This is a genomic window from uncultured Maribacter sp., from assembly GCF_963974015.1.
GTDB lineage: Bacteria > Bacteroidota > Bacteroidia > Flavobacteriales > Flavobacteriaceae > Maribacter.
Window position 1 is genome coordinate 1 of record NZ_CAXBBZ010000015.1, and the last position, 57,671, is coordinate 57,671.

Genomic DNA, 57,671 nt, shown 5'->3' on the forward strand with positions numbered 1-57,671 from the left:
TTATGATTAAGGGTGCAAATATAACAACTATATTCATTTAGGCAACCAATAATCGGATTTTTAAAAACTAATTTTATTAATATTAAACTTTAGCAGGCTTATACTCTTTTTTATCTATGACCATCTTAGCGATTATCTCCCTAAGAATTTCTGATGTTCCACCACCTATAGGCCCTAGTCTACTATCTCTAAAGTTACGCGCCATTGGGTAATCTTCTATATAACCATAGCCCCCCAAGAACTGCAAACATTCATAAGCAACCTCATCGGCAACCTTAGTAGATTTCAATTTAGAAATCGTAGCCTCTTTAACTACATACTGACCTTTATCTAAACGATATGCAACTGAATAATTATATTCTTTACACATATCAATATCTGCATACAAATCTGCAACTCTATGTCGTAATGCCTGAAACCTATTAATAGACTTTCCAAAAGCTTCTCTTTCTGACATATACTTTAAAGCGTACTCCAAAACATGCTCTGACCTAGCATGAGCATTTACACCCATTATCAATCGCTCTAAAGAGAAATGCTCCATAATGTATGAAAATCCCATATGCTCTTCGCCCATAAGGTTTTCAACCGGAATTTTCACATTATCAAAAGCCAATTCTGCAGTATCGGAAGCTCTCCATCCTAATTTATTCAATTTATTAGCGGTAACTCCTTTACTATGTCTATCGACTACAAAAATACTAATTCCCTTATTTCCTAATTCTGGTGCAGTCTTAGCTGCTACAATCATATAATCAGCATATACACCATTTGTTATAAAGGTCTTAGATCCGTTTAAAATATAAAAATCACCATCTCTTACAGCAGTTGTGCGCATTGCAGCAACATCACTCCCACCAAAAGGTTCTGAGACGCAAAGACATCCTATTTTATCACCGTCAACACTTGGTCTTAAATATTTTTCTTTAATAAAAGAATCTGCCTCTTTATTAAGATGTGTCATTGCTAAATAAGCATGAGCCCAAATTGCTGCTGCAAAACCGCCAGAATTAACTTTCTGAAGCTCCTCCAATAAGATTACCGTATAAAATAGATCAAGACCTAAGCCCCCATCTTCTTCGGGAGTAGCTAAACCGAAATAACCCATATCTCCGAATTTCTTCCAAATGAACCTTTCAATTGTACCTGTCTCCTCCCATTTGTCTATATGTGGAACAACTTCTTTTTGTAAAAAATCTTTTAAACTCTCCCTAAATAATTGATGTTCTTCACTGAAGTACATACTTTGCATAGCATTTTTTTTATAGTGACAAATATAAATTAATTCTATCAATTCGCTCTGCGGGAAATTCTTCTATTTTTAATAATTCGCTCAATGATTTGATACTTCCGTTGAGATTACGATAATTTACTATTCGCTCAGCTACCTCTTTTTGAATATATATCAATTTAGACAATTCGTAAGCTGTTGCAGTATTAATATTAATCTTGACAATATTAGGCCTACTAATTACCTTAAACTGTTTTAATATACGCTTGGCGACTTCTTCATCTAAATAATAAACTTCAAATAATTGGTCGTCTACCAAAAAACCACCTAATCTATTTCTGAATTTTATAATTCTCGCTGATAGTTTCTCTCCTACTCCATTAATAACCCTTAATTCCTCAGCAGTAGTTGTATTCAAATCTTTCCAAACAACAATCTCAGTAGTCGTGCTTAGCTTTTTTGAGCTACTCACTTCGCTTGGTTTATATTCGTGCTTTGTTGTCCATTCTGGAAATTTGAAATAAGGAGAAATAACTTGCAATAGTGAATCTGATATGCTTGTTACAATTTGGAATTCTTCAGCCGAATTTACGAATTTATTAGTCTTTCTGAAATTGTGCAATTTATCGATTTCATCAGTTGACATACCTAATGTATATCCTTTAAAGTCTGAAATAAAATTTGGATTAAAAGGATACACTTTAACTGAATCATTCTTCAACGCAATATTTTTTAGCGAATCAATTCTAACCTGAAATTCATTATCAATATTTAAGGGGTATTTCTCATTTATTTGATATGAATCATATACAAAATATCCTACTTGAATAATAATAAGGAAAAGTATTAAAAAGAAAATCCCACTTCGTTCTTGTTTATTGAACTTGAAGTGGGATTTTAAATTTTTCAAAAGATCAGTAATTAATAAACCTCCTTAATCGCCTTTAAATAACGCTCAAAACTCTTTTTAACTTTTGGAAAAAGTATTAACAATCCTATCATATTAGGGAAAACTAATGCTAAAATCATCGCATCGGAAAACTTAATAACCGCATCAAGCGTAGCTGCCGCTCCGATTACAACAAAAATCAAAAACAATACTTTGTAAACGATATCTGCAACCTTACCTCTACCAAATAAATATTTCCATGATTGAAGTCCGTAATATGACCAAGAAATCATGGTTGAAAAAGCAAATAGAATAATTGCAATAGTCAGTACATATCTAAACCCTGGTATTACCGAATCATAAGCCATAGACGTTAAATCTACACCACCAACATAAGCCCCTGTATCATTTAAAAGCACAGTACTACCAATTCCATTTCCATAATCAAATGCACCGGCATCCATATTAAAGAATATAATAACCAAAGCTGTCATAGTACAAATAACTACTGTATCTATAAATGGCTCTAATAAAGCAACAATACCTTCACTTGCAGGGTATCTTGTCTTAACAGCAGAATGTGCTATTGCAGCAGAACCAGCTCCTGCTTCATTAGAGAAAGCAGCTCTTTGGAAACCAACGATAATTACACCAACAATACCACCTATTGCCGCATCGGGAGCAAAGGCACCAGCGAATATCATACCGAAGGCATCACCTATATATTTAATGTTCGCAAAAATAATTACCAAAGAAGCCAAAACATATATACCAGCCATAAACGGTACAATTTTTTCAGTAACGCTTGCTATTTTTTTAATTCCTCCGATTATTACAATTCCAACTAAAACCGCAAGAACTACACCGATAATAACACCATTTGCACCACCTTCCAAATTAAACATTGTTGTTAGTTGAACCGCAGCTTGATTTGATTGAAACGCATTTCCACCACCAAAAGAAGCTCCAACACACAATATAGCAAAGACTCCAGCAAGAACTTTACCTAAAATCTTCATGTTGTTTTCGCTAAGCCCCTTTGATAAATAATACATTGGCCCACCATAAACAGTTCCGTCTGGTCCAACATCTCTATATTTAACCCCTAAGGTACATTCCACAAATTTTGTAGACATTCCTATTAGACCACAAACAACCATCCAAAATGTAGCACCAGGACCACCTAATGCGATAGCAACAGCCACACCTGCAATATTACCAAGCCCGACAGTACCAGAAACCGCAGTAGCCAATGCTTGAAAATGACTAACCTCTCCTTCTTCACTTTCATCTCTTATCGTATCAGGTATATCCCCATCTTCGGTCATATGCAACTGAACTTTTTCTAAGCCATATTTTTCTATCTCCTCATATTTTCCACGAACCACATTTATTGCTAAAGGAAATTTGGTGATACCAGGAAATTTAAAATAAATTGTGAAAAAAGTTGCCCCTGCAATTAGCAGAATCAAAACTATAGGTATATTATAACCGGCAATGGGAACAGATGTCAATACTGTTGCTTCCCACCAAGTTGCAAATGGCATAAAAGCATCATTTACTTTTTCATCTAAACCTTTTTCTTGTGCAAAGGTTAATGTGGGTAGTAAAAATGACAAAAAAGTCAGAAGTTTATACTTCATAGTTTTCAGATTTATTTTGGATTAGTTAGTTAATCTAGCAATATCTTAAAAATAATGGATGCAGTCAAATTTATATGCCATAAAGATTTTTAATCTATATGAAACATTTTGTTCAATTTTTTAATTTGTTCAGGCCTACCTAAAACAATTACCTTGCTTTTAGGTTGTAATTGCATATCAGCCTCCGGGTTTATAATATACTTGCCATCTGGCGATATGTATCCAATAATTGTACAGCCGGTTTTTTTTCTTAAATCTAAATCTCTCAATGAATTACATTCTATTTGGTTCGAGAAATCCTCAATTGCGACCTCTTCTAAATTGGTTGTATTCTCACCTTCCATCGAAAGCTTATCCATAAACGTGATAAGGTCTGGCATTACCACCAAAGATGCCATATGATCTCCCCCGATCTTATCTGGCATTATCACCTTATTGGCACCTGCCAAGAATAACTTCTTTTGAGAATTCACTAAAGATGCCCTACTTATAATGAAGAGGTCTTTTTTCATTTGCCTGGCAGACAGAACAACAAAAAGGTTTGCAGCATCATCTGGTAAGGCAGCAATCAAAAATTGAGCTCTCTCAATACCGGCTTCTAACAATACATCATCATCATTTGCGTCACCTTCAATGAATAAGATTTCATCCTCAAATCTTTCTATAACTTCTTTATCTTTTTCTATAACCACAAATGGTCTTTTATAGGCTTTTAGCCTTTCAGCAGCCTGCATACCATTTCGACCAAAGCCACAGACTATAACATGTTGATTTAAATTCTCAATGGCATTCTTCATTTTCTTCTTTTTTAGCAGTTCAATTGAATTTCTAGAGAGTAGGTATTCTGTAACTATAGATATGGCAAAACCCACTATAAAAACACTGGTAATGATTAGCACTATGGTAAATATCTTACCTTCTGGCCCCATAGGCCTTACTTCTGAAAAACCAACTGTAGTGACCGTAATTATGGTCATGTAAAATGCATCTACCCAGGAATAGTCTGCAACAATTCTATACCCGAGCACACCAAATGCCAATACCATAACCATTAGGGCTAGTGCCAAATAAATTTTAGACCTAAATAATTGTATCATAGATTACAAATCAAAAACTGAGTTTCGTTTGGTATAAATTAAATCTTTGATTCTAAGCCAAAAAGCTAAAAAAAGATAGAGCGCAAAACCAAAACCCACAGTAACAAAGGTTAGATAAATAAAGGAGGTTCGAACTACTCGTGCTCTTATTCCTAAACGCTCAGCAATTCTACCACATACCTCAAAACCTCTTTTTTGAAAGTATAACAATAATTTATAGAATACATTCATTGGGCATAAAATTAGACTTTTATATTCATTAAAGATGCACCTACAGCACAATCTAAGCATTTGTCTTTAACACAGTATTTATTATATAATTGAATATATGATTGTGACTCTTTCGCGTCTTTAATCGAGACATGCAATTTTCTGAAATTATCGACTATACTATTATCTTCCTCTTTAATGGACTTCACTATTTTAAGTAACGACTCATTATTCATATTACCCTGATACCGTTGATAACTAAATTTTAACGGAATAATCGTATTGATCATTAGCAAATCTAAAAATGAATTTGAAATTTTCTTAACACTCTTTTTTGATGTTTTCCCAAAGTTATAGTGAGTCTCCCAATATACACTAGTTCCTAAATTGAATATTTTAGAAATGTTAGGCTGATCTTGTTCAATTAACAAATGAAAAAGATTATAATTCGTAGAATAAATAGTGCTTAATTGTGCTAACCTAATTGTAGGGAAATTGGATGGTCTAAGTCTAAAAAATTCTGGTGCTTTATAAGGCTGCATAAGTTGATACTTATGCTTTAAGAAATCATACTCCTTTTTCAAAGACTTATAATGAGCATCAATCTCATGGTCATCATTTAATAATCTTGCTTGACCCAAAAATAAACTCTCTAGCTCTAAAGGTTTTTCATGCAGCTTTCTAATAATTGAAAAATCAACAGTTTTCCCCAATTCAACAAATACGTCCTTATTGATTTTAGACCCAAAGGTTTTCAATAGCATTAAGAACAAAACCTGCTCCCAATCATTGTTTGTAGATTCAAGTAATTGATTTATGTACACAGATTTTTCCTCTAATCGGTCTACAAATAGTCGGTCTAACCAATTATTTCTCAAAAAATCATCTACATCGTTAAATTCCTTTTCGCAATTAATAAATCTATAATTTCTTGAATCAAAAAGTGCTTGATATGTTTCTAGAAGCTCTAAAGAGATATATTTTTTTAACGATAAGGTTGGTATTTGTGTACCATCTTTTCTAAAGACCGAAACATCATCATCCCAAACTACATGTAGTACTACATTGTCGTAATTACTATCTTCTTGATGATTATGGGCATACCAATCTGAAGATTTTACGTGTATCTCTACGTTACCTGCCCATAATTGGCCATTCAATTCAACCTTAGCATTAAAAAAATCTGGACCGCTTAAATGATTGTGAACACCAGTCGATTCTACAATAATACTTTCACCTGAATTGGTTTTAAGTTTATTAATAGGGTACTTTCTGTACATCCACACAAAATGAAGTAAATCTTCCCTCATTCTATAAAAGTAAAAAACCCGCTATAAAGCGGGTGTAATTTTTTAAAGAAATTAAACTAAGCGGTCTCACCCTCCCAATTCATAAACCCTCCTTGAAGATTAAAAGCATTGTCAATACCTAAGCTTTTCATAATAGCACATGCTTGTCCACTTCTATTTCCTGACCTACAATAAACATAATAGTTTTTTGACTTGTCTAATTTTTCAAGTTCTTCGATAAACTCCTGTCCTTTATAAATATCTAAATTAATAGAATTAGGAATTATACCTTCTTCTATCTCTTCCTCTGTTCTTACATCGAGAATTACTGCATTTGAATCTTTTTCCAATTGCTCTTCCCACTCTTTTTGTGATAAATCTGCCATAGTATACATATTAAAGCGTAAAAATAATCGATTTTTATTTAAATAGAACATCAGTATATTTTTAACAAAACATTAATGTATTAGAAATGGAATGAAACAAATTAAACACATACATTTGTACATACAAATATTGTATATACATGAATGTTGAGGAGATTATAAAAACAAATGTTGAAATACCATTATATAAAAGGACTATTATTCATTTGTCTTTGGTTATGAATAAGATTGATGAGGAAGTGGCATTAAGCTTGAAACCTTTTGACATATCAATTCAACAATTTAATGTCCTTAGTATATTAAGAGGTCAAAAAGGAAATCCTGCAAATCTTTCGACCATCAATGAACGTATGGTTTCTAAAATGAGTAATACTACTAGACTGGTAGATAAGTTACTTTTAAAGGGGTTTGTGAGTAGAAGCATTTGCAAACAAAATAGAAGAAAAGTAGAAATTTTAATTACAAAAGAAGGATTAAAGGTCTTAGAAAAAATTGACGGTATACTTTTTGAAACAGAAAAGTCGATACTCCAAAATTTCAACGAAGCTGAATTACATGAATTCAATACATTACTAAATAAATTTTAAGCAAAATCAAACTATGAGTACAATACTAGATAAATTAAGTTGGCGATATGCTACTAAAAAATTTGATAACTCTAAAAAAGTCAGTAAGGAAGATTTAAATACCATTTTAGAGGCTGCAAGATTAACTCCTTCATCTTATGGTTTGCAACCTTATCATATTTTAGCCATAGAAGATAATAATATTAAGGCAAAATTAAGAAAGGTTTCTTTTGATCAACCACAAATTACAGACGCTTCTTATATTATAGTACTTGCTAACAAACCAACCTTTGACGGTAATATGGTTGATGACTATATTGACAACATTATTGAAACTCGTGGTGTATCGAGTAAAGACGTAGAAGGTTTTTCACAAATGATGAAATCTTCTTTATTAGATCTACCAGATGTACAAAAGAACGCATGGACAACCAGTCAAGCCTACATAATTTTAGGAAACATCATGACTATTGCAGCTGAAATGAAAATTGATACTTGTCCATTGGAAGGTTTTGACAAAAACCAATACAATGAAATTTTAGGTTTAAATGATAAAAATTTGAACGCTGCAGTTGTTTTAGCTATAGGTTATAGATCGGCCGATGATGCTACTCAAAATTACCCAAAAGTCAGATATTCAAGAGAACAAATAATCACACATATATAATTAATAACAAAAACAATTTAAAATTAAAAAATGAAGAAATCAATATTAAGTATCGCTTTAGTAACAATTTTCGGATTATCAGCAACCGCCTCCACCCCTAAAGAAGGCGAAAAGAAGGAAGTTAAGGTTAGTGAAAGTACAGCTTCTTGGAAAGGTTATAAGGTAACAGGAGAGCACAATGGTTCAATTAAATTGAAATCTGGCTTCTTAGAAATGAAAGGTAAAAAATTAATAGGTGGTGAGTTTGTAGTTGACATGACATCTATATCTTGTAATGATTTAGAATCTGGTCAAGGAAAAGAAAAATTAGAAGGTCATTTAAAATCTGCAGATTTCTTTGGTGTAGAAGCTAGTCCTACCGCTAAATTAATTTTCACTTCTGTAAAACCCATGAATGATAATTCATATACGGTTACTGGAGATTTAACTATAAAAGGGATTACCAAGCCTGTTACTTTAGTAGTTTCTATGTTCGAGAATAAGGCAACTGCTACTGTAAAGGTTGACAGAACAAAATTCGATATTAAATATGGTTCTGGCAGCTTTTTTGATAACCTGGGTGACAAAGCCATTTATGATGATTTTGATTTAGTTGTAGATTTAGCACTATAATTTTTTTCATTTAGGTGTTACCTAAGTTAAATTCAAACAATTTTTAATCCCTTTGAAATATTTCAAAGGGATTTTTATTTTTGAAGAAGGAAAGTTTGAAAGTTTAAAATTCCTTTATATATTTGAGGCTCAATGAAAAATTTAATTGCAAATACTTGGTGGTGGACTAACTTACGAATAACAACGTGAGCAAAGCATCATTGTAGTAAAACTATATAAAGGCTTGTCATCACGACAAGCCTTCCTTATTTTATAAAAGTACCTATGGCCTATCAATTTAAAACATATCATAAAAAAATTCTTTCTGACACTTTAACCCCGGTAAGTATTTATTTAAAAATCAGGGACCGTTTTCCAAATAGTATTTTATTGGAGAGTAGTGACTATCACGCAAATGATAATAGTTTTTCCTATATCTGCTGCAACCCTATAGCTTCTATAAAAATTGAGAACGAAACTGTTACCGAAACGTATCCTGATGGTGCAATAGAAGAGTTAAAAATTGATGAAAAAACTAATGTTGTTCAAATTATTGATGCATTCAGCAAGACTTTCAAAGCGGATGACAATGATTTTAAATTCATTAACAACGGTCTTTTTGGATACATGGCATATGATGCCGTTCGATATTTCGAGGATGTTAATTTAACCGTAAAGGAAGACACTATTCAAATACCGGACATCTATTACGCTGTGTACCAAAATATTATTGCTATCAATCACTTTAAAAATGAAGCCTATCTTTTTGCTCATTGTTACGAGGCAGACAATAATATTCCAGAATTAGAGCAACTTCTGAACATTCGAAATTTTGCCACCTACAATTTCAAGATAAATGGTGAAAGAGAATCCAATTTAGAAGACGAAGAATTTAGAGAACATGTTACTTTGGCAAAAAAACATTGCCAACGTGGCGATGTTTTTCAATTGGTATTAAGTCGTAGATTCTCACAAGGTTTCAAAGGTGATGAATTCAATGTATACAGAGCTTTACGCTCGGTGAACCCTTCACCATACTTATTCTATTTCGATTATGGCGATTTTAAAATCTTCGGAAGTTCTCCTGAAGCTCAATTAATTGTCAGTGATGGTAAGGCAGAAATACATCCAATTGCAGGTACATTTAAAAGAACCGGAAATGACGAGCAAGATGCTGAACTAGCTAAAGAATTAAAAGCTGACGACAAAGAAAACAGTGAACATGTAATGCTAGTCGATTTGGCACGTAACGATTTAAGTCGAAATGGCAACGTTGTACAAGTTGAGAATTATAGAGAGGTTCAATTTTTCTCTCATGTTATACATTTAGTATCTAAGGTTACTGGAATGAAAAAAAGTGATATTTCTACCATGAAAGTAGTGGCAGACACCTTTCCAGCTGGCACATTAAGTGGTGCGCCAAAGCACATGGCAATGCAACTTATTGAAAAATACGAAAAAACAAGTCGCGGATATTATGGTGGTGCAATCGGGTTTATGGACTTTAGCGGCAACTTCAACCATGCTATTATGATTAGAACTTTTCTCAGTAAAAACCATGAACTTCATTATCAGGCAGGAGCGGGAATTGTAGCAGCTTCAAACCCAGAAAGTGAGTTACAAGAAACCTATAACAAATTAGGCGCTTTGACCAAAGCACTAGAAATAGCGGAAGACATTTAAGATGAAGAAAATATTAGTTATAGATAATTACGATAGTTTCACTTACAACCTTGTTCATTATTTAGAAGAGTTAGACTGTGAAGTCGTAGTAAAACGAAATGACCAACTAACATTAGAGGAGGTCGATGCTTTTGAAAAAATAGTTCTATCACCTGGTCCTGGCATACCAGATGAAGCTGGGTTATTAAAGCAAATCATTGAAAAATATGCCCCAACAAAAAGTATATTCGGCGTTTGCTTAGGCCAACAGGCGATTGCAGAAGTATTTGGTGGTTCACTTATAAACTTAAAAGAAGTTTATCACGGTATTGCGACTAAAATTAAAATCACTGTAGAGGATTCAATTTTTAAAGGTATACCTGATGAAATTGAAGTTGGCAGATATCATTCATGGGTCGTTGATCCTGAACTTCCTGAGGTTCTAGAAGTAACATCTGTTGATGAAAACGGCCAAATTATGTCATTACGCCATAAAACCTATGATGTACGTGCTGTACAGTTTCATCCAGAGTCGGTATTAACGCCACATGGAAAAAAAATGCTAGAGAATTGGGTAAAGAATTAGTATACAGCTCTACGAATTTATTATTATCAAGAAAATGAAAGAAACACTTAATAAACTTATAAATCACGAAATACTTTCCAAAGAAGACGCAAAACGTATTTTGGTCAACATTGCGAAAGGTGATTATAATACCAGTCAAATAGCTGCCTTTTTAACGGTATACATGATGCGTAGCATTACTATTGAAGAATTAGAAGGGTTTAGAGATGCGTTGTTAGATTTATGTTTGGCCATAGACTTATCAGCCTATAATCCTATCGATTTATGTGGAACCGGTGGCGATGGCAAAGACACATTCAATATATCAACCTTGGCTTCCTTTGTGACGGCAGGTGCCGGTGTAAAAGTAACCAAACATGGTAACTATGGAGTTTCATCGAAGTGTGGTAGTAGTAATGTGATGGAGTTTCTTGGCATCAAGTTTAGCAATGAAGCCGATTTCCTAGAAAAATGTATTGAAAAGGCAGGTATATGTGTATTGCATGCACCTTTATTTCACCCTGCAATGAAAAACGTCGCACCTATTCGAAAAGACTTGGGGGTGAAGACATTCTTTAATATGTTAGGTCCCATGGTGAATCCGGCATTTCCAAAAAATCAAATGGTAGGTGTATTTAATTTAGAATTGGCTCGTATGTACGGATATCTTTATCAGAAGACCGATAAAAACTTCACCGTTTTACATGCATTAGATGGATACGACGAAATCTCATTAACAGGAAATACTAAAACCATTTCAAATACTACAGAGAGCATGTTAAAACCTTCGGATTTTGGCGTGAATACTATAAAGCAATCGGATATTGTTGGTGGAGATTCCATAGTGGAGTCTGCTCAAATTTTCTTAAACGTTTTGCAAGGAAAAGGAACAGAGCCACAAAACAACGTAGTTTGTGCCAACGCCGGTATTGCCATTGCAACAGTAGAGGGCTTGACTCCAATTCAAGGTTTTGAAAGAGCCAAAGAATCTTTGTTAAACGGAAAAGGTTTGGCAGCCTTGAAAAAAATACAGGAATTAAGCAGGAATTAAAAAGGCTTAGTTTGTAATGAAAATATCAAATATGGATATACTTTCAAAAATAGTAGCAGATAAACGTAAGGAGGTCGAATTAAAAAAATCGATAATTCCTGTATCACAATATGAGGCATCGGCTTTGTTTGAAAGAAAAACCTACTCCTTGTCAAATGCATTGAAGCAAAGTGATACGGGTATAATTTCTGAATTTAAACGAAGGTCCCCATCCAAAGCGAGTATTAACCAAAATGCAAATGTTGGCCAGGTAGCAAATGGATATGAAAAAGCCGGTGTTTGTGGTATGAGCGTACTTACAGATATCAAATATTTTGGTGGTTCTATTGAAGATTTAATTTTAGCAAGAGCGACGGTTCAAATACCATTACTTCGTAAAGAATTTATTATCAATGAGTATCAAATAATAGAAGCAAAGGCTAATGGCGCAGATATTATCTTATTAATTGCAGCAATTTTAACGAAACAAGAAATCAAAACCTTTTCTGAACTTGCTAAAAGCTTAGGGTTAGATGTTCTTTTGGAGGTGCATAATGAAGAAGAATTACATAAATCGATTATGCCAAGTTTAGATATGTTAGGGGTTAATAATCGTAACCTAAAAACTTTTGAGGTAAGTCTTGATACTAGTAAGTCACTATCTAAATTGATACCTGTTGATTTTGTGAAAGTATCAGAAAGTGGTATTAGTTCTATTGAGGCCATCCAAGAATTAAAAGAATATGGTTACGAAGGATTTCTAATTGGAGAAAATTTCATGAAAACCGATAACCCAGGACAAAGTGCCATAGACTTCATAAAAAAAATAAAGAAATAGTCATGAAACTGAAAATCTGTGGAATGAAACTAAATACGTCTGAAGTTGCACAATTGCGACCAGATTATCTTGGTTTTATTTTTTGGAAACATTCGTCTAGGTTTTTTAATGGGGAAATTCCAGAACTCCCCCATTATATTAATAAAATAGGAGTTTTTGTTGATGCCGAGTTCGATTACATCATTAAGACCGTTAAAAAATATCAATTACAAGGATTGCAGTTGCATGGTCATGAAAGTTCAGAATATTGTGTAGAAATTGCATCAGAATTAAAAAAAATAAATCAGAAAGTAGACATCATTAAGGTCTTTTCCATAAAGCAGGAATTTGATTTTGATGTACTAAAGCCTTATGAGAAAATATGTGATTATTATCTTTTTGATACCAAAGGAAAATTACCTGGTGGTAACGGTTATACTTTCGACTGGTCTGTTTTAAAAAATTATCCTTCAACCAAACCTTTTTTTTTAAGCGGAGGTATTGGGTTGAATAACCTTGATAAAATAAACGAATTCAAAAAATTACCTGAGGCCAAATACTGTTACGCAATTGATGTGAATAGTAAATTTGAACTACAACCTGGTTTGAAAAATATTAAAGAATTACAAAAATTTAAAGTAGCGCTATGAATTATAATGCTGACAAAAAAGGATATTATGGGGAGTTTGGCGGTGCCTTTATTCCAGAAATGCTGTATCCCAATGTTGAGGAACTGCGTCAAAATTATTTAAAGATAATGTATGAGGATTCTTTTCAAGAAGAATTCAATCAGCTGTTAAAAGATTATGTTGGCAGACCATCGCCGCTGTATTTTGCTAAACGTCTTTCTGAAAAGCACGGTTGCAAAATTTATTTAAAGCGAGAAGACCTCAACCATACAGGTGCACATAAAATTAACAATACAATCGGTCAAATTCTCATGGCTCAGAAATTGGGCAAGACTAGAATAATTGCAGAAACGGGTGCTGGTCAACATGGGGTTGCCACGGCTACGGTCTGTGCCTTAATGGGATTGGAATGTATTGTATACATGGGTGAAATTGATATTGCTCGTCAAGCACCAAATGTGGCCCGTATGAAAATGCTAGGCGCAGAAGTTAGACCTGCAAAATCTGGTAGCAGAACACTTAAAGATGCCACAAATGAAGCTATCAGAGATTGGATCAACAATCCGGTAGATACGCATTATATTATAGGCTCTGCCATTGGTCCACACCCCTACCCGGATATGGTAACTCGTTTTCAATCGGTTATATCCGAAGAAATAAAATGGCAATTAAAAGAAAAAGAAGGTCGTGAGAACCCAGATTATGTGGTGGCATGTATTGGTGGTGGAAGTAATGCCGCAGGCACCTATTATCATTTTTTAGATGAACCTCAAGTAGGTATTATTGCTGTGGAAGCAGCAGGTAAAGGCGTAAATTCAGGAGAAAGTGCAGCAACTTCTGCTTTAGGAGAAGTTGGAATTATTCATGGCTGTAAAACCATGCTGATGCAAACTACTGACGGACAAATTACCGAACCCTACTCTATATCAGCAGGATTAGATTACCCAGGTGTTGGCCCAATGCATTCTCATTTATACAAAACTGGGCGCGCAGAATTTTATTCGGCTACAGATGATGAAGCTATGGCTGCAGGATTAGAATTAACGCAATTAGAAGGAATCATACCTGCCATTGAAACGGGACATGCCTTTGCCATTTTTACTCATAAAAAATTCAAGAAAGATGATATTGTAGTAATTAGCCTTTCTGGTCGAGGTGATAAAGATTTGAATACATATATAGATTATTTTAAGCTAGCATAAGAGATGAGCAATAGAATAAAAAGTAAATTACTAGAAGACAAGAAACTTCTCTCCATATATTTTACAGCTGGTTATCCATCTTTAAATGACACTGTTCAAATTATTCAAGATTTGGAAAAGAATGGAGTAGATATGATTGAAATAGGGTTACCATTTAGCGACCCTTTAGCAGATGGTCCTACTATTCAAGAAAGTTCTACGCATGCCTTAAAAAATGGTATGACTACCGAACTACTTTTTAACCAATTAAAGGATATCAGAAAATCTGTTTCTATTCCTTTGATTATTATGGGATATTTTAACCCGATGCTTCAATATGGTGTAGAAGCATTTTGTAAAAAATGTCAAGAAATTGGTATTGATGGATTGATTATGCCCGATTTACCTTTAGATGTGTACCAATCAAACTATGAGGCTATATTTAAAAAATACGGTTTACTAAATATTTTTCTCATCACCCCACAAACAAGTGAAGAACGTATCGATCACATCGACAAGGCTTCAGACGGATTTATTTACATGGTTAGTTCTGCAAGTGTAACAGGTTCAAAATCTGGTTTTGGGAAAGAACAAGAAAATTACTTTGAGCGCATTACGGCAATGAATCTAAAGAATCCACAGATTGTTGGTTTCGGTATTAAAGATGCCGAAACATTTCAACAAGCCACGAAAACAGCAAAAGGGGCCATCATTGGTTCTGCTTTTATAAAGCATTTAACGGCTCACGGAATTAATAAAACGGCTAAATTCATTAATACAATACGATAATTTGAAAGATTTTTTAAACAATTGGAAACTAATACTACTCTTATGTCTAACCTTAGGTATGGCACCATTTTTTCCTGAGCCCCATATCTATGGAAAGTTAAAATGGATTCTTGGAGGTGCTCAAGGAATGCAATTTATGGATTGGTTCGATGTTGTTCTACATGGATTTCCATTTATTCTCTTGATACGATTAATTATTCTGAAGTTTTTCAAACCAAAAATTAAAAAATAGCCCTTACTCTTTTATAATTCTCGTTCCCTCTTTTCGTCGATATTGGGAATTATTTAATTGAAAAAATCGGAATCCTAAAACATTTCCTTTAAAAGTTTAGTAAGCATAAAACAACCTTTTTTTACTACCAACCTTATTCATTAACTCATCTGCTACTGATTATGACCGAGTGGCAAGTAAAATTAAAAATATTTCGAGAATCATATGGAAAAACTTAACAAATGTACTTGTCTAATTAGAATAGATTTCACTGCATTTTACTTACTTTTAAGCAATATATCTACAAGAACATTCATGAAAAAATCACTTTCCTTCCTATTATTCTTATCTGTTTGTTTTAGTTATTCACAAGATTCTGTTCTAACAAAATCGAAGGTAGCCAATGCTATAACTGAATTGAGAGATTTTGTTGCGATACCCAATGATGCATTGAATGCAGATGATATAGATTCTAATCTTTATTGGCTAAGAAAAAAGTTTACCGAAAGAGGTTTTAATAGTTCTATTTTAGAGACTGAAGGTCTACCTCTATTTTTCGCTGCATTACCAGTTGACGATAGCAAGCCTACCATTTTGTTTTATATGCATTTGGATGGACAATCTGTAGACCCTTCAAAATGGGACCAACCAGACCCTTATAAGGTAGTTTTGAAATCAAAAACTGATGAGGGCTGGAAAACGGAAGCATTTTCTGATTTAACTGATGATATAAATTATGATTGGCGACTGTTTGGTAGATCAACATCAGATGACAAAGGCCCTATTGTAATGTTCTTAAATGCAATTGATATTCTTAGAAAAGATAATGTAGATATCCCATATAATGTAAAAGTTATTTTAGATAGTGAAGAAGAAAAAAGCAGCGCCCCATTACCGAAAGCAGTACGCACCTATAAAGATTTGCTTAAAGCAGATTTCTTAGTCATTAATGACGGACCTGTTCATGTTTCAGGAAAACCAACTATAGTTTATGGCTGTAGAGGTATAACTACACTCTCATTGACTACTTACGGCCCTATTAAACCTCAACATAGTGGTCATTATGGTAATTATGCACCGAACCCAGGGTTTCAATTAGCTCAGTTACTAGCTACCATGAAAGACTCTGAAGGTAAAGTTCTTATTAAGGGTTATTATGATGGAATTACATTAGACGAGGCAACTCTTAAAATATTGAGGAGCGTACCCGATAATGCAGAAGAAATCAATTCTAATTTAGCCATTTCCACTCCAGAAAAAGTGGGCAGTTTTTATCAAGAATCTCTACAATATCCATCTTTGAATATTAGGGGACTAGGTTCTGCATGGATCGGCGATCAAGCAAGAACAATAGTGCCTTCTACCGCAACAGCTGAGTTAGATTTGAGATTAGTACCTGAATCTGATGGCAATCGTCTAAAAAATTTAGTAAAAAATCATATTAAAAAACAAGGATATTATGTGATGAGCACTGTTCCAACAAAAGAAGAGCGTTTAAAGTATGACCATATTGTTACTGTTCAGGAAGGCTCTGTTACCGATGCTTTTAGAACGGACTTGAATAACCCATTTGGAAATTCAATAGTGAAAACTTTGGAAAACAAATTTGGTGAAAAACCGGTTCAAATAAGAATTATGGGTGGTACTGTGCCTATTTCTCCATTTATAAATGAATTAAAAATACCTGCGTTTATTGTGCCTATGGTCAACCCTGACAACAATCAACATAGCCCAAATGAAAACTTAAAAATTGGTCAAATTGCTTATGGTATTGAAACTTTTTATTCGCTCTTGAGCACTAAGATGTAATATTCTGGCACATCAACAATGTTCAGCAGCCTTTTAATTAAAGTCTGCCTTATTTAATGCAAATCATCAAAATTAACGGCATAATATTTGGCTTTATTTTTATATGATTTCTAAAAATTATCTCAATCTATTTTTTGTTTGCCTTGTTCTATTTGCACCTGATTTTAACGTTTTAGGCACAATAACCAATTAAAAAGGAAGACATGCAACAATGCGAATAATTACAATGGTTGGGTCTTTACAACATGGCGAACAATTTACTATTGAAATTACATCGTTGGGTTGCTTTTCTGGCAAACGTCAAACCATTCAAATTATAAATAATGAGGGAATAATAACTGCAAACCTAAATAGTTCTACAAAGGTTTTAGCAACATTTGATATAGAAGAACTTATTCGTTTTGAGCTTCAATTAAGGGAACTACAAATTGGAGGATGTTCAACCGTGGATAAGTATGTACTTAGCAATGTCAACGAAACATTTGTGACTAATGATGGTACTTGTAGTTGGCAAGGTTACAAACAACTTCTTGCTTTATTTGAATAAAATTAAAAAAAGAGCCGCCCTTAATTAAGGCGGCTCTACGAATTTTATTAAAACTTAAGATTAAGCCGAGTTTCTACTCGCATTAATATTACCATATAAAGAACGAGTTACAATTTTCTCATACAACTCTTTAAATTCTGTGCCTTCACCAATTCTTTGAAGTGCATATTGTTGTATTACTAATAATGGTAACACTATATTCTCCCTAATTTTAATAGACTCTCTAGAAATGGCTTCTTTTTCCATCAAAATTTCCATACCAGATAATTTCAATAACATAGCTTTTGAAAGAATATACTCTGCATGTAAAATTTCCCAAAATGCCCCATACTCCTCATTCTCTTTCATATAGCTAGTCAATTCAAAATAGCATTTTGAAAGACTCATCATACTATTCATCATTAAGGCTTGAAAGAATGGAACTTCTTCATAAAGTTTTTTCACTTCCTCAAATCTACCATCATCTTCTAAAGATTTTAATGCTGTACCGATACCATAATAGCCCGGTACATTTTGCTTAAGTTGGCTCCAAGAGCCTACGAATGAAATAGCCCGTAAATCAGACAACTCTAATTTAGCCTTATTACCACGCTTACCTGGTCTACTGCCAATATTAGCTTTGGTGTAGTACTTCAACGTACTCATGTTCTCTAAATAAGGCATAAACTTATCATGATGTTTTAGTTCATCATACTTCTTAAAGCTTAATTCAGATAGCTCCTCTACTAACTTTCTATCAGATTCAGAAATTGAAATTTCCTTTCCTAAAATGGTATTAGATAATCCCGCTGTTAATAATTGCTCACTATTATAAATGAATTGTTCTTTTGTACCGTAAGTACTTGTAATGGTTTGCCCCTGAATGGTAAGTTGTATTTCGTTATTGGCAACTTCTTTGGTCTGTGCTGCATAAAAACGATGTGTTTTACCACCTCCTCTTGCCGGTGGACCCCCTCTACCATCAAAGAAAATAGCTGCAATATTATTCTCATCACATACCGCAGAAAGCTCTTCTTTTGTTTTTAAAATAGACCAATTGGCTTTTAAATAACCACCATCTTTAGTACCATCAGAGAAGCCTAACATTATCGTTTGCTTATTATTTCTACTTTTTACATGTGACCTATATTCTACCAAGTCGAACAAAAATCGCATTGTATCTTGCGCATTGTCCATACCATTCATTGTTTCAAATAATGGAACTATATCAAACGTTATTTTCTTATCTGCCCAACCACACCATCTAAAAAGAGCATATACAAACAAGATGGAAAAAATATCTTCAGAATTACTAATGATATATCTATTACAACCTTCCTCTCCGTTTTTATCTTGTATAGTTTGTAATTGAAGGATATTCTTAATAGTATCCTTTACTATTTCTTCTTCATAGTCATTAGGGTCTAATTGTAAATTCTCGTGAAGCAAAATACCAATTAGCTTTTTTTCAGAAAGTTCACTAAGGTCTTCCTTAATAAATCCTTTCCTTTTAAGAACCTCTACCATAACCTTAGTATGCATACTATGGTCTTGACGTATATCTATTGTAGCAAAATGAACTTTAAATATTTTCACTTTGTCAATAAAACGCTCTAAATCTTTTAAATAAAGTCCTTGATATTTTTCAATCAAGATTAGTCTAATTTCCTCAAGGGGAATTATCAAATCTTCATACCCAATATCTTTTAAACTATCGAACATTGCGATATACAGATTGGAGCGTAATTTCTGCAATGGCTCTTGTACATCTTTAAAAGTAAGTTTATGCAAAAGACTCTTTAGCTCATTGTAATAACATTTCATTAATGTTAAACGAAGCTCATTCATTACATCTCTAGTAATATCTGCTGTTACAAACGGATTCCCATCACGGTCACCCCCTGGCCAAAATCCTAATTTTACAATATCATGATTCTCAAATTGTTTTGAACCCACACTAGCTTTTATATAGGCATACATATCACCAATTGCATCGTAATATACATTTCGTAAGGTATAAATGATGTTTTTTGCTTCGTCTAAAGGCGTAGGTTTCGTAGCATTAATTAATGAGGTAAGTCCCAATTGCTGTAAACCAACATCTATTTCATCAATTTTATCTTCAAGAATCAACGTTCTAAGATTGGTGATAATATCTAATACAGCCGGAGTGTAGAATTGTGTAGGGTGAGCTGTAAGTACAATTCTAGCACTGAAGGTGCTTAATTTATCCCAAATAGTATCCCAAGAATTATTCTTTTCAACCAATTGAAAATATTCTCTCAATGACAATGAACTAGAATGCTTATGTAATTTCGGGAAGGCTGCATCTTCAACACTATCATAAAGTACCACTTGACGCTCTACATATTGTATAATGCGAAACATAAAATCAATTTGTTCTTTTTCTGATTCTATCTCCACAAAATTTTCAAAAAAATTCTCTAGTATTTCTTTCGGATTAAGACCATTACTCAAACCTTTTTCAGATTGGTTCAGTAATAACGGTATCAACATACCTACATTCTCAATATTCTTATATGGTAAATTGAGGAATAGACTATTATAGACATTAAATTTATTTTGGACAGACTTTTTAAATTCTGCCAACCTTTCTTGTTGTTGCATATTTCAAAAACTTTTGGCCATACCATTATGGCAAACTTGATAAATTTCGAATATAAATATCGCTATTCCAAGAGAATTTAGAGAATCATTAGACCGAAATATCATTTTACTAGAAGTATACCACAAAATAGTATGTATTGACAACAAATATTCCAAAATACAGGCAAAGCTATCTACATTTACAATGTAATCAAGTAAATAAAATTTTCATTTTCATATAGTGTTCTCGTAAAAGAGTCTTGTTCTAAAAGCAGGACTCTTTTTAGTTTTATGAAGTATTGGCCATACCATACTTAGAAAAACTCCCTATACTGCAGCACCCTAAAATCTATCGTGTTGAATTCGGCATTTTTGCGCTTCATTCTCTTATAACTTTCGAGACTACCTACTGCTCTATTCGCAGCGCCAGAAGGGGCGATTAACGAAAACGTTTTTATTTTGTTTTTGGTAATAGGATGTATAAACCGATGTATCCGAGGAACAGTATTTGAAATATTCTCCAATAATACATCATATTCCTTTAAATGTTTCCTGAAAAAATATTCAGGTCCGTTTTTACTATTTCCACCTGTAAAAAGAAGTATTTTCACCTTAGGATACTTTTCTAAATAATCGAGTACATTTCGTAAAGCGACATTCTGCATACCAATATCCGAAGCATCAATTTTCTTACGCTCAGCCGATGCTACAATATCACAAACACCTATATGCCTTTGCTTTAAAAATGATTTACGTTGTTCAATGGCTTCTTGGGTAGTTTCAAACTTTAAGTTCAAATTAAATATTCTATCTAAAATCGGCCATAATTGACCATCTCTACTACCGTAGCAAAAATTAACATCACCTTCTTTTAAATCACCTGTTGTAAACCGTGGTGGCGGTAAAGTACCTACAATAAGTTTCTCCGTATTGTGGTCAATAAAAGGTTCATAAGAATGACTATGAAGAAACACTTTTTGCATTATAGGTTTATTCTCTTGAGTTCTTTTTACAGACAATTCATTCCTAAATTACTAACTTTAAGCTAAATCAAAGAAAAGGAGTTATGGGTAAAGGAGACAAAAAGTCAAAAAAGGGGAAAATATCAAATAATTCGTATGGTGCAAGAAGACCTCGAAAAATTAAAAAAAGAGCAACGATTGAGGAAAAAATAAAAGTCAATAAAAAAAAGTAACCTTATTCATCTATTCTAAAATTAAGCCCTACTTGATTTTCTTCATCTAAGGTAATCTCATAGGTATAGAAACCTATTGGTAAAGAATCAGTAAAAACTTCCGTAGGAAAATAATTTAAACTAGTAGAATCTGTTATTATGGTAAGCGAAGCAGTTGGATAAGCCTTTTCAAACTCGATATATTCAGAAAATTTACCACCTTCGATATTTTCATAGACCGTGTCATTTTTAGCTACACGAACTTCACTAAAAAATAGACTCGTACTGTTCTGAATACGAATATTTACCATGCTCAAATTATCGTCCCTATCAGTACAAGAGAAGAATAAACCTATGCAAAAAAAAGAAAGTAATAATACCCGTTTCATATACGCTATTTAAGTATAGCTAATAACGCAGAACCGTAGATAATATTTTATCTAATGAATACAGGTTCGTTTTGCTTTATGGTATGCTCTTGACTGAATTCGTAACCATCTAAATTGAAACATTTGATATCTTCTAAGGTTTTCGCATTAGAATCTAATATATAACGTACCATAGAGCCTCTTGCTTTTTTTGCAAAAAAACTGATAATTTTTAATTTATCATTCTTCCAATCTTTAAATATGGGCGTAATAATTTCAGCTTTTAAATTCTTTGGCTGTAACACACTGTAGTATTCATTACTTGCCAAATTAATAAGCAACTCGCCCTCTTCCATTTCATTGTTCAAATATTCGGTAAGTCTATTGCCCCAATACTCATACAGACTCTTCTTTCTTCCTACTTTCAACGAGGTGCCCATTTCTAAACGGTAAGGCTGCATTAAATCGAGCGGTCTTAAGATACCGTACTGACCAGATAGAATTCTAAGTGTTTTTTGAAGACCTTCTATTTTATCATCGGATAAAGTATATGCATCTATGCCTTGGTACACATCGCCATTAAAAGCATAAATTGCCTGTCTAGAATTCTCGGGTGTAAACGGAATTTCAAAATCTTGATTCCGTTGCCAATTCAACTGTGCCAAATTATCTGAAATAGACATTAGCTCAGCCAACATTTTTGGTTTTTTCTTTGCCAAAAGCTTGTTCAACTTCTCGGCATCATCTATAAACTCTGGCGATGTATATTCAGTAGTTGGAAGTTCACTTTCGTAATTCAATGATTTAGCCGGTGAAATAACAATTTTCATAGTGTACTTTTTAAGTATGCCCAAAAATAAAAAGGAATTATAGGAAGACCTACTAAAGATAAAAAAGAGTTTAAATAGCGTTATCGAAGAATCTTATTCTGTACTACTCTTACTGTAATTACGCCATTTCTCTATTGCATTTGTCATATCTTCTGGCACTACTGAATCAAAACTCATGTGCTCACCTGTAACAGGATGTATAAATCCCAAAGTTTTAGCATGCAATGCCTGCCTTGGTAATAATTTAAATGTATTATCTACAAATTGCTTGTACTTCGTAAATGTGGTACCCTTTAAAATTCTATCACCACCATATCGTTCGTCATTAAACAATGTGTGACCAATATATTTCATATGAACACGTATTTGATGTGTTCTACCTGTTTCTAGTTTACAAGAAACTAAGGTTACATAACCCAATCGCTCAAGTACTTTAAAATGGGTAACTGCCTCTTTACCTTCTTCACCTTCTGGAAAAACGTGCATTTGCAATCGATTCTTAGGATTTCGACCTACATGACCAACAACAGTACCTTCATCTTCCTCAATATTACCCCAAACCAAAGCAATATATTCACGTTCAGACGTCTTGTCAAAAAATTGTTTTGCCAAATGGGTCATGGCTGCTTCAGTCTTGGCTACTACCAATAACCCAGAAGTATCCTTATCTATTCTGTGAACCAAACCAGGTCTTTCATTACTATTTGCCGGTAAATTATCTGAATGAAAAATAAGTGCATTTATCAAGGTACCAGAATAGTTACCATGACCTGGATGAACCACCATACCTGCTGGCTTATTTACAACCAATAAGACGTCGTCTTCGTAAACAATATCTAATGGAATTTCTTCAGGAACCAACAAAAACTCATGTGGCGGGTGCTCAAACAACACCTTTACCTCATCACCTGCCTTAACCTTATAATTCGATTTTACAATCTCGCCATTAACCCAAACATGACCGTCTTTAGCAGATTGTTGAATTTTGTTTCTAGTAGCATTTTCAATGAAATTCATTAAAAATTTATCTACTCTTAAAGGTACTTGTCCTTTAGATGCTACAAAGCGGTAATGTTCAAAAAGTTCACCATCTTCATTCTCCGGTTGCTCTATATTCTCCATTTATTGTTCTGATTCAGCTTTTATGATGGCACGTTCAGTTATGGCACCATTACCACAAATCAATTCTATCTTTGATGTTTTAGGTAGTTTATCTCCCGGCTTTATATACTTTCCTTTAAACTTTAATTGATAGACCATGTCTTTTCCTAATTCGTCTACGTAGGTTACACGTTCCACATCTAAACCTACCGCTTTCAACATTGAAGAAGCATTACGTTTAGTGACTTGAATTATTTTTGGCACGGTTACTTTTTTATATCCTGAAGGATTAACCGTTAAATATATTTTTCTATTTGTCTTTACTTTAGCTCCGGCTTCAGGGTCTTGAGTAATAATAGAAAATCTTGGGTAATCTGGATTATAATTTGCAGAATCCAACACTTCATACCTAAGCCCGGCTTCTTCAATCGATTTTCGCATTTCCATAACCGACTTTTTAGAAAAGTCAGGTACTTCAACAAATTCTCCATGGTTTGTAGTGCTGTTAAGATATCTCAACACAAGAAAAACCGTTACTACCAATACCAACAGCGCAAGACCTAATTGAATTAAAAATGTCTTACTTTTTAAAAAATTGAAAAAATTCCTCATACATATTATTTGACCCGACAAATATAGTAAATGCCCTCATACCATTTAACTGCTTCGATCTATAGTTACATCAATACCAAAATCAATAATGTTTAAATTTATGCACTCAGTTTTCTTTTTTATTTTATGTCAATACTTCATCTTTGTCCTAACTATTTTTAATAGACCATACAGATGAAAAAAAATATTGCAATTATAATGGGCGGTTATTCTAGCGAATATAAAATATCGCTTAAAAGTGGTAATGTGGTCTATAACTACTTAAATAAGGAAAAATTCAATCTATTTAGAATTCACATTTTCAAAAACAAATGGGTTTATGTAGATGATTCTGAAAAGGAGACTATGATTGATCGTAATGATTTTTCTATTCCCTTGAACGATACCTCAATAAAATTCGATTGCGTTTTTAATGCAATACATGGTTCACCTGGTGAGGACGGACTCATGCAAGCTTATTTTGAATTATTAGGACTTAAGCACACTTCTTGCAACTTTTATCAAGCAGCACTGACTTTCAATAAAAGAGACTTATTAAGTGTTCTAAAACCTTATGGTATTAAATCGGCACCTTCATATTATTTAAATATGGGCGATGATATTAATGAAACCGATATTATCAATACGGTAAAACTGCCTTGTTTTGTAAAAGCAAATAAATCTGGCAGCAGTTATGGCATAACCAAAGTGTATAAAAAAGAAGAATTAAAAAGTGCAATAGAAATAGCTTACAAAGAAGATGATGAAATAATAATAGAAGGCTTCCTTGAGGGAACAGAAGTTTCTGTAGGTGTTCTAAAATTGAAGGGGGCGACAACAGTTTTTCCCATAACAGAAATCGTCACTGAAAATGATTTCTTTGATTACGAAGCTAAATACGAAGGCAAGTCACAAGAAATTACACCCGCAAGAATTAATCAAGTACAGCTAGAAAAAGTAACAGCCGTAGCTAAAAAAATATATAACGTTCTTAAGATGACAGGTTTTTCTAGAAGTGAATTCATTTTTATCGGAGACGAACCTTTCTTATTAGAAATGAATACTACACCTGGCTTAACAACAGCAAGTATATTACCGCAACAAGCTAAAGCAGCTGGTATTGAACTAGGTATGTTATTTGAATATGCCATAACAGAGGCATTGTCTTAAAATACCTATATTTAAAAAGTAAAACCTATCTATGAGACGAGCAATTTTCCCCGGTTCTTTCGACCCTTTAACATTAGGCCATCATGATATCATCATGAGAGGCATCACGCTATTTGACGAAATAATTATTGCCATAGGAAAAAATGCCGATAAGAAATATATGTTCAGTTTAGAAAAACGTATGCAATTTATTGAAGAGGCTTTTAAAGATGTGCCTTCAATTAAAGTGAAAACATACCAAGGTTTAACGGTAGATTTTTGTAAGAAAGAGGAGGCAAATTTCATTTTGAGAGGTCTAAGGAATCCCGCAGATTTTGAATTTGAGAAGGCAATTGCGCATACGAATAGAAAATTATCCGAAATAGAAACCGTTTTTTTATTGACTTCATCGGGCAAATCATACATTAGCTCTTCTATTGTGAGAGACGTAATTCGCAACAATGGGGACTACACTGGCTTAGTGCCAAATTCTGTAAGAAAGTAGGTCCCGAAAGTAATTTCACATTATAAAAGTACTCGTCAACAACCATTCTAGATAAAATCACCACAATTACATACTTCTCGGTTAGGGTTCCTAATAAGTTATTTGGAAAATTCCCTCTATTTATGCTTTAGTCATAAAAGAGTCCTTCATTTTCATTAGATTGGATTGTCAAATTCCTTCTTCCATAGCTATAATCAATACGAATTTTAAACTTATAAGTGCTTCACCTAGATGGTAAGCAAATTTTCAATTTGACCTAAGCCAAAGAGAAGGCAAAAAGTTTATTTAATTTGTTCCTGCATTAACTCAAGAATTATAGACACGGTTAAAATATAGCTTTATAACCAAAAACCAAATTGAAGCAATAAATGAAAAATCACAGTAGTGAGTTGTTCTAATAAAGCTAGCAAATTTAAAATTCATTTCAATAAAAAGCAGCAAATCCTACCCATTAAGTAAATTAAAATCAGTTATACAACAATATTTTACCAATTCACAACAATTATAATACTATCCTACACTTTACTCTTACTATTGTAAGAAATTACATCAGAATGATAAAAGTCCCCCAAACATCAAATACCTCTTATATCATAAGTCAATTGCCTACACCAACAGCTTTTATTGATACTGATTATAATATTGTTTATACATCTAATAAATGGAAGGGTATATTTTGTCTTAATAACGAGAATTATAAATCAAAAAGTTTATTTAAAGTTTTTCCACATCTAAGCCCTAAGTGGAAAATGGTATTAGAAAGTTGTTTTGAAGGAAACCCTCAACCTATGGGTATTCATAAAGCTAATAATATCAATAAAGAAGAATTATGGTTCGAGTGGTCAAATGTTCCTTGGTACGACTCTGATGAAAACATTATTGGCGCCATTATTCAATTAAGTGATATAACCGATTCTATCAACAACGAATTAGAATTAAGAAAGAAAGATCTACAGCTACAGCAACAGGCCGAGATAACCAAAATTGGCCGATGGGAATATGATTTAAAAGACAATAAACTTACCTGGTGTACAACTACGAAGGCTATACATGAGGTTCCACCGCATTTCATCCCTAACATTGAAAATGCACTTTTCTATTATAAAGAAGGTCATAGCAGAAACGCCATCTCGATGGCTCTTTTTGAGGCTCAAGATAATGGTAAAGCATGGAATAACTTAAAACTACAAATTATAACAGCAAATGGTAATGAAAAATGGGTTATGGCTAGTGGCAAACCTGTTTACAATAAAGGTGAATTGGTTGGCTTAGTGGGTACTTTTCAAGATATTCATGACCAAGTTGAAGCTGACATTAAATCTTTGGATAACGAAAAATTATTAAGAACCTTAATTGACAACCTACCAGTCAATGTTTACATAAAGGATACCGAATCCAGAAAAATTTTAGTCAATAAAGCTGAATGTGAATTTTTAGGCGTTGATAATCCTGAGGATATTTTAGGAAAAAGTGATTTTGAACTATATCCAGAAGAATCAGCAATTAAGTCGCGTGAAGAAGACTTGAGGGTAATGAGCACATTAAAACCCATTATCGGTAAAGAAACTAATAAAATAAAATTAGATGGCAAGGAAACGTCCTTTCTTAGCTCAAAAATACCTTTACTAAACAATAAAGGAATTGCTTATGGCCTTGTAGGTATTAGCTTAGATATTTCTAAATTAAAAGAGAAAGAATCTGAATTAAGAAATATAATTAACATAGCATCCATTCAGAATAAAAAACTTCTGAATTTTGCTCACATTGTTTCACATAACTTACGATCACATTCAGCTAATTTTTCAATGTTATTAAACTTTTTAGAAAGTGAAAATGATGAAGAGGAAAAAGTTCGAATAATAGGAATGCTAAGTGAGGCTTCTAATAATTTATTAGATACACTAGATAATTTAAACGATGTTATTTCCATAAACACTCACACCAACATAGAGAAGCAAAAAATAAACCTATATGACAAAGTTATAAATGTTAATCAAAATCTGATTTCGTATCTTATTAATAATAAGGCAACAATAAAAAATAATATTCCTTCAAATTTCAATGTAAAGGCTGTACCGGGTTATTTAGATAGTATTTTAACAAATTTCATAACAAATTCGGTCAGGTATAGGGATTTAAATAGAACACCGGTTATTACTTTAAGTGCATATAAAAAGAACAACTACTCTATTTTAACAATTTCAGACAATGGTTTAGGTATAGACCTTAAAAAGCATGGTAAAAAATTATTTGGTATGTACAAAACCTTTCACGACCATAAAGATGCTAAAGGAATTGGACTTTACATTACCAAAAACCAAATTGATGCCATGAATGGTAAAGTGGAAGTTACTAGTGAAGTAGGAAAAGGAACAGAATTTAAAATATTCTTTAATGAAAAAGATTAGTGATATTACCATAATTGATGATGACGCAATAACAGTTTTTGGTTTACGTAAATTAATTTCTTGCACAGTAGATTGTGACTCAATAATATCCTATGGTAATGGATTATTAGCATATGATGGAATAAAGAAAAAGTTAAAACAAAAAGAGCGAATTCCTCAAATAATCTTTTTAGATATTAACATGCCTATTATGGATGGTTGGGAATTTTTGGAAGCTTTTATAAAGCTCCCAATATCTGACAAAATAAGAATCAACATTGTTACATCTTCAATCGACCCTTTTGACAAACAGCAATGGGAATTTTATAAAAATAAAAGTCACCATTTAATCACATTCAACCTAAAACCGATTGATAGGAATAAAATTGAAGAGATCACCAAAATTTTATAAGCAATAAAGTATTGATTATTTTAGCTGAACTAATTTAGGTTACCTCTTAAAATACATGTTCGGTAATGAGAATACTACAACTATCACTCCTTTTAGTTTTATTGATTTCTTGCGAAAAAAAAATAGAACATACCAAAGCTGCTTTTCCTACACCATTCGAAATTTCGAATAAGTCTGAAACTGCTACCTACGAGCAGGTAGTTAAATTTTACCTAGAGTTATCCAAAGAATTTTCTAGCATAAATTTGCAAACTATTGGCACAACCGATAGTGGTAAACCTTTACATTTAGTAACCTTTAGTGCACAAGGTGATTTTGATTATAAAAAATTAAGCGAAGATCATACTTTAATACTTATTAACAATGGCATACATCCCGGTGAAAGTGACGGCATTGATGCCACGATGTTATTGTTTCGAGACTTAGCAACCAAAAAAATCAAAACACCCAAGCATACTATCGTTTCTACCATACCAATTTATAATATTGGAGGGTCATTAAATCGAAACAGCACTTCAAGGGCAAATCAAAATGGACCAAAAGAGTATGGGTTTCGAGGTAATGCCAAAAATTATGACCTCAATAGAGATTTCATTAAAACAGATACGAAAAACGCTGAAACGTTTGCTCAAATATTCCATCTTGTTAATCCAGATGTTTTTATTGATAATCATGTAAGCAATGGTGCAGATTATCAATATACACTGACCCACTTATTTACACAACATAATAAGCTTGGCGGAAAATTAGGAGAATATGTTCATGAAAGGTTAATGCCACAGCTAAAAGATTCACTTTTAAAATCCGACTGGGAAATTACACCTTATGTAAATGTCTTCAATAAACCGCCAGAATTAGGGTTTCAACAATTCATGGACTACCCAAGATACTCTAGTGGTTATACCACTTTATGGAATACTTTAGGAATGATGGTAGAAACCCATATGTTAAAGCCATACGATAAACGTGTAGAAGGCACTTATGAATTGATGCTTAAAATGATTTCCATTGCTGAAAAAGACGGTATCGAAATCAGGTCTCTACGCGATAATTCGACAAACTTATTCAAGGAAGATGATTATTACCCAATTACATGGCAGCTAGATACTACTAAAGTGTCTAAATTTAATTTTAAAGGATACAAAGCAGATACTATTGTAAGCAAGGTAACTGGTTTACCAAGATTAAAGTTCAATCGTGATATGCCCATTGAAAGTGAAGTAGCATACCAAGATTATTTTAAAGCATCTGATTCGGTGAAAATTCCTAATGCTTATATTATAGGTAAACAGTGGCAAAATGTTATTAAGAGATTAGATTTGAACCACATAACGTATTCCACACTCAAAAATGACACAGTCATAAAGGTTGAAGCGTACAGAATAGCTGATTATGAAACGGTTTCAGCGCCATACGAAGGTCACTACTTGCACTATAACACTACACTAAGTTCAATAGAAACCAGTGTAAATTTTCATTCAGGGGATCTAGTGGTACCCACAAATCAATCAGGAGTTAGATATATTTTAGAAACATTAGAGCCAGCTGCCGTAGATTCATTTTTTAATTGGAATTTCTTCGATACTATTCTACAGCAAAAAGAAGGTTTTTCTCCTTATGTATTTGAAGACACTGCACTTTTAATGCTAGAAAACGATTCTGTTTTAAACAATACGTTTTTGAACAAAAAGAAACTTGACGCCAATTTTAACTCTAACTGGTATCTACAGTTAGATTGGTTGTTTAAACAAAGTAATCTCTATGAGAAAGCCCATTTACAATATCCTATTTATAGAATAGTAAATTGAAATTAATCGCCTTCAAACAAAATTTTAATATTCACGTATGAATTTAAAAGTGCCTTTTGAATTTTAACAGGACCTTTCCATTTTACTTTTACAATTCCTTCCTTTTTCTCTGGCTTTAGTTTGCCAGTGTAATCGGTCTTCATTGCATACCAATGAACTTGTTTAAGCGTAATTATTCCGTTATTTTTAAATATATGGTAAGTGGTTCTTAAAAAATTTTCAATTTTAAGTCCTTTTACTCCTGTTTCTTCCTCTACTTCTCTAATGGCGCAATCTTCTATTGATTCGCCTTTATCCAATTTACCTTTTGGCAAGTCCCATTTATCATTTCTATATATAAATAGTACTTTACCTTTATCGTTGGTAACTACACCACCGGCCGCAACTACTAATGGAATTTCTTTAGTGAACTTCTTTAAAATTTCTTCATGATTTGGGTGGTAGATGTATGCAGATTCTAACTTTCCCTTCTTCAAAGACCTAATTGCCTCTTGTATAGAATCCTGATTTAGTAAAAAATACTCCCCATTTGCCGTTTCGGAGAGTTTATTTGTTAAAATCAAAGGCAATTCATTAACAAAAACTTTATACATTTGCGTCATGGTTTTAGACAAAAACACGGCTAAAAAAACAGCAGAGCTTCTGCTGCAAATTAATGCAATAAAATTGAAACCGGAAAATCCTTTTACTTGGGCTTCTGGTTGGAAATCTCCAATTTATTGCGATAATAGAATTTTGCTATCTTATCCTATCATCAGAAACTATATTCGAGATGAAATGGCCAAGCAAGTTGAACAATTATATGGCAGGCCAGATTGTATCGTTGGTGTTGCTACAGGGGCAATTGGTATCGGTGCATTAGTAGCAGATAAATTAAATCTCCCTTTTGTTTATGTGAGACCAGAACCAAAATCTCATGGTAGGCAAAATCAGATTGAAGGCCACTTAGAAGCACATCAGACCGTAGTTGTCATCGAAGACTTGATTAGCACAGGAAAAAGTAGCTTGAACGCAGTAGACGCTTTAAGGGCTATTGATGCTAATGTAAAAGGTATGCTGGCTATTTTCACTTATGGTTTTGAAACCGCCTTGAAAAATTTTCAAGACAAAAATACCGAACTACATACTTTAAGTAGCTACGAATATCTTATAAAACAAGCTTCTGATTCAGGGTATGTGAAAGAAGATCAGCTAAAAACGTTAATGGAATGGAGAAAAGATCCTTCACATTGGACAAACAAATAATTTATGTTTATAGAAACACCAAAAGCTCAAGTATCAAAAAGTAAAGAAGATACTTTCAACTTTTTAAACGAATTATCAAACTTTAGACAATTAATGCCTGAAAATATTAGCAAGTTCGAAGTTTTAAATGAAAATAGATTTTTGTTCGCTTTAAAGGGAATGCCAGAGATAGTCTTAGAGAAAAAAGAGCAAACTCCATTTAACAAACTTATTTTAGGTGCTGCGAGCGAAAAACTTCCTTTTACTCTAACTGCAGATATTATTGAATTAGAAAATGATAAAAGTGAAGTGGTATTAAGTTTTTCAGGTGAATTCAATTCGATGATGGCAATGATGATAAAAACACCTATAACAAACTTTATAAATACGCTTTCAACTAATTTAGAGAAGATTTAATACTGAAGTTGTATTTCTTTTAATCCAAATTCTTGAAGGCTTCCGTTTTCTAATTTCACTTTAAGCTTTCCATTTTTGGCGACTCCTTCTATAACACCTTCAATATGTTCATCCTTTTTAATTATAAAAGTGCTCTTCACTCCTATTTTAAATAATTGAGAGTGGTATTGTTTATACAATTCATTTTCAGCAGTTAAAATAGACCTATTTAACTGTTGATGTAAATTTTCAATGATAGCGTAAAACACTGAATCAAGATTAAAATCACGCCCCATTATCTTCTTTAAAGAAGAAGCATTTGGAGCATTTTTAAATTTAACTTGATTTACATTTAACCCTAACCCAATTATACTTCGTTTTATTTTTGAACCAGAAATAATATTTTCAATTAAAATACCTCCTATTTTTAAATTACCTGACAGAATGTCGTTAGGCCATTTCACCTTCAAATTCGGAATATTAAATTGATTTAAACTCTCTAAAATACTTAATGAAACACAAACATTCATTAGATATAAATGGTCTACGGTTATCCCAATATTTTTTTTCAATATACTGACTGTTAGATTTTTACTATTTTCTGACTCCCATTTTGAATTTAATTGACCTCTACCGGAGGTTTGATTTTCAGTAAGTATAATAGTGAAATCTTGTAAATCTTTTTTAGCAGATAATTCTTTCAAATAGGTATTAGTAGACTCCGTGGCATCAAGTTTGATTATTTGCATTTACAGTACTTATCGTGAATCTTTAATGTATTGTTAAAAACTAGGCATAAAAGAACAAAAAAATAATAACTTTGTAAAAACTAAAATTTTTGAATGCAGGAAAGTAAAGCTAGCGTAGATGAGTTAATTGCATTAATCATACAGGGAGTTGACGAAGTTAAAGGGCAAAATATAAATCTATTAGATTTAAGAGAAATTGAGAATACCGTTTGTGATTACTTCATTATTTGTAACGGTACCTCTAACACGCATGTAAATGCAATCGTAGGATCAATCCAAAAAACAGTAAGCAAAGCGATTCAAGACAAGCCTTGGCACGTAGAAGGCGAGGATAATGCTGAATGGGTATTAATGGACTACGTAAATGTAGTGGTTCATGTATTTCAAAAGCAAGTTCGAGAATTCTACGACATAGAAGGCTTATGGGGTGATGCGAAGTTCACAACCATAGAAAGCAGCGTTAATAATTAAAAAATTAAAATGGCAAAAGAAAACAAAACAAGTCCGAATAAACCAAAGTTCAGTTCTTGGTGGATTTATGGATTAGTAGCAGTATTACTTATAGGATTTCAATTATTCAATAGTGATGATTTAGCAAGTACTAATAAAACTACTACTTCAGAACTTCAACAGTATTTAAGAAATGGTGATGTCAAAAAGATTTTGATTATCACTAACACCAATCAGGCAAAAGTTTTCTTGACCGACGAGGCTATTTCTAAAGAAGTACATAAAGATGTTAACGAGAAATCTTTTTTACCCACATCAGATAACGTACCGCAATACACCTTGGACTATGGTGATCTTCAAATTTTTCAAAACGAGATAACCGAAATAAAAAAGGAAAACAATCTACCTACCATTATTGAATTTGGGAAAGAATCTACAGCCATTTTAGATTTCCTACTTTCCCTATTGCCATTTGTTTTGATTATTGGTATTTGGATATATTTAATGCGAAGAATGTCCGGCGGTGGAGGCGGCGGTGCAGGTGGCCAAATTTTTAACATCGGAAAATCTAAAGCTAAATTATTCGATGAGAAGACCGATACAAGAACATCATTTAAAGATGTTGCCGGTCTAGAAGGTGCAAAAGAAGAAGTTGAAGAAATTGTTGACTTTTTAAGAAACCCAGATAAATACACCTCTCTAGGAGGAAAAATTCCTAAAGGTGCATTATTAGTAGGACCCCCAGGAACAGGTAAGACCCTTTTGGCTAAAGCTGTTGCTGGTGAAGCAAAAGTTCCGTTCTTTTCACTTTCTGGCTCAGATTTCGTAGAAATGTTCGTAGGTGTTGGTGCATCTAGGGTAAGAGACTTATTCAAACAAGCTAAAGACAAATCGCCAGCTATCATCTTCATTGATGAAATTGATGCTATTGGTAGAGCTAGGGGTAAAAATAATTTTACAGGTTCAAATGATGAACGTGAAAATACACTTAACCAATTATTGACTGAAATGGACGGTTTCGGCACCAATACAAATGTAATTGTATTGGCAGCGACCAACCGTGCAGATGTATTGGATAAAGCTTTAATGCGTGCAGGTAGATTTGATAGACAGATTTATGTTGATTTACCGGACATTCGTGAACGTAAAGAAATTTTTGAAGTTCACTTAAGACCTATAAAAACCGCAGAAACACTTGATTTAGATTTCTTGGCAAGACAAACTCCAGGTTTCTCCGGTGCAGATATTGCCAACGTTTGTAACGAAGCCGCTTTAATTGCAGCACGAAAAGAAAAGAAAGCTGTTACTAAGCAAGATTTCTTAGATGCCGTTGACAGAATCGTTGGTGGTCTTGAAAAGAAAAACAAAATAATCACTCCAGGCGAAAAAGAGACCATTGCTTATCATGAAGCAGGTCATGCTACCACTAGTTGGATGTTAGAACATGCTGCCCCATTAGTAAAAGTAACCATTGTACCTAGAGGACAATCCTTAGGTGCCGCTTGGTATTTACCAGAAGAGCGTTTAATTGTACGACCTGAGCAAATGTTGGACGAGATGTGTGCAACTATGGGCGGTAGGGCTGCTGAGAAAGTTATTTTCAACAAAATATCTACTGGTGCTTTAAGCGATTTAGAAAAAGTTACCAAACAAGCTAGGGCAATGGTAACCATCTATGGCCTTAATGATGAAATAGGTAACATTACCTATTACGATTCAGCAGGACAAGATTCTTATGGTTTTTCAAAACCTTATAGTGAAGATACCGCTCGAAAAATAGATGCTGAAATATCTAAAATTATAGAGGAGCAATATCAAAGAGCTATTAAAGTTCTTACCGATAACAAAGACAAATTAACGACCTTGGCCGAAAGATTATTGGAGAAAGAAGTTATCTTTAAAGAGGATTTAGAAAAAATATTTGGAGTAAGAAATTTCGAAAAAGATATTTTAGCTCTAGAAAACAAAAAAAAACTTGAAAAGATAAAAGATTCAGATTCCAAAACAGAAGAACAAGAAATTACAAATAATAAATAATATTGCAGTATTTTAGATTTGAAATTGTTTTAAAAAAATAAATGGGGCTTTTAGATATTTTATTTGGTGGTGGCAAGAAAAAGGTTTCGAAAGAAACTGCGGAAACGCGAGGTGACCATATGCCAGATTTAAATATTCCTGTTGATGAAAAATTCACAATTCACTTCAAACAAAACGGAGGTAAATTTATTTATTGTACATCAGATTTAGAGGTATCTAGGGCATTACAAAATATAATTGACGAGAATAATTGGCAAAGCGAACCCTTTTACGTTTTAAATAAACGACTCGCAGAAAAATTTGCAAAGGAACCTATTTCTTTTACAGATAAAGCAAAACAGAGTGAGGTGTTCTTTACTACTTGTGAACATCTCATTGCCCAAAACGGTAGTATTCTCGTTTGCTCCAATCAATTGCACGAGAAAAAAGTTAATGAGCTTCCAAGTAATCTTGTAGTTTTTGCCACCACTAGTCAACTTGTAGAATCAATTGGTGAAGGCTTAAAGACTATTAAGAAGAAATACGGTCAAAAAATTCCTGGTAATATAACTACATTAAAACACTTCAAAGCTACCGAAGAAAACTCAGATGATTTTCTAACATATGGTAGTAGCACTAAAAATCTTTATCTTTTACTTTTGGAAGATTTATAGTATGAAAGAAATTTTAAGAAGGTCGTTAACAGGGGCTGTCTATATTATTTTATTATTATCAGCAGTTTTCCTCAGTTCCGATGCTTTCGACTTCTTGTTTATGACTTTTGGCTTAGCCTGCTTGTACGAGTACAAAAAATTGGTAGGCTTAAGAGGATATCATATTTTCGCTGCATATTTGGCACTTTGGTGGGTATTTATTTATTTAGTAAAAGACCAACAAATAATAAACATTTTAATGGTAATCACAATTATTGTTGATGTTTACCTCCTTATTAATCTATTTTCTAAAAAACCTATAAAATTAACTACACTAAAAAAATTCATCATCGGCCTTTTTTATATAGGTGGCGGTTGTATATTTCTGACCATGATACCTTATAAGAATGATGCATTTGCAAAACTTCTTATAATGGGCATATTTATTTTAATTTGGGTTAATGATTCTTTTGCATACTTAGTGGGTAAAAGTATAGGTAGAACGAAATTATTTCCATCAGTTTCTCCTAAAAAAACTATTGAAGGAACCGTTGGTGGTTTTATATTTGCACTTGGCGCAGCCTATATAATTGCTACGCAAGAAGAATTAATTAGTCCTGTACAATGGATGATACTGGCAACAGTAATAGTCATTGCCGGTAGTTTAGGCGATTTAATAGAATCAAAATTTAAAAGAGCTGCAGGTGTTAAGGATAGCGGTGCTATCTTGCCAGGTCATGGCGGTATGCTAGACCGTTTAGATAGCTTAGTATTTGCAGCGCCATTTGCATATTTAACTTTAAATATATTTAGTTATGTTTCATAGAGAAGGACAAAAAATCATATTGTTTTCTTTTTGTTTAGTAGGGATAAGTGTAATCCTAGCTCATTTCTTTATTGACTTATCATGGTTAAAATTAACCGTTCAATTAATTGGCTTAGTTGTAATTATAACGATTCTTCAGTTTTTTAGAAACCCTAAAAGAATAGCAGTAAAGAATTTTAATGAAATTCTCTCCCCTGTTGATGGTAAGGTGGTGGTTATTGAAGAAGTTTTTGAAAAAGAATTCTTTAACGATAAAAGAAAACAAGTGTCTATTTTCATGTCTCCTGTAAATGTACATGTTACTAGATACCCAGCTAGCGGTAGCATTACTTTTTCAAAATATCATCCTGGTAAATTTTTAGTTGCATGGCATCCAAAGTCAAGCGAGGAAAATGAAAGGACGACTGTGGTTATAAAGACTCCTAAATTTGGCGAAATATTATATCGCCAAATTGCTGGTGCCATGGCTAGACGAATTATCAATTATGCCGAGAAAGGCGAAAGCGTGCAACAGGGCGACGATTCAGGTTTTATTAAATTTGGTTCTAGGGTTGACTTATTCTTACCTTTAGATTGTCAGATAAATGTAAAACTTAACCAAAAAGTAAAAGGTGCCGGAACTTGTATAGCTACTTTTGTTGACCCAAATGAAAAAGAAGAAATCACAAACTAAATTTGAAGAGGCAGTAGGTTTTGTAAATAGTTATACCGAACCTATACCCGCAGATGTGATTCTTAAACTCTACGCATATTACAAGATCGCAAATGATAATTTTGACAATCCTGGCAGCAAGACTCCACTTATCAATGCTTTTAAGGCAAATGCCTTATTTCAAGCTAAGAACATGAATAAAAAGAAAGCAATGAAATCTTATATAGAATTGGTTGAAAAAGAATTGAAATAATATTAAAACATTTATTCTAAATGCAAGATAAAACCTTGACTGTGAACATTATCTATACTAATATTCACGTCTTTTTCTAAATATTTTCGAAGGCGTGTAATAAATACATTCAAGCTTTTTTTATTAAAATAATCATTATTCCCCCATAACTTGATCAATATATCTTTATGACTGCATAGGACATTTTGACGTAATACTAAATAATGGAGTAATTCACTTTCTTTAGTTGTCAAATGAAATATTTCATCGTTAAATACAAGTTCTTGGTTCAATGAATTAAAAGTATATTGACCTAATTTAAAATGAAAGATATCTTCTTCAACTCTTTTTTCACTATTCAATCGATTTAATAAGTTCTCTATCCTAATTACCAATTCTTCTTCATCAATAGGTTTTTTTAAATAATCAACAGCGCCTAAATAGAACCCCTTAAGCACATCAACTTTTAATGACCGAGCTGATAAAAATAAAAATGGCAAATCAGGAAATCTGTCTTTCATCTGTTCTGCTAATGAAAAGCCATCCATATCCGGCATGGTAATATCCAATATAGCTAAGTCATACTTGTTGACTTCCAAATTTTTTAAGGCACTTATTCCATTGACAAACCAGCTAATTTCAAAATTCTTCATAGAAAGATATTCTGAAAGTAAATACCCTAGATCTGCACTATCTTCTACTAAAATTATTCTATGTTTTTTCTTATTCATTACCCAGAGGTATTATTAAAGATATTTTGGTTCCTTTTCCTTTTTTACTCTCCATTAAAACTTTGCCTTTATGCTTTTCAATAACTTTTTTAACATAGCTCAATCCAAGGCCATACCCCTTTACTGTTTGAACCTCTTTATCATTTACTCTATAATATTTTAAGAATATTTTTTTCTTTTCTTCTTCAGAGACCCCTTTACCATTGTCAGAAATTTCAATGATAAACTGATTCTTGAAACTGTAGGCGTTTAATGTTATAATTGGTTGAACCGAATATTTCTTTGCGTTATCTAAAATATTATTAATTGAATTTTCTAGATGAAATTCCTCGGCATTTATTATAAAACAACCTTGTTGTAAAGTATAGGTAAAATGAACCTCTTCAATTTCAACCAATGTTGCAAACTCTTCACATAATTTCAACAAATAAGGCCTAAAATCAATTTTTTCGAGTTTTAGCACATTATTGCTAGACTCTAGATTACCCAGTTCCAAAACCTTATCAATATGCACAGAAAGTCTTTTAACCTGTTGTCTAATCATACTTAAAATCGGTTTCTGGTCCTTTAAAGCAGATTCTTCCAAAATTTTAGTTGCTAAACCAATTGAAAATACAGGAGTCTTTAATTCATGAGTTAAATTATTTATAAATTCATTGGTCGTAGTAATTACATTTCGCTGCCAGTAGTATGTTTTAAGAACCCAAATAACTGCAATACAAATACCTAAAATAAAGAGAATACTTGGCAATGTAAGTCCGTTCAATTTTGATAAAAAAAAGCTGTTAAGATTTTTGAATTGTAATTCTAAAACAACTTTCTTTTCGAATTCTTTAGGCAAATAGCCAATTAATTCAATAGGATACGATTCTATATTATCATCTAACTCGAATCTTTTAGGAGATTGAAGATAAAAAGATGAGTCTTTAGAGTGTAATGTATAGGTAAAATCGGTATCAATTCCATTATTAACAAGCTTTTCTGTGATATAGTCATTAAGAAAATATCGAGAAGCATCCTGTACACTATCAATACTATTCGTAAAGTAGGTTGTATCTTCTTTTAATGCGCTTCCTATTAAAAAAGTTAACTGATTTTCTGCCTCTAGTCCTTGGGCGATATCACTACTGACATTTCCCAATTTTGCATTAAACTGCAGTTTGGCCAAATTCAAACCAATTCTAAGATATTGATATTGAATCACCGCCAACCCAATAAGAGATACAAAAAATATGGCTATATATATGTTTCTTTTCTTCAACATGTTCCTTAAAGAAACTTAATTAGATTGGTAAATTAAGTAAACTTAATCTTTCATTAAGTCAATTAACTTTTCATTAATCTTTTTTACAAAATGGTTAATCTAAAAGTAAGGTTATACTATTAATTTAGTCGGGAGTTATAAACTTAAATTTGAGTGATTTCCAAACATTTAAAAATATTGATCACCTCTAGCAATTACGAGTTGGCCATTATTTTATCAAAACATCAAACCAAAATCATTATGATCAATAGACTACCCATACTTTTTTTATTTATTATTCTTTCAGCCTCTTATTTAAAAGCTCAGGGCTGTGTAGCTATTCGTCATTTTTCTTCTTGTGTTGGAAATAATCTTGAAAATAACATTATAAATAAAGGAGATATACAATTTGGAATGAATTACAGATATTTTAAATCATTTAGACATTTTAGAGGAACGGAAGAAGAACCTGACCGTATAACTAACAATACCGAAGTTGTTAATCATTCACATAGTACCGACTTCTTTTTAACATATGGAATTAGCGAGAGAGTATATACCAGCATCACCATACCTACCGTATTTAATTCAAGATCATCATTATATGAACATGGCAGAGAAGAACGAAATACAACCTTTTCTAGGGGCTTAGGAGACATACGCCTTGGGGTAGGTTTATGGTTATTTGATCTTGAGAAACATAAAAATGGAAACTTAGCTGTTGGCCTGGGTTTTAAATTGCCTACTGGAAACTATAATGCTTCTGATATATTTTATAATGTTGGCACAAATGACCAACCACAAACCAGACCTGTAGACCAGTCTATACAGCCAGGTGATGGAGGCTTTGGATTTACAGCGGATTTTCAATTATATCAAAAAATAGCAGAAGGCCTTTTTGGTTATGCAAGTGGCTTTTATTTATTGAACCCGAGGGAGACAAATGGAATAAGAACTTTTAGAGAAACATTGAGTCCTTTGCTTGAAAATGAGGCCATAATGGCTGTTCCTGATCAATATTCAATAAGAACGGGAATAAGTTATAGTATCGCTCCATCAATTTCATCCTCCATAGGAACACGTTTTGATTGCGTGCCAGTTAAAGATTTAATTGGCGGCAATAATGGCTTTAGAAGGCCAGGCAGTGTCTTATCTATAGATCCAGGAATAGGTTTAAATAAAAACAATTTCTCATTTAACTTAAATGTCCCTTTTGCTATTAGAAGGGAACGTACTCAAAGCATAACGGACATTCAAACAGAACAATCTACTGGAACGCCAAGACATGGTGATGCCGCATTCGCTGATTATGTTATCAACTTCGCAGTAACTTATCGCATTGCCAATAATAAAGTGAAAATTTCTCCAGATTTATTAAACGAATTTAAAAAGTAGCATTTCTACACCTGATAAAGTTAATTTATGGAGAACAAAGAAAAATTTAAAGGCAAAATCATTAGTACCTCAATCGGTATAGTCTACCTAATTTTTGGTGTATTAAAGTTTTTTCCCGATTTCAGCCCTGCTGAAGAATTGGCTACAAATACCATTCAAATTCTAACATTGGGCATTTTACCCTCTCATGTGGGTTTAATAACCTTAGCTTTATTTGAAACTTTTATAGGAATATCCCTATTGCTAAATTGGAAAAATAAAATGATAATCTATTTCGCCATTACTCATATTACTTTGACTTTTGCTCCACTATTTCTAATGCCAGAGCAAATTTTCGGTAAAAATGAATTCGCTATAACTTTATTAAGTCAGTATATTTTTAAAAACATTATCATATTAGGGGCACTATATACCTTAAAAATAGATGTAGACCTAAATGAAAAAAAAGTCAATAAGAAAAATATCTTATTCGGACTAGTAAGTGAAAAATAATAGATTTAACTCGTTTAATACTATTCGTATAAGTCATTTAAATCTGCTTCACAAAGAGCACAAAAAAGCTCATCTAGCTTTTTTGTAATATCATTAAAAAAACGCTCACCTTTATCTGCCGTTGCAAATTCTGGATTACCTATACCTGTGTCGTTACTTACTTTTGACCATTGTCTTTCTGCCCAAAGCCAGCCTTCATTAAAAGCCTTAATTTTAAATTTCTTTTCGTCACCACTGCCCCATTTATCTTTTGGCAACACCAAATCTGGTCTTAAATAAAGCATTAGACTTGTTTCCATTTCATCGGCATGGTCACCTTTTTCCTTGAAATACTGAGTTTTATCTAACATTTGAGGAAAGAAACTAAAGCTTATAAACATGTCAGGAAACAACAAGCCCAACTCTCTTACGATAGGCTTGAAATTATTGCCTCCGTGGCCATTGAACAATAATAATTTAAAAATGCCCTGCCTATTCAGAACAGTTACAATATCTTTAAGGATAGCCAATTGTGTAGAAGGGTTAAGGTTCATATCAAGATAAATATCTTTCTGCCCAGTATTTACACCAAAAGGAATTGTCGGTAAAACAATTACCTTTTTTCCCTTTCCCCATGATACCTTGGCTGCCGCTTCTACAAAACTTTTAGCTTGATAATTGTCAGTACCATAAGGCAAATGATAATTATGAGCCTCGGTTGCACCCCATGGCAAGACCGCTAACTCAAATCGTTCATCTTTTAAACTTTCCCAATTCGTTTCTGCAAGTACATAAGGTCTAATCATAGTATTAAAGATACTATTAAAATGATTTATTCAAATGAATTGCTCTTTAGAAACATGTTAAAATAATTATAGAATTAAAATTGTAAATACATAGATTCCAATTCGATACTTGTAGCTTTAACAAACTCCTAGAATGATATAAAAAAACCCCTGAAAAAAATTCAAGGGTATCTATTTTATTTAATATTGATCTTAGGATTTATACTATAAGACCTTCTTACCTGAAATTATATTGTAAAGAATAACAATTACTGCTATTACTAATAAAATATGCACTAAGCTACCAGTTGCAAGACCAGGTACAATACCTAACATACCAAGTAACCAAATAATAATACATATAACCGCTACTAACCATAAAAGACTTCTCATAATGTGTTGTTTTAGATTGTTTATATGTTAAAATTAATAGTATTGATCCAGTTCGTTTAACTCAATTCAAAGTAATAATAACTCAAATTCCGTCATGAGTAAATAATAAACACATTAAAACTAACTCATTATCAATAATTTACATTAAATTTTCTTTAAAAAAATCAATCGTTCGAGACCATGCTAATTCTGCAGCTTCCTTATCATACCGTGGTGTTGACGTATTATGAAAACCATGATTAACGTCGGGATAGAAAAATGCAGTATATTTCTTATTATTTTCTTTCAGTGCTTTTTCATATTCGGGCCACCCGGCATTAACGCGTTCGTCTAAACCTGCATATTGCAACATTAATGGTGCATTAATATCTGCAATGTTTTCCGTTGGTTGACCTCCATAAAAAGGTACAGCTGCCGCCAAATCAGGAACTTTAACTGCCATCATGTTAGAAATCCATCCACCGAAACAAAACCCTACTACTCCAATTTTACCATTACAATTTTCATTTGTCTTCAGATATTCAAACGCTGCTATGAAATCTTCCAACATTTCATCTCTATCCCTGGTCCTTTGCATTTCCCTTCCTTCATCATCATTACCAGGATAACCACCAAGCGGACTCAATGCATCTGGAGCTATCGTTATAAAACCAGCCAAGGCTGCTCTTCTTGCCGTATCCTCCACATATGGGTTTAGACCTCTATTTTCATGAACTACAACTATACCTGGCAATTTTCCGTCTGCTAATTTTGGTTTGGATAACAGTGCCTTTATCTCACCTCCGCCTTTGGGAGAATTATAGGTAATAAATTCAGAATCTAAATCGGGATTATTTTTATCTACTAAAAAAGTAGTTTCATAATTTGGCATTAAAAAACTCATCAAAGATGCCACTGTAATTCCACCTACAGCATATACGGATAGCTTTTGTACAAAATCGCGTCTTTGAATTTTATTATGCGCATATGCATCATAGAGGTCAAATACTTCTTGTTTGATATCTACTTTTCTAAGTATTTTCATTTTTCAACTTTTTCGTTCTTTACTAAATATACAAAAAATACCATATCATTCATTTAAACTTAAAACGAAAAAAGCCTCACTTCCAATGTAATAGGGATGAGGCTTCTAATTTATTTTATGGTAATTGTTATTAACTCAAACTAGCTAAACTCTTTTCTAAAGTATCTATTTTAGCTTCAGCATCTGCCAATTTTTGACGCTCTATAGTTATAACTTTTTCAGGTGCATTATTTACAAAGCGCTCGTTTGAAAGTTTTTTCTGTACGGACATTAAAAAACCTTTTGTATACTTTAATTCTTCTTTGATTTTCAAGATTTCAGCTTCAACGTCTATGGCACCCTCCATAGGCACAAAGTATTCATTACTTTTTACCCTAAATGTCAATGCACCTTCTAATTGTTCTTTTAAATAAGTTATTTTAGAAACATTGGTAAGCTTAGATATCACAACATCCCAGCGGTTACTTGCTTCCTCAGTATTTAAGACAGACAACTCCAAAGATTCTTTCATTGGAATGTTCTTGTTTTTTCTAATGGTTCTTACTCCTGCAATAACCTCAGTTGCAAAATCGAACTGATCTATTAATTCCTCATCTATTTTACCTGCCGTTGGCCATTTAGAAATCACTAGTGCTTCACTTATATTTCTTTCTGATATATGTTGCCAAACTTCTTCGGTTAAAAAGGGCATGAATGGATGTAACAATTTCAAATTCTGTTCAAATAATTGTATCACCTTATCAAAAGTTATTTTATCTATCGGCTGTTGGTAAGCAGGTTTAATAATTTCTAACAACCAAGAACTATAATCATCCCAAACCAACTTGTAAATAGACATTAAGGCGTCTGAAATGCGGAATTTATTAAAATGGTCTTCAATCTCTAATAAGGTCTTATTCAATTTTGACTCATACCATTGCAAACCTAATCTAGATGCTTCTGGCTGTGGAATATCTGCAATTTCCCATCCTTTTAATAAACGGAAACCGTTCCATATCTTATTGGCAAAATTCTTTCCTTGCTGACATAAGTCTTCATCGAACATTAAATCATTACCTGCTGCAGAGCTCAATAAAAGACCAACACGGACACCATCTGCACCGTAATCTTCAATAAGCTTTAGAGCATCTGGTGAATTTCCTAATGATTTAGACATTTTTCTACGTTGCTTATCTCGCACTAAACCGGTAAAATAAACATTTTCAAAAGGTTTCTCACCTCTAAACTCATACCCAGCAACAATCATTCTAGCAACCCAAAAGAACAGAATATCAGGTCCTGTTACTAAATCATTTGTTGGATAGTAATAGTTTATTTCCTCATTATCCGGTTCCATAATACCGCCAAAAACGCTCATTGGCCATAACCAAGATGAAAACCAAGTGTCTAACACATCTGCATCTTGTCTCAAATCACCTTCCTTTAAGGCTAAATTTCCAGATTTTTGTTTGGCAAGTTTCAAAGCATCTTCAATGTTTGCGGCAACAACGAAATCTTCTTGGCCATCACCAAAATAAAATGCCGGTATCTGCTGGCCCCACCATAATTGTCTAGAAATATTCCAATCACGAACATTTTCCATCCAATGACGGTATGTGTTCTCAAATTTCTTGGGGTACAATTTTATATCACCACTTTCCATTACAGCTTCTAAAGCCGGTTTTGCCAAATCTTCCATTTTCAGGAACCACTGTTCAGACAATTTTGGTTCTATTACCGCTTTGGTGCGCTCAGAAGTACCAACCTTATTAATATGGGTCTCTGTTTTTACCAAGAAACCCTTTTCCTCTAACTCTTTTGATATTTCTTTTCTAACGACAAAACGGTCTTGACCTTCATAATGCATTCCAAAACTATTTAAGCTTGCATCATCATTAAAGATATCTATGGTCGCCAAATTATGTTTCTCACCTAACGCTTTGTCATTTATGTCATGTGCAGGTGTCACCTTTAAACAACCTGTACCAAATTCCATATCTACATATTCATCTTCAATAATTGGTATTACCCTATTACATATAGGAACAATAACCTTTTTGCCTTTTAGATGTGTAAAACGTTCATCATTTGGGTTGATACAAATAGCGGTATCCCCTAAAATTGTTTCAGGTCTAGTAGTTGCTATGGTCACTTTTTCGTCTGATCCTTCTATGGCATATGCCAAATAGTATAAAAGCCCTTGCTTTTCCTCATAGATAACCTCTTCATCGGACAAAGTGGTTTGAGCTTCTGGATCCCAGTTTACCATACGATATCCGCGGTAAATCAATCCTTTATTATATAGATCTATAAAAACCTTGATAACGCTGTCATATCTTTCTTGATCCATTGTGAACGCGGTACGGTCCCAATCACATGAGCAACCTAATTTCTTTAATTGCTCAAGAATAATACCACCGTATTGGTGAGTCCAATCCCACGCATGTTTTAGAAATTCATCTCGTGTAAGGTCATTTTTATTGATACCCTGTTCTTTCAGTTTTGCTACCACTTTTGCTTCTGTAGCAATAGATGCATGATCGGTACCAGGTACCCAACAGGCATTTTTTCCAAGAAGACGTGCTCTTCTAATCAATACATCTTGAATAGTATTGTTTAACATATGACCCATATGCAAAATTCCCGTTACGTTTGGCGGCGGTATTACAATACTATAAGGTTCCCTATCATCAGGAACGGAATGAAAATATCCGTTTTCTATCCAATACTCATACCAATGAGATTCTGTGGACTGCGGATTATATTTTGAAGGAATTTCCATATTTGGAACAGTTTTTGAATAATAATAAATTAGGGTTATTAAAAATAAAGCCGAATTGACAATCTAACGGTCATTTCAGCCAATTTTACCCAAAATTAAATACGAAACAAAAATAAGTAACGTTAGAGTATAACAAAAGGATTTTGAGGTTGATCTGAAAAGATTTAATTTTGAAGTCCACCCAAAATTAAAAATGATGAAAAAAATAGTACTTGTATTATTTATTGGTTTACTAGGATTTAGCTTAACTGCGCAAGATGCTGCTGCTAAAATCGAATTTAAATCAGAGACAGTTGATTATGGTGAAATTGCCAAAGGTTCAGATGGAATAAGAGTTTTTGAATTTACTAATACAGGAACAGCTCCGCTTATCATAAGTAAAGTGAGTTCTAGCTGTGGTTGTACAATTCCTAAAAAACCAGAAGATCCAATCTTACCAGGTAAAACAGGTGAGATTCAGGTAAAATACGATACCAATAGAGTTGGTCCTATTCGTAAAGCCATTACGGTTATTTCTAATGCAGACACTCCTACAAAGGTTTTGAAAATTAAAGGAGAAGTTAAAGCTACCGGCACTAAATAAGAAAAAAAATTAGAACATAAAAGCCCAACCTAAATGGTTGGGCTTTTTTTATGCCATATTTTTACTCAAATAGTGGTTTTAAAACAAAACTGAATAACAAATCATTATTATAACGCTCTACCAAAACTTTAACTTTTTTGTCTTTATTATCATTTAGCATGCTCATAACTTCTTGCATTTTATAACGATGAATAGATTTACCATTAACCGCTAGAATAACATCACCTTCCTGCAAACCAGCTGAATGCGCAGGACTACCTTGGCGTATCCCCGAAACGATTATTTCTGGCACAACACTAAGTCTTGTTGCTCCTTGAAGAACCATTTGTATATCACCATATGTTTTGTGCTCACTCCACACTATTCCATTATGATCAGCAATTCTTTCAGATACATAACGTATGCCTGCATGCTGCAAGTTTATTCCACTGATATTGTATTTAAACATTTTATTAAAATTAGAATTCTTCTTCAAAACCACTTTCCGGTTCCCATAATCAAAAACTAAATTAAATCTCTTCAAAACTTCACCACCCAAAGTTCCATTTCTACCTCCAAAATCCATTATCGTATTAAAAGTTTCCATATCAGGAAAAGCTGCCTTTGCATCCTTCAAAATAAAATCTGAAATTTTTAAATGATCAATTTTAGTTCGTTTTCCATATATATCACCAGAGAGCCCTTTACCTAAAAAATCTTCGTAATATTTTTGTGGTACTTGCAGACGATCATCCTCAAACAACCACACGGCATCACTACTTCCAGTATCCATTAATAATCTAACAGGAACTTCTTCTGTACCCTTAACCAAAACACTGGCATTCAAATACGCCTTCTTTCGTATAACGGACATATCCAATACACGAGACTTTTTAGATATCCTATGCTTATAGGTATCAGGATCATAAAATTTAATTGCTTTATTCGTGTAATTAATATCAACAACAAAATCACGAAATAGTTCATAGCCAATTATACCATGAACAGGTACACCCAAGTCTGGAGAAAAATTAATACCTGCATCCATTACCACATAAATATCTTGCGAAACATTCTTAATACTACCAAGCTTTACAAAATTACCAGTAGATTTAAGCGCATTTATAGGGTCTCCTTCTCCGAGTCCATTTATTGTTATTTCAGTTACACTATTAAGTTGAATGGAATCTTGATCAGCTAAATTGAATAGAATTGGTGTACCAACACCAGAATCCAATACAAATGACAGCTCGGTACCGTTCACTTCTACTGGTATAATCATCAAATTATTGATGAGCTCAAACTTCACTTTATGAAATTTCTCACCAGCTGGCAATTGATACGATTGTGCTATTACCGAAAAGGTAAAACACATTGTTAAAATAGCAATATGGATTCTTAACTTACGTAACACAATAGCTATGAATTAGTTATACTCTTCAAGTTACACATTTTACTAATACAAAACATAATTTTAACACCATCTAGAAAAATCAAATAAAACCTAATAATATTGTAAGAACCATAATCATTTATCACTTTTGTGTAAAATAAATTGATTATGCCATCTGTTTCAAATAAAGGGCAAGCTATGCCCCAATCACCTATACGTAAATTAGTTCCGTTTGCAGAAAACGCAAAGAAAAAAGGAGTTAAAGTTATTCATCTTAATATTGGGCAACCAGATATAAAAACACCTCAACAAGCATTAGATGCGGTAAAAAACAACAACATTAATGTTCTTGAATATAGCCGTACCGAAGGTTCCGATGAATTTAGAACCAAAATTGCAGGTTATTATGTTAAGAATAATATTCCGGTAAGTGCTTCTGATATTATTGTAACGACTGGTGGATCTGAAGCACTATCTTTTGCAATGAATACCGTTGCCGATACGGATGATGAAATCATAATTCCCGAACCTTTTTATGCCAATTATAATGGTTTCGCCACAGCATGCGGAGTTAAAGTGGTGCCTGTAGTTTCAAAATTAGAAGATAACTTCGCCCTACCTCCTATAGAGGATTTTGAAAAATTAATTACCCCAAGAACTAAAGCTATCTTAATATGTAACCCAGGAAATCCTACCGGGTATCTTTATAGTAAAGAGGAGATTCAAAAATTAGCATCCTTGGTTAAAAAGCATAATATATTTCTTATTGCCGATGAGGTATATAGAGAGTTTACCTATGACGATAAAATACATACCTCTATACTAAAGAAAAATGGATTGGATGAACATGCAATTATTATCGATTCAGTTTCTAAAAGATATAGTATGTGCGGCGCTAGAATTGGTTTTCTAGTTTCAAAAAACAAAGATTTTATTGCAACGGCACTTAAATTTGCACAAGCTAGACTTTCACCACCTACCTATGCTCAAATTGCGAGCGAAGCTGCCTTAGATACACCAGATAGCTATTTTGAAGAAGTGAAAACAGAATATGTCGCAAGAAGAAATATACTAATTGCAGAACTTGAAAAAATTAAAGGAATTAAAATTGCCAGACCTCAAGGTGCTTTCTATTGTATTGCAGAATTACCGATTAAAGATGCAGATCATTTTGCTCAATGGCTTTTAGAAGATTTTAGAGTAGATAATGAAACTGTTATGGTTGCACCAGCAGCAGGGTTTTATGCTACAGAAGGGCTCGGCAAAAACCAAATTAGAATTGCTTATGTACTTGACCAAGATAGTCTTAAAAGAGCAGTGCATATTTTAGGCGAAGCCCTTAAAAGCTATAATAGCTAATGATAATACATGAAAACTTTTCATTAAAGAATTATAATACGTTCGGTATTGATGCTACCGCAAAATATTTTGTGGAAATTAATTCATTAGAAGAATTAAGAAGCATTATTGGCAATAATGATTACCTACGTAAAATAGTAATCGGCGGAGGTAGCAACATATTACTTACAGATAACATAGATGCTCTTTTTATTCATGTAAACCTAAAGGGAAAGCACATTATTTCAGAATCACCTGATGCGGCTCAAGTAAAGATAATGGCTGGTGAAAATTGGCACGAAATGGTTATGTGGTCGCTTGAAAACAGTTTTGGAGGTTTGGAGAATTTGTCACTTATACCCGGTAATACTGGCACTGCACCCATACAGAATATTGGTGCTTATGGAGTGGAATTAAAAGATTGCTTTGTTAGCTGCGAAGCTATTCGAATTAAAGATTTACAGCTAATAACACGTACTAAAGAGGAATGTAAATTTGGCTACAGAGATTCTTACTTTAAAAATGAAGGCAAAGATAAATATGTAATTACCTCGGTTACTTTTTCACTAACAAAGAATAACCACATAATTAATTCTGGTTATGGTGCCATTGAAGAGCAATTAGAACGCGAAGCAATTAATAATCCTACCATAAAAGATATTTCTAACGCTGTAATTGCTATACGACAAAGTAAACTACCCGACCCTAAAATATTAGGGAATAGTGGCAGTTTCTTCAAAAACCCTATAGTTTCAACAGAAGTTTTTAATGAGTTTATCAGTAAGCATCCTGAAGCTCCTTTTTATAAAGTTACTGATTTAACATATAAAATTCCTGCTGGCTGGTTAATTGAAAAATGTGGTTTTAAAGGAAAAAGATTTGGTGATGCTGGTGTACACCAAAATCAGGCATTAGTACTTGTTAACTATGACAAGGCTACAGGAAAGGAAATTTTAGAACTTGCTTCAAAAATTATTGAAGAAGTCCAAAACAGATTCAATATAACAATTAGTCCGGAGGTTAATTTAATAAAATAACCCCTGTAAAATAAATTACAAGGGTTATTACCAAACCAAACCAACCAAAAACAAAGTGGGCAGTTACCAGCCGACCACTTATTCAATATATATTTTTAGATAACGCATCATTAACAATCAATTTTATAATTTAGCGTTTAAGCATATACGGTTCAATCTTAGTATTTGGATGTCCATTTAAAAAAATATGTACATCTTTTTAAATTATGAGCACTCTATTAGAAAATCATATTGTTGAATTATTACAAGAGCGAAACGAGAAAGCGATTTCACTTCTGTACGATAATTATGCCGACACCTTATTAGGAGTCGCCAATAAAATTGTACGAGATCCAGATTTGGCTCAAGATGTTGTTCAAGAATCTTTTGTGAAAATTTGGAAAAAGGCTGACACATATGACCCTAAGAAAGCAAAACTTTTTACATGGCTTTTTAGGATTACCCGTAATACCGCAATTGATAAGTTAAGAAGCGTTAACACAAAATCAGATAAGGAAATCCAAATCGATGTTTCTGACGTATATACTTTAGGCGTAGAAAGTACAAGGCCAGAGTTAATGGATGTGAAAGAGCACCTTAGTAAAATCGAGGATAAATACCAGATTGTTCTAGAAGCTCTTTTCTTTCAAGGTATGACCCAACAAGAAGCAAGTGATGAGTTGGATATTCCGTTAGGAACCATTAAATCTAGATTGAAAATAGGTTTGCGCGAATTAGGTAAAATCTATGGTCCTGCTCTTTTAGCTATTATGTTAAATATTGTATTATGAAAGACAAAATAAAAATTTTTCTAGATTCTGATATATTAGAAAAATATCTTTTAGGAGCTACTACCGATTTAGAAGCTATGCAAGTTGAGCGATATATTGCTATGTATCCTGAAGTACGCGATACTTATAATGAATTGCAAGATAACCTTGAAATTTTCGCAAAATTACACGCCATCGAAGCACCACAGGGGCTAAAGAATAAAATACAATCAAGATTAAAAGCTGAGAGAAGTGGAAGAAAAAAATTCTTCAGGTATGCTATCGCGGCAAGTATTACTGCAATTATGTTTGCAGGAATTTCAACTTTCTTCTGGAATCAAAATCAGAGTTTACAACAAGAGAACAGCGTGGTTAGCAATAAGATTAAATTGCTTGAAGAAAACATGAAAGAACAGTTGGAAGATGTACGTAACCAGTTTATCGTACTAAACAACCCACAAACAAAAAAGTATAATGTAAAAGGTAATCAAAAAGCAAAAGACCTAAAAGCTGTTGCTTATATAAATCCTGTGAAAAAATTATCTTATATAAATGTGAGCAAATTACCTCACATTCCAGAAAGTCAATGTTTTCAAATGTGGGCTGAGGTCAACGGTAAAATGATTAACCTAGGTATCATTGAAGAAGCTGGCGATCAACAAAAATTAATGGCGTTACCTTATGCGGAAAATGCTGTTGGCTATATTACCATTGAACAGAAAGGTGGTAATCATGCTCCTAGCGTAGAAAATATAGTAGCAAATATAGCTTACTAACATTTCAAACATAAAGTATTCTTAAAGCCCCTATTTTGGGGCTTTATTTTTTATCTTTGTTTAAAATTAGCTTATGAAACTATTATTTTTAACCATCGGTTTATTAGCATTTGCTTTTGCAGGAATTGCAATTAAAATTTGGTCTAAGAAAGACGGTGAATTTGCAGGAACTTGTGCTAGTCAAAGCCCATTTTTAAATCAAGACGGACAAGCATGTGGTATGTGCGGCAAATTACCCACCGAACAAGATTGCAAAAAAGATATTATTTCTGAATAAGGTAAAATCATTCTTATAGTGCTTACCTATCCCAAAAACATTTTTTGAACAACGTAGACAATTTAGAAGAAACAATACAAAAGGCGAAAGAAGGCAATCAAATTGCTTTTAGTCGTTTGTTGGATATGTTTTGGAACGATGTTTATGGCTTTCAATTAAAACGTACCGAAAACGAAAATGATTCAGAGGATATTACTATTCAAACTTTCTCTAAGGCATTCGATAAGATACATACATATAATGAATCTTATGTATTTAAAACTTGGTTGATAGCCATTTCTAAAAACATACACATAGATTTAGTTCGTAAGCGTAAAAAAAGCCTGTTAGATTCTCGAAGCAGTGCCGAAGCAATAACCAGCGCATTAGATTTCACACCTTCTATGGAAGATCAGTTGATACAAGAACAGAATTTAGCTGATTTATTAAGAGACATTAAAAAATTAAAACCTCACTATCAAACCGTTATAAACCTTAGGTATTTTAATGAATTAAGCTATGCAGATATCGCAGCTAAATTAAATGAACCTATAAATAGCGTTAAAGTAAAGCTACTTAGGGCTAAAAAATTGCTTTCTGAAATCATTAAAGCAAGGAAATAAACTTCTATTTAACCATCTTCATTTTCACATTACAAAAGCCAATTGTTTCAAAGCCAATCCTACCTTACATACACTTTTTAAGTTCGTATATTTGTATTAAAATATTAACATGTCTACAGTCCTAAATGAAAATGTTGCTCCACCTAAAGGTAAACCGAAATGGCTTAGGGTAAAATTACCTACAGGTAAAAAATACACACAACTAAGAGGTTTAGTTGACAAGTATGACCTTCATACAATTTGTACCAGTGGTAGTTGCCCAAATATGGGCGAATGTTGGGGCGAAGGAACCGCGACCTTCATGATATTAGGTAATGTTTGCACAAGGTCATGTGGTTTTTGTGGAGTAAAAACCGGTAGACCTGAAAATGTTGATTGGGCAGAACCAGAAAAAGTGGCACGTTCTATCAAAATAATGGGCATTAAACATGCTGTAGTTACTTCTGTAGATAGAGATGATCTTAAGGACATGGGCTCCATTATTTGGGCAGAAACGGTAAAGGCCATTCGTAGAATGAACCCAACCACTACATTAGAAACTTTAATTCCCGATTTTCAAGGAATCGAAAAACATTTAGATAGAATAGTAGATGTTGCACCAGAAGTGGTTTCCCATAATATGGAAACAGTTAAAAGGTTGACTAGAGAAGTACGTATACAAGCAAAATACGAACGTAGTCTTGAGGCACTTGATTATTTAAAAAAGCAAGGTGTTAATAGAACTAAATCTGGAATAATGTTGGGTCTCGGCGAACATGAAGACGAAGTAATTACAACTTTGGCAGATTTAAGAAGTGTAAACGTTGATGTAGTTACCATAGGCCAGTACCTTCAGCCATCTAAAAAGCATCTACCTGTCAAGGAATTCATTACCCCAGAGCAATTTAAAAAATATGAGAACATTGGCCTAGAAATGGGCTTTAGACATGTGGAAAGCGGTGCCTTGGTTAGATCATCTTACAAAGCTCATAAACACATTCTTTAATTCGTAAGACTACAAACAAGAATTATTTTTATAATTCTTGTTTGTAGTCTTCTTTTACTTTTTTATCGTTCTATAATATATTCACCTCCAACGTTAACCAATGCAAAAAATAAATATTGGCATTAATGGTTTTGGAAGAATAGGAAGAACCCTATTCCGCCTTTTGCTGCAACAAGAACATTTAAATGTAGTTGCCATTAATGATTTAGCAGATACAAGAACACTTTCACATTTATTAAAATACGACAGTATACATGGTACCTCACCCCATGTAATTGGGCATGACGAAAAACATATTATCGTTAACGGCAAGCAAGTTCTATTATCTAACGAAACCCATCCTTCTAAAATTAACTGGTCATTTACTAATGTTGACTTGGTAGTAGAATGCACGGGAAAGTTTAAGGACCGAGAAACATTAGCTTTTCATATTTCAAATGGGGCAAAAAAAGTTATTCTTTCTGTACCACCATCTGAAGACGATATAAAAATGATTGTTTTCGGCATAAATGAAGATACTTTAAACACTACTGATGATATTATATCAAATGCATCATGTACCACCAATAATGCCGCACCCATGATTAAGGTGATGAATGACCTTTGTGGTATTGAACAGGCCTACATCACTACCATACACTCCTACACCACCGATCAAAGCCTACATGACCAACCACACCGAGATTTAAGAAGGGCACGAGCAGCAGCTCAATCTATTGTACCTACAACTACTGGTGCCGCAAAAGCTTTGACAAGAATATTTCCTGAACTTGCAGACTCTATTGGTGGTTGTGGTATTAGAGTACCAGTACCTAATGGATCTTTAACCGATATCACTTTAAATGTGAAAAGGACTACAACTATTGAGGAAATAAACAATACATTTGAAAAAGCATCGCAAAATCAGTTCAAAAATATATTGTGCTTCACCGATGATCCAATAGTTTCTATAGACATAAACAATAGTTGCTATTCTTGTACGTTTGATTCTTTAATGACCTCTGTAATAGGAAAAATGGTGAAGATTATTGGTTGGTACGATAACGAAACCGGTTATAGCAGCAGAATCATTGATTTGATTAACTTCATGAACAGTAAAAATTATATTTGAAGCTATTATTCTTAAATAGAGCAATTAAAATCTTTTTAGTCCCCATTTTTATTCTGGCGACTACAACTAGTGTATTTTCACAAGATTCGCTTGGCTCAAATGATATTCAATCTTATTTCAACCAAGCAAGAAAATTTAAGAATCGTGATAAAATAGATTTAGCTCTTGAAACTTTAAATACAGCGGCTAATGAGGCTGAAAAAAAAGAGGATATCAAAGCATTAATTGATAGTCTTCATGAATTGGCATTGCTTTTTCTAAAAATTGATAAAGAGGGAGATACAGAATTTTATTGGGATCGAGCCAGTGTTTTACTGAAAGACATCGAATACCCTTATGGGGATGCAATGCACAAATATATTGAAGCAATTCTCTTGCATCGAAGTAACCGAAATTTTCAATCATTATTTATGCTAAATGAAGCAAAACAACTTAATAATGATAGAAATTTTTATAATAATCTACTGTTAACCGAGGCTAGAGTTTATATTAGTTTAGAAAAATTTGATAGTGCTACAAAAAATCTAAACTCTCTTATTGTAAATACAGATATTCATGAAAAAGAATATCTCACTACTCAAGCATATTTAACTCTCGCAGAATTAAATTTAAGAACTGACAATTTAGCCGAGTCAGCTAAAAATGGAGAAAATGCATTAGTCGTAGCACAAGCCAATGGCTTTTTAGAAGATATAAAAACAGCTAATGCGTTATTAAGCAATGTATATGAGAGGTTAGGTTTGTATCAAAAATCTTTAGTCAACAGTCAAAATCTAATTCAGCTAAAAGACTCTATTTTCAACATAGAAAAAAATAAAATTGAAGCTAAGACTGCCGATAAAATCAAAGACGATTACAAGACAGAAGAAATAGTAAGGCAAGAAAAGAAAATTGAGGAACTAACAGAATCGCAAAATAGGTCTGAACTTACAGCAATTTTAGCCTCGGCTTTTTTGATTATTATCTCACTTCTAGCAGTTACCCTGTATCGTAACAATCAAATCAAATTTAAAACGAACGATTTACTTCAAACCAAGAATAAAGAATTACAAATAGCAAGAGATGGTGCAGTACAAGCTATGGAAGCAAAAACAAACTTTCTCTCAACTGTTAGCCATGAACTTAGAACTCCCTTATATGCCGTTACTGGCCTAACCCATCTTCTTTTAGAAGAAGAGCCGCAAGAACATCAAAAAGAGCATTTAAAGGCGTTAAAATTCTCTGGTGATTATTTGTTAAATTTCATTAATGATATACTTCATATCAATAAAATTGATGCCAATAAATTAGAACCACTTAATATGGAGTTTAACCTGAACAAGGTTATTCATGAGGTTATTAATTCATTGACTCAAAGTGCTAAAGCAAACAATACCAAATTGATTCTGGAGTATGATGCCGAGATACCTGGGCATTTATTAAGTGACCCATTAAAACTTTCTCAAATTTTCATGAACTTAATTGGTAATTCTATCAAGTTTACAAAAGGTGGTGAAGTAAAAGTTGTTGCTAAACTGCTTAATAAAGTAGAAGACGATGTAACGATTTATTTTGAAGTAAGCGATAATGGTATTGGTATTTCAAAAGAAAAGCAGAAAAGTATTTTTGAAGGATTCGAACAAGGTTCAATTCAAATAAACCGTGAATATGGAGGAACTGGTTTAGGACTTACTATTGTAAAAAGTCTTTTAGGACTGTTCAATAGTAAAATAGAACTTGAGAGCACATTAGGAGAAGGAAGTTCTTTCTTCTTTGAAATTAAAATGAAAAGTCTTGATGATCTTCCAGAAGATTTTTCATTCGAAATAACACCTCGCGATTACGATTTTAAAAATCTTCACTTATTAATTGTTGAGGATAATAAAATCAATCAAGTAATCACTAAAAAAATGCTATCTAAAAAAGGCATGACCAGTGACATTGCCAACAATGGTCATGAAGCCATTATTTTAGCTCAAGAAAATGTTTACGATGCCATTCTTATGGATATTCATATGCCTGGTATTAGTGGCGAAGAAGCCACGATTGAAATTAGAAAATTCAACCAAGACACACCCATTATTGCATTAACAGCAATTTCATTAGATGATAGTTTAGAAAGTTTTTATGCGGCTGGTTGT

At 33.1% G+C, this 57,671-nt stretch carries 61 protein-coding genes (1 of these 61 running past the window's edge); 39 read left to right on the forward strand and 22 right to left on the reverse strand.

The window, feature by feature from the left end; genetic code table 11:
* Positions 1–82 precede the first annotated feature (82 nt).
* The 7 genes from AACZ41_RS14980 to AACZ41_RS15010 all read right to left on the reverse strand — a co-directional run bounded on the left by AACZ41_RS14980 (position 83) and on the right by AACZ41_RS15010 (position 6,745).
* Entirely contained in the window at positions 83–1,252 is a 1,170-nt protein-coding gene (locus AACZ41_RS14980; RefSeq protein ID WP_339629391.1) for an acyl-CoA dehydrogenase family protein, read from the reverse strand.
* Between the two features lie 10 nt (positions 1,253–1,262).
* Positions 1,263–2,141: a helix-hairpin-helix domain-containing protein gene (locus AACZ41_RS14985; RefSeq protein WP_339629392.1), complete on the reverse strand. Its 879-nt coding sequence runs from the start codon at positions 2,139–2,141 to the stop codon at positions 1,263–1,265.
* A gap of 11 nt (positions 2,142–2,152) precedes the next feature.
* Positions 2,153–3,763, reverse strand: coding sequence for an alanine/glycine:cation symporter family protein (locus tag AACZ41_RS14990; RefSeq protein ID WP_339629394.1), 1,611 nt, complete (start codon positions 3,761–3,763; stop codon positions 2,153–2,155).
* An 89-nt stretch (positions 3,764–3,852) separates the two neighbouring features.
* On the reverse strand, positions 3,853–4,860 hold the full coding sequence (locus tag AACZ41_RS14995; protein WP_091627338.1) for a potassium channel protein: 1,008 nt from the start codon (positions 4,858–4,860) through the stop codon (positions 3,853–3,855).
* Between the two features lie 3 nt (positions 4,861–4,863).
* Complete coding sequence (locus AACZ41_RS15000) at positions 4,864–5,091, reverse strand: PspC domain-containing protein (RefSeq protein WP_027067864.1); 228 nt, start codon at positions 5,089–5,091, stop codon at positions 4,864–4,866.
* A gap of 11 nt (positions 5,092–5,102) precedes the next feature.
* Complete coding sequence (locus AACZ41_RS15005) at positions 5,103–6,380, reverse strand: DUF2851 family protein (RefSeq protein ID WP_339629399.1); 1,278 nt, start codon at positions 6,378–6,380, stop codon at positions 5,103–5,105.
* Positions 6,381–6,436: 56 nt separating this feature from the next.
* Entirely contained in the window at positions 6,437–6,745 is a 309-nt protein-coding gene (locus AACZ41_RS15010) for a rhodanese-like domain-containing protein (RefSeq protein ID WP_339629401.1), read from the reverse strand.
* Between the two features lie 140 nt (positions 6,746–6,885).
* Between AACZ41_RS15010 and AACZ41_RS15015 the strand changes: the two genes are divergently transcribed.
* The 13 genes from AACZ41_RS15015 (at position 6,886) to AACZ41_RS15075 (ending at position 17,809) form a co-directional block, all read left to right on the forward strand.
* On the forward strand, positions 6,886–7,332 hold the full coding sequence (locus tag AACZ41_RS15015; protein ID WP_339629403.1) for a MarR family transcriptional regulator: 447 nt from the start codon (positions 6,886–6,888) through the stop codon (positions 7,330–7,332).
* A gap of 13 nt (positions 7,333–7,345) precedes the next feature.
* Complete coding sequence (locus AACZ41_RS15020; protein ID WP_339629404.1) at positions 7,346–7,978, forward strand: NAD(P)H-dependent oxidoreductase; 633 nt, start codon at positions 7,346–7,348, stop codon at positions 7,976–7,978.
* A 30-nt stretch (positions 7,979–8,008) separates the two neighbouring features.
* On the forward strand, positions 8,009–8,590 hold the full coding sequence (locus tag AACZ41_RS15025) for a YceI family protein (RefSeq protein ID WP_339629407.1): 582 nt from the start codon (positions 8,009–8,011) through the stop codon (positions 8,588–8,590).
* A 264-nt stretch (positions 8,591–8,854) separates the two neighbouring features.
* Positions 8,855–10,252: an anthranilate synthase component I family protein gene (locus AACZ41_RS15030; protein WP_339629409.1), complete on the forward strand. Its 1,398-nt coding sequence runs from the start codon at positions 8,855–8,857 to the stop codon at positions 10,250–10,252.
* Between the two features lies 1 nt (position 10,253).
* The gene (locus tag AACZ41_RS15035) at positions 10,254–10,817 is read left to right on the forward strand and encodes an aminodeoxychorismate/anthranilate synthase component II (protein WP_339629410.1); all 564 of its coding nucleotides are present in this window, start codon (positions 10,254–10,256) and stop codon (positions 10,815–10,817) included.
* Positions 10,818–10,851: 34 nt separating this feature from the next.
* Positions 10,852–11,847 (forward strand): anthranilate phosphoribosyltransferase, encoded by a 996-nt coding sequence (gene trpD, locus AACZ41_RS15040; RefSeq protein WP_339629411.1) that lies wholly within the window; start codon positions 10,852–10,854, stop codon positions 11,845–11,847.
* A 31-nt stretch (positions 11,848–11,878) separates the two neighbouring features.
* Positions 11,879–12,664 carry an indole-3-glycerol phosphate synthase TrpC gene (gene trpC, locus AACZ41_RS15045; protein WP_339629486.1) on the forward strand — a complete coding sequence of 262 codons (786 nt, stop codon included), beginning with the start codon at positions 11,879–11,881 and terminating at the stop codon, positions 12,662–12,664.
* A 2-nt stretch (positions 12,665–12,666) separates the two neighbouring features.
* The gene (locus tag AACZ41_RS15050; RefSeq protein ID WP_339629412.1) at positions 12,667–13,293 is read left to right on the forward strand and encodes a phosphoribosylanthranilate isomerase; all 627 of its coding nucleotides are present in this window, start codon (positions 12,667–12,669) and stop codon (positions 13,291–13,293) included.
* Positions 13,290–14,474 (forward strand): tryptophan synthase subunit beta, encoded by a 1,185-nt coding sequence (trpB, locus tag AACZ41_RS15055; protein WP_339629413.1) that lies wholly within the window; start codon positions 13,290–13,292, stop codon positions 14,472–14,474. The genes AACZ41_RS15050 and trpB overlap by 4 nt, the downstream gene beginning before the upstream one ends.
* A gap of 3 nt (positions 14,475–14,477) precedes the next feature.
* Positions 14,478–15,242: a tryptophan synthase subunit alpha gene (gene trpA / locus AACZ41_RS15060; protein WP_339629414.1), complete on the forward strand. Its 765-nt coding sequence runs from the start codon at positions 14,478–14,480 to the stop codon at positions 15,240–15,242.
* A 1-nt stretch (position 15,243) separates the two neighbouring features.
* On the forward strand, positions 15,244–15,474 hold the full coding sequence (locus AACZ41_RS15065) for a hypothetical protein (protein ID WP_339629415.1): 231 nt from the start codon (positions 15,244–15,246) through the stop codon (positions 15,472–15,474).
* 294 nt (positions 15,475–15,768) lie between these two features.
* Positions 15,769–17,262 (forward strand): M20/M25/M40 family metallo-hydrolase, encoded by a 1,494-nt coding sequence (locus AACZ41_RS15070; protein WP_339629416.1) that lies wholly within the window; start codon positions 15,769–15,771, stop codon positions 17,260–17,262.
* Between the two features lie 211 nt (positions 17,263–17,473).
* Entirely contained in the window at positions 17,474–17,809 is a 336-nt protein-coding gene (locus tag AACZ41_RS15075; RefSeq protein ID WP_339629417.1) for a hypothetical protein, read from the forward strand.
* 60 nt (positions 17,810–17,869) lie between these two features.
* Here AACZ41_RS15075 and AACZ41_RS15080 read toward each other — a convergent pair whose 3' ends face one another.
* The gene (locus AACZ41_RS15080) at positions 17,870–20,416 is read right to left on the reverse strand and encodes a phosphoenolpyruvate carboxylase (RefSeq protein ID WP_339629418.1); all 2,547 of its coding nucleotides are present in this window, start codon (positions 20,414–20,416) and stop codon (positions 17,870–17,872) included.
* Positions 20,417–20,709: 293 nt separating this feature from the next.
* Positions 20,710–21,378, reverse strand: a complete 669-nt coding sequence (locus AACZ41_RS15085) for a uracil-DNA glycosylase family protein (protein ID WP_339629419.1) — start codon at positions 21,376–21,378, stop codon at positions 20,710–20,712.
* Positions 21,379–21,461: 83 nt separating this feature from the next.
* Here AACZ41_RS15085 and AACZ41_RS15090 point away from each other — a divergent pair, with 83 nt between their 5' ends.
* Complete coding sequence (locus AACZ41_RS15090; protein WP_339629420.1) at positions 21,462–21,590, forward strand: 30S ribosomal protein THX; 129 nt, start codon at positions 21,462–21,464, stop codon at positions 21,588–21,590.
* A gap of 2 nt (positions 21,591–21,592) precedes the next feature.
* Here AACZ41_RS15090 and AACZ41_RS15095 read toward each other — a convergent pair whose 3' ends face one another.
* The 4 genes from AACZ41_RS15095 to AACZ41_RS15110 all read right to left on the reverse strand — a co-directional run bounded on the left by AACZ41_RS15095 (position 21,593) and on the right by AACZ41_RS15110 (position 24,480).
* A complete protein-coding gene (locus AACZ41_RS15095) occupies positions 21,593–21,958 on the reverse strand; it encodes a hypothetical protein (RefSeq protein WP_339629421.1) in 366 nt (121 codons plus the stop codon).
* Between the two features lie 47 nt (positions 21,959–22,005).
* Entirely contained in the window at positions 22,006–22,767 is a 762-nt protein-coding gene (yaaA, locus tag AACZ41_RS15100; RefSeq protein WP_339629422.1) for a peroxide stress protein YaaA, read from the reverse strand.
* 93 nt (positions 22,768–22,860) lie between these two features.
* Positions 22,861–23,889 (reverse strand): RluA family pseudouridine synthase, encoded by a 1,029-nt coding sequence (locus AACZ41_RS15105; RefSeq protein ID WP_339629423.1) that lies wholly within the window; start codon positions 23,887–23,889, stop codon positions 22,861–22,863.
* Complete coding sequence (locus AACZ41_RS15110; protein ID WP_091627488.1) at positions 23,890–24,480, reverse strand: PASTA domain-containing protein; 591 nt, start codon at positions 24,478–24,480, stop codon at positions 23,890–23,892.
* A gap of 174 nt (positions 24,481–24,654) precedes the next feature.
* On the opposite strand from AACZ41_RS15110, the gene AACZ41_RS15115 reads away from it, so the two are divergent.
* From AACZ41_RS15115 to AACZ41_RS15135, 5 genes are all read left to right on the forward strand, one after another.
* Positions 24,655–25,629 (forward strand): D-alanine--D-alanine ligase, encoded by a 975-nt coding sequence (locus tag AACZ41_RS15115; protein ID WP_339629424.1) that lies wholly within the window; start codon positions 24,655–24,657, stop codon positions 25,627–25,629.
* A 31-nt stretch (positions 25,630–25,660) separates the two neighbouring features.
* Positions 25,661–26,113, forward strand: coding sequence for a pantetheine-phosphate adenylyltransferase (gene coaD / locus AACZ41_RS15120; protein WP_339629425.1), 453 nt, complete (start codon positions 25,661–25,663; stop codon positions 26,111–26,113).
* A 554-nt stretch (positions 26,114–26,667) separates the two neighbouring features.
* Positions 26,668–28,521: a PAS domain-containing protein gene (locus tag AACZ41_RS15125; protein WP_339629427.1), complete on the forward strand. Its 1,854-nt coding sequence runs from the start codon at positions 26,668–26,670 to the stop codon at positions 28,519–28,521.
* Positions 28,508–28,912, forward strand: coding sequence for a response regulator (locus AACZ41_RS15130; protein ID WP_339629429.1), 405 nt, complete (start codon positions 28,508–28,510; stop codon positions 28,910–28,912). The genes AACZ41_RS15125 and AACZ41_RS15130 overlap by 14 nt, the downstream gene beginning before the upstream one ends.
* 65 nt (positions 28,913–28,977) lie before the next feature.
* Positions 28,978–30,720 (forward strand): M14 family metallopeptidase, encoded by a 1,743-nt coding sequence (locus AACZ41_RS15135; RefSeq protein ID WP_339629430.1) that lies wholly within the window; start codon positions 28,978–28,980, stop codon positions 30,718–30,720.
* Between the two features lie 2 nt (positions 30,721–30,722).
* Here AACZ41_RS15135 and AACZ41_RS15140 read toward each other — a convergent pair whose 3' ends face one another.
* A complete protein-coding gene (locus tag AACZ41_RS15140; RefSeq protein ID WP_339629431.1) occupies positions 30,723–31,313 on the reverse strand; it encodes an NUDIX domain-containing protein in 591 nt (196 codons plus the stop codon).
* A gap of 7 nt (positions 31,314–31,320) precedes the next feature.
* On the opposite strand from AACZ41_RS15140, the gene pyrE reads away from it, so the two are divergent.
* Both pyrE and AACZ41_RS15150 read left to right on the forward strand, forming a co-directional pair.
* Positions 31,321–31,965, forward strand: coding sequence for an orotate phosphoribosyltransferase (pyrE, locus tag AACZ41_RS15145; RefSeq protein ID WP_339629433.1), 645 nt, complete (start codon positions 31,321–31,323; stop codon positions 31,963–31,965).
* Between the two features lie 3 nt (positions 31,966–31,968).
* Positions 31,969–32,361 (forward strand): SRPBCC family protein, encoded by a 393-nt coding sequence (locus AACZ41_RS15150; protein WP_339629435.1) that lies wholly within the window; start codon positions 31,969–31,971, stop codon positions 32,359–32,361.
* Here AACZ41_RS15150 and AACZ41_RS15155 read toward each other — a convergent pair.
* Positions 32,358–33,089 (reverse strand): biotin--[acetyl-CoA-carboxylase] ligase, encoded by a 732-nt coding sequence (locus AACZ41_RS15155; protein ID WP_339629437.1) that lies wholly within the window; start codon positions 33,087–33,089, stop codon positions 32,358–32,360. The two genes, AACZ41_RS15150 and AACZ41_RS15155, sit on opposite strands and share 4 nt — an antisense overlap.
* A 93-nt stretch (positions 33,090–33,182) precedes the next feature.
* Here AACZ41_RS15155 and rsfS point away from each other — a divergent pair, with 93 nt between their 5' ends.
* The 6 genes from rsfS to AACZ41_RS15185 are packed head-to-tail and all read left to right on the forward strand — an operon-like array spanning position 33,183 to position 37,939.
* Positions 33,183–33,560 carry a ribosome silencing factor gene (gene rsfS / locus AACZ41_RS15160; protein ID WP_339629438.1) on the forward strand — a complete coding sequence of 126 codons (378 nt, stop codon included), beginning with the start codon at positions 33,183–33,185 and terminating at the stop codon, positions 33,558–33,560.
* Positions 33,561–33,569: 9 nt separating this feature from the next.
* Positions 33,570–35,576, forward strand: coding sequence for an ATP-dependent zinc metalloprotease FtsH (gene ftsH / locus AACZ41_RS15165; RefSeq protein WP_339629439.1), 2,007 nt, complete (start codon positions 33,570–33,572; stop codon positions 35,574–35,576).
* Positions 35,577–35,617: 41 nt separating this feature from the next.
* Positions 35,618–36,229, forward strand: coding sequence for an LUD domain-containing protein (locus AACZ41_RS15170; RefSeq protein ID WP_339629440.1), 612 nt, complete (start codon positions 35,618–35,620; stop codon positions 36,227–36,229).
* Position 36,230: 1 nt separating this feature from the next.
* Complete coding sequence (locus AACZ41_RS15175; protein WP_339629441.1) at positions 36,231–37,034, forward strand: phosphatidate cytidylyltransferase; 804 nt, start codon at positions 36,231–36,233, stop codon at positions 37,032–37,034.
* On the forward strand, positions 37,024–37,707 hold the full coding sequence (locus AACZ41_RS15180) for a phosphatidylserine decarboxylase family protein (RefSeq protein WP_339629442.1): 684 nt from the start codon (positions 37,024–37,026) through the stop codon (positions 37,705–37,707). Before AACZ41_RS15175 ends, AACZ41_RS15180 begins: the two co-directional genes overlap by 11 nt.
* Entirely contained in the window at positions 37,682–37,939 is a 258-nt protein-coding gene (locus AACZ41_RS15185; protein WP_339629444.1) for an acyl-CoA-binding protein, read from the forward strand. The genes AACZ41_RS15180 and AACZ41_RS15185 overlap by 26 nt, the downstream gene beginning before the upstream one ends.
* An 11-nt stretch (positions 37,940–37,950) precedes the next feature.
* Here AACZ41_RS15185 and AACZ41_RS15190 read toward each other — a convergent pair whose 3' ends face one another.
* Positions 37,951–38,649, reverse strand: a complete 699-nt coding sequence (locus AACZ41_RS15190; RefSeq protein WP_339629446.1) for a response regulator transcription factor — start codon at positions 38,647–38,649, stop codon at positions 37,951–37,953.
* Positions 38,642–39,913: a HAMP domain-containing sensor histidine kinase gene (locus AACZ41_RS15195; protein ID WP_339629447.1), complete on the reverse strand. Its 1,272-nt coding sequence runs from the start codon at positions 39,911–39,913 to the stop codon at positions 38,642–38,644. Before AACZ41_RS15195 ends, AACZ41_RS15190 begins: the two co-directional genes overlap by 8 nt.
* Positions 39,914–40,153: 240 nt before the next feature.
* Between AACZ41_RS15195 and AACZ41_RS15200 the strand changes: the two genes are divergently transcribed.
* Entirely contained in the window at positions 40,154–41,287 is a 1,134-nt protein-coding gene (locus AACZ41_RS15200; RefSeq protein ID WP_339629448.1) for a transporter, read from the forward strand.
* A gap of 27 nt (positions 41,288–41,314) precedes the next feature.
* Positions 41,315–41,779 (forward strand): doxx family protein, encoded by a 465-nt coding sequence (locus AACZ41_RS15205; RefSeq protein ID WP_339629450.1) that lies wholly within the window; start codon positions 41,315–41,317, stop codon positions 41,777–41,779.
* A gap of 20 nt (positions 41,780–41,799) precedes the next feature.
* Here AACZ41_RS15205 and AACZ41_RS15210 read toward each other — a convergent pair whose 3' ends face one another.
* From AACZ41_RS15210 to AACZ41_RS15225, 4 genes are all read right to left on the reverse strand, one after another.
* The gene (locus AACZ41_RS15210) at positions 41,800–42,564 is read right to left on the reverse strand and encodes a creatininase family protein (RefSeq protein ID WP_339629451.1); all 765 of its coding nucleotides are present in this window, start codon (positions 42,562–42,564) and stop codon (positions 41,800–41,802) included.
* Positions 42,565–42,768: 204 nt separating this feature from the next.
* Complete coding sequence (locus tag AACZ41_RS15215) at positions 42,769–42,936, reverse strand: lmo0937 family membrane protein (protein WP_027067903.1); 168 nt, start codon at positions 42,934–42,936, stop codon at positions 42,769–42,771.
* Between the two features lie 139 nt (positions 42,937–43,075).
* A complete protein-coding gene (locus AACZ41_RS15220; RefSeq protein ID WP_339629454.1) occupies positions 43,076–43,960 on the reverse strand; it encodes a dienelactone hydrolase family protein in 885 nt (294 codons plus the stop codon).
* 130 nt (positions 43,961–44,090) lie between these two features.
* The gene (locus AACZ41_RS15225; protein ID WP_339629455.1) at positions 44,091–46,721 is read right to left on the reverse strand and encodes a valine--tRNA ligase; all 2,631 of its coding nucleotides are present in this window, start codon (positions 46,719–46,721) and stop codon (positions 44,091–44,093) included.
* A gap of 196 nt (positions 46,722–46,917) precedes the next feature.
* Here AACZ41_RS15225 and AACZ41_RS15230 point away from each other — a divergent pair, with 196 nt between their 5' ends.
* The gene (locus AACZ41_RS15230; protein WP_339629456.1) at positions 46,918–47,304 is read left to right on the forward strand and encodes a DUF1573 domain-containing protein; all 387 of its coding nucleotides are present in this window, start codon (positions 46,918–46,920) and stop codon (positions 47,302–47,304) included.
* A gap of 61 nt (positions 47,305–47,365) precedes the next feature.
* On the opposite strand, the gene AACZ41_RS15235 is transcribed toward AACZ41_RS15230, so the two are convergent.
* Entirely contained in the window at positions 47,366–48,658 is a 1,293-nt protein-coding gene (locus AACZ41_RS15235) for a PDZ domain-containing protein (RefSeq protein ID WP_339629457.1), read from the reverse strand.
* A 186-nt stretch (positions 48,659–48,844) separates the two neighbouring features.
* On the opposite strand from AACZ41_RS15235, the gene AACZ41_RS15240 reads away from it, so the two are divergent.
* The 9 genes from AACZ41_RS15240 to AACZ41_RS15280 form a co-directional block, all read left to right on the forward strand.
* Positions 48,845–50,035, forward strand: a complete 1,191-nt coding sequence (locus AACZ41_RS15240; protein ID WP_339629458.1) for a pyridoxal phosphate-dependent aminotransferase — start codon at positions 48,845–48,847, stop codon at positions 50,033–50,035.
* Positions 50,035–51,051 carry a UDP-N-acetylmuramate dehydrogenase gene (murB, locus tag AACZ41_RS15245; protein ID WP_339629460.1) on the forward strand — a complete coding sequence of 339 codons (1,017 nt, stop codon included), beginning with the start codon at positions 50,035–50,037 and terminating at the stop codon, positions 51,049–51,051. The genes AACZ41_RS15240 and murB overlap by 1 nt, the downstream gene beginning before the upstream one ends.
* Before the next feature lie 206 nt (positions 51,052–51,257).
* The gene (locus tag AACZ41_RS15250; protein WP_339629461.1) at positions 51,258–51,821 is read left to right on the forward strand and encodes a sigma-70 family RNA polymerase sigma factor; all 564 of its coding nucleotides are present in this window, start codon (positions 51,258–51,260) and stop codon (positions 51,819–51,821) included.
* Positions 51,818–52,576: an anti-sigma factor gene (locus AACZ41_RS15255; RefSeq protein WP_339629462.1), complete on the forward strand. Its 759-nt coding sequence runs from the start codon at positions 51,818–51,820 to the stop codon at positions 52,574–52,576. Before AACZ41_RS15250 ends, AACZ41_RS15255 begins: the two co-directional genes overlap by 4 nt.
* A 73-nt stretch (positions 52,577–52,649) precedes the next feature.
* Positions 52,650–52,853, forward strand: a complete 204-nt coding sequence (locus tag AACZ41_RS15260) for a membrane or secreted protein (protein ID WP_339629463.1) — start codon at positions 52,650–52,652, stop codon at positions 52,851–52,853.
* 44 nt (positions 52,854–52,897) lie between these two features.
* Positions 52,898–53,455 carry a sigma-70 family RNA polymerase sigma factor gene (locus tag AACZ41_RS15265; RefSeq protein WP_339629464.1) on the forward strand — a complete coding sequence of 186 codons (558 nt, stop codon included), beginning with the start codon at positions 52,898–52,900 and terminating at the stop codon, positions 53,453–53,455.
* Positions 53,456–53,564: 109 nt separating this feature from the next.
* On the forward strand, positions 53,565–54,440 hold the full coding sequence (gene lipA, locus AACZ41_RS15270) for a lipoyl synthase (protein ID WP_339629465.1): 876 nt from the start codon (positions 53,565–53,567) through the stop codon (positions 54,438–54,440).
* Between the two features lie 100 nt (positions 54,441–54,540).
* Positions 54,541–55,551 carry a type I glyceraldehyde-3-phosphate dehydrogenase gene (gap, locus tag AACZ41_RS15275; RefSeq protein WP_339629466.1) on the forward strand — a complete coding sequence of 337 codons (1,011 nt, stop codon included), beginning with the start codon at positions 54,541–54,543 and terminating at the stop codon, positions 55,549–55,551.
* Positions 55,548–57,671: the 5' portion of an ATP-binding protein gene (locus tag AACZ41_RS15280; protein WP_339629467.1), read on the forward strand. The gene runs 96 nt beyond the window's last position; 2,124 of the gene's 2,220 nt are visible here — the first part of the coding sequence; its start codon is at positions 55,548–55,550; its stop codon lies off the right edge, out of view. Before gap ends, AACZ41_RS15280 begins: the two co-directional genes overlap by 4 nt.

Bases quoted from the DNA above. Each gene is read 5' to 3' on its own strand.
- AACZ41_RS15080 (WP_339629418.1), bottom strand. From the start codon at position 20,416: ATGCAACAACAAGAAAGGTTGGCAGAATTTAAAAAGTCTGTCCAAAAT.
- pyrE (WP_339629433.1), top strand. From the start codon at position 31,321: ATGGTTTTAGACAAAAACACGGCTAAAAAAACAGCAGAGCTTCTGCTG.
- trpC (WP_339629486.1), top strand. From the start codon at position 11,879: ATGGATATACTTTCAAAAATAGTAGCAGATAAACGTAAGGAGGTCGAA.
- AACZ41_RS15030 (WP_339629409.1), top strand. From the start codon at position 8,855: ATGGCCTATCAATTTAAAACATATCATAAAAAAATTCTTTCTGACACT.
- AACZ41_RS15215 (WP_027067903.1), bottom strand. From the start codon at position 42,936: ATGAGAAGTCTTTTATGGTTAGTAGCGGTTATATGTATTATTATTTGG.
- AACZ41_RS14990 (WP_339629394.1), bottom strand. From the start codon at position 3,763: ATGAAGTATAAACTTCTGACTTTTTTGTCATTTTTACTACCCACATTA.
- AACZ41_RS15230 (WP_339629456.1), top strand. From the start codon at position 46,918: ATGAAAAAAATAGTACTTGTATTATTTATTGGTTTACTAGGATTTAGC.
- AACZ41_RS15085 (WP_339629419.1), bottom strand. From the start codon at position 21,378: ATGCAAAAAGTGTTTCTTCATAGTCATTCTTATGAACCTTTTATTGAC.
- lipA (WP_339629465.1), top strand. From the start codon at position 53,565: ATGTCTACAGTCCTAAATGAAAATGTTGCTCCACCTAAAGGTAAACCG.
- AACZ41_RS15240 (WP_339629458.1), top strand. From the start codon at position 48,845: ATGCCATCTGTTTCAAATAAAGGGCAAGCTATGCCCCAATCACCTATA.
- AACZ41_RS15090 (WP_339629420.1), top strand. From the start codon at position 21,462: ATGGGTAAAGGAGACAAAAAGTCAAAAAAGGGGAAAATATCAAATAAT.
- trpB (WP_339629413.1), top strand. From the start codon at position 13,290: ATGAATTATAATGCTGACAAAAAAGGATATTATGGGGAGTTTGGCGGT.
- AACZ41_RS15000 (WP_027067864.1), bottom strand. From the start codon at position 5,091: ATGAATGTATTCTATAAATTATTGTTATACTTTCAAAAAAGAGGTTTT.
- AACZ41_RS15170 (WP_339629440.1), top strand. From the start codon at position 35,618: ATGGGGCTTTTAGATATTTTATTTGGTGGTGGCAAGAAAAAGGTTTCG.
- AACZ41_RS15260 (WP_339629463.1), top strand. From the start codon at position 52,650: ATGAAACTATTATTTTTAACCATCGGTTTATTAGCATTTGCTTTTGCA.
- AACZ41_RS15235 (WP_339629457.1), bottom strand. From the start codon at position 48,658: ATGTGTTTTACCTTTTCGGTAATAGCACAATCGTATCAATTGCCAGCT.
- gap (WP_339629466.1), top strand. From the start codon at position 54,541: ATGCAAAAAATAAATATTGGCATTAATGGTTTTGGAAGAATAGGAAGA.
- AACZ41_RS15255 (WP_339629462.1), top strand. From the start codon at position 51,818: ATGAAAGACAAAATAAAAATTTTTCTAGATTCTGATATATTAGAAAAA.
- AACZ41_RS15250 (WP_339629461.1), top strand. From the start codon at position 51,258: ATGAGCACTCTATTAGAAAATCATATTGTTGAATTATTACAAGAGCGA.
- AACZ41_RS15220 (WP_339629454.1), bottom strand. From the start codon at position 43,960: ATGAAAATACTTAGAAAAGTAGATATCAAACAAGAAGTATTTGACCTC.
- AACZ41_RS15095 (WP_339629421.1), bottom strand. From the start codon at position 21,958: ATGAAACGGGTATTATTACTTTCTTTTTTTTGCATAGGTTTATTCTTC.
- AACZ41_RS15110 (WP_091627488.1), bottom strand. From the start codon at position 24,480: ATGAGGAATTTTTTCAATTTTTTAAAAAGTAAGACATTTTTAATTCAA.
- AACZ41_RS15125 (WP_339629427.1), top strand. From the start codon at position 26,668: ATGATAAAAGTCCCCCAAACATCAAATACCTCTTATATCATAAGTCAA.
- AACZ41_RS15020 (WP_339629404.1), top strand. From the start codon at position 7,346: ATGAGTACAATACTAGATAAATTAAGTTGGCGATATGCTACTAAAAAA.
- AACZ41_RS15175 (WP_339629441.1), top strand. From the start codon at position 36,231: ATGAAAGAAATTTTAAGAAGGTCGTTAACAGGGGCTGTCTATATTATT.
- AACZ41_RS15140 (WP_339629431.1), bottom strand. From the start codon at position 31,313: ATGTATAAAGTTTTTGTTAATGAATTGCCTTTGATTTTAACAAATAAA.
- AACZ41_RS15005 (WP_339629399.1), bottom strand. From the start codon at position 6,380: ATGAGGGAAGATTTACTTCATTTTGTGTGGATGTACAGAAAGTACCCT.
- AACZ41_RS15155 (WP_339629437.1), bottom strand. From the start codon at position 33,089: ATGCAAATAATCAAACTTGATGCCACGGAGTCTACTAATACCTATTTG.
- murB (WP_339629460.1), top strand. From the start codon at position 50,035: ATGATAATACATGAAAACTTTTCATTAAAGAATTATAATACGTTCGGT.
- AACZ41_RS15050 (WP_339629412.1), top strand. From the start codon at position 12,667: ATGAAACTGAAAATCTGTGGAATGAAACTAAATACGTCTGAAGTTGCA.
- coaD (WP_339629425.1), top strand. From the start codon at position 25,661: ATGAGACGAGCAATTTTCCCCGGTTCTTTCGACCCTTTAACATTAGGC.
- AACZ41_RS15150 (WP_339629435.1), top strand. From the start codon at position 31,969: ATGTTTATAGAAACACCAAAAGCTCAAGTATCAAAAAGTAAAGAAGAT.
- AACZ41_RS15225 (WP_339629455.1), bottom strand. From the start codon at position 46,721: ATGGAAATTCCTTCAAAATATAATCCGCAGTCCACAGAATCTCATTGG.
- ftsH (WP_339629439.1), top strand. From the start codon at position 33,570: ATGGCAAAAGAAAACAAAACAAGTCCGAATAAACCAAAGTTCAGTTCT.
- AACZ41_RS15115 (WP_339629424.1), top strand. From the start codon at position 24,655: ATGAAAAAAAATATTGCAATTATAATGGGCGGTTATTCTAGCGAATAT.
- AACZ41_RS15035 (WP_339629410.1), top strand. From the start codon at position 10,254: ATGAAGAAAATATTAGTTATAGATAATTACGATAGTTTCACTTACAAC.
- AACZ41_RS15190 (WP_339629446.1), bottom strand. From the start codon at position 38,649: ATGAATAAGAAAAAACATAGAATAATTTTAGTAGAAGATAGTGCAGAT.
- AACZ41_RS15195 (WP_339629447.1), bottom strand. From the start codon at position 39,913: ATGTTGAAGAAAAGAAACATATATATAGCCATATTTTTTGTATCTCTT.
- AACZ41_RS14980 (WP_339629391.1), bottom strand. From the start codon at position 1,252: ATGCAAAGTATGTACTTCAGTGAAGAACATCAATTATTTAGGGAGAGT.
- yaaA (WP_339629422.1), bottom strand. From the start codon at position 22,767: ATGAAAATTGTTATTTCACCGGCTAAATCATTGAATTACGAAAGTGAA.
- AACZ41_RS15105 (WP_339629423.1), bottom strand. From the start codon at position 23,889: ATGGAGAATATAGAGCAACCGGAGAATGAAGATGGTGAACTTTTTGAA.
- AACZ41_RS15180 (WP_339629442.1), top strand. From the start codon at position 37,024: ATGTTTCATAGAGAAGGACAAAAAATCATATTGTTTTCTTTTTGTTTA.
- AACZ41_RS14995 (WP_091627338.1), bottom strand. From the start codon at position 4,860: ATGATACAATTATTTAGGTCTAAAATTTATTTGGCACTAGCCCTAATG.
- AACZ41_RS15210 (WP_339629451.1), bottom strand. From the start codon at position 42,564: ATGATTAGACCTTATGTACTTGCAGAAACGAATTGGGAAAGTTTAAAA.
- AACZ41_RS15205 (WP_339629450.1), top strand. From the start codon at position 41,315: ATGGAGAACAAAGAAAAATTTAAAGGCAAAATCATTAGTACCTCAATC.
- rsfS (WP_339629438.1), top strand. From the start codon at position 33,183: ATGCAGGAAAGTAAAGCTAGCGTAGATGAGTTAATTGCATTAATCATA.
- AACZ41_RS15015 (WP_339629403.1), top strand. From the start codon at position 6,886: ATGAATGTTGAGGAGATTATAAAAACAAATGTTGAAATACCATTATAT.
- AACZ41_RS15075 (WP_339629417.1), top strand. From the start codon at position 17,474: ATGCGAATAATTACAATGGTTGGGTCTTTACAACATGGCGAACAATTT.
- AACZ41_RS15010 (WP_339629401.1), bottom strand. From the start codon at position 6,745: ATGGCAGATTTATCACAAAAAGAGTGGGAAGAGCAATTGGAAAAAGAT.
- AACZ41_RS15200 (WP_339629448.1), top strand. From the start codon at position 40,154: ATGATCAATAGACTACCCATACTTTTTTTATTTATTATTCTTTCAGCC.
- AACZ41_RS15130 (WP_339629429.1), top strand. From the start codon at position 28,508: ATGAAAAAGATTAGTGATATTACCATAATTGATGATGACGCAATAACA.
- trpD (WP_339629411.1), top strand. From the start codon at position 10,852: ATGAAAGAAACACTTAATAAACTTATAAATCACGAAATACTTTCCAAA.
- AACZ41_RS15070 (WP_339629416.1), top strand. From the start codon at position 15,769: ATGAAAAAATCACTTTCCTTCCTATTATTCTTATCTGTTTGTTTTAGT.
- trpA (WP_339629414.1), top strand. From the start codon at position 14,478: ATGAGCAATAGAATAAAAAGTAAATTACTAGAAGACAAGAAACTTCTC.
- AACZ41_RS15025 (WP_339629407.1), top strand. From the start codon at position 8,009: ATGAAGAAATCAATATTAAGTATCGCTTTAGTAACAATTTTCGGATTA.
- AACZ41_RS15135 (WP_339629430.1), top strand. From the start codon at position 28,978: ATGAGAATACTACAACTATCACTCCTTTTAGTTTTATTGATTTCTTGC.
- AACZ41_RS15185 (WP_339629444.1), top strand. From the start codon at position 37,682: ATGAAAAAGAAGAAATCACAAACTAAATTTGAAGAGGCAGTAGGTTTT.